This window comes from Nonomuraea sp. NPDC050547 (genome assembly GCF_044457345.1).
Classification (GTDB): domain Bacteria; phylum Actinomycetota; class Actinomycetes; order Streptosporangiales; family Streptosporangiaceae; genus Nonomuraea.
This window is the reverse complement of the sequence record NZ_JBITGW010000012.1, coordinates 279,820-334,559: the sequence shown is the minus strand read 5'-3', so window position 1 is coordinate 334,559 and position 54,740 is coordinate 279,820. Positions and strand designations below refer to the sequence as shown.

General features: G+C 68.2%; 62 protein-coding genes (2 of these 62 only partly in view). 29 read left to right on the top strand and 33 right to left on the bottom strand.

Translation table 11 applies throughout. From position 1 onward, the window contains the following. Positions 1–294, bottom strand: the 5' portion of a protein-coding gene (locus tag ACIBHY_RS29875; protein WP_397308396.1) for a hypothetical protein. 471 nt of this gene lie to the left of the window's left edge; only the first 294 of its 765 coding nucleotides appear in the window; the start codon lies at positions 292–294; the stop codon falls past the left edge of the window. A gap of 215 nt (positions 295–509) precedes the next feature. On the opposite strand from ACIBHY_RS29875, the gene ACIBHY_RS29870 reads away from it, so the two are divergent. Beyond that, positions 510–1,307, top strand: coding sequence for an N-acetylmuramoyl-L-alanine amidase (locus ACIBHY_RS29870; protein WP_397308395.1), 798 nt, complete (start codon positions 510–512; stop codon positions 1,305–1,307). Between the two features lie 84 nt (positions 1,308–1,391). Here ACIBHY_RS29870 and ACIBHY_RS29865 read toward each other — a convergent pair whose 3' ends face one another. From ACIBHY_RS29865 to ACIBHY_RS29845, 5 genes are all read right to left on the bottom strand, one after another. After that, entirely contained in the window at positions 1,392–2,990 is a 1,599-nt protein-coding gene (locus ACIBHY_RS29865) for a helix-turn-helix domain-containing protein (protein ID WP_397308394.1), read from the bottom strand. Next, the gene (locus ACIBHY_RS29860; protein WP_397308393.1) at positions 2,987–4,069 is read right to left on the bottom strand and encodes a DUF917 domain-containing protein; all 1,083 of its coding nucleotides are present in this window, start codon (positions 4,067–4,069) and stop codon (positions 2,987–2,989) included. The genes ACIBHY_RS29865 and ACIBHY_RS29860 overlap by 4 nt, the downstream gene beginning before the upstream one ends. Positions 4,070–4,073: 4 nt before the next feature. Next, positions 4,074–5,174, bottom strand: a complete 1,101-nt coding sequence (locus ACIBHY_RS29855; RefSeq protein ID WP_397308392.1) for a DUF917 domain-containing protein — start codon at positions 5,172–5,174, stop codon at positions 4,074–4,076. Further along, positions 5,165–6,751, bottom strand: coding sequence for a hydantoinase/oxoprolinase N-terminal domain-containing protein (locus ACIBHY_RS29850; RefSeq protein ID WP_397308391.1), 1,587 nt, complete (start codon positions 6,749–6,751; stop codon positions 5,165–5,167). Before ACIBHY_RS29850 ends, ACIBHY_RS29855 begins: the two co-directional genes overlap by 10 nt. Before the next feature lie 85 nt (positions 6,752–6,836). Then, on the bottom strand, positions 6,837–8,165 hold the full coding sequence (locus ACIBHY_RS29845) for a purine-cytosine permease family protein (RefSeq protein WP_397308390.1): 1,329 nt from the start codon (positions 8,163–8,165) through the stop codon (positions 6,837–6,839). A gap of 576 nt (positions 8,166–8,741) precedes the next feature. On the opposite strand from ACIBHY_RS29845, the gene ACIBHY_RS29840 reads away from it, so the two are divergent. Continuing rightward, on the top strand, positions 8,742–10,271 hold the full coding sequence (locus ACIBHY_RS29840; protein ID WP_397308389.1) for a hypothetical protein: 1,530 nt from the start codon (positions 8,742–8,744) through the stop codon (positions 10,269–10,271). 230 nt (positions 10,272–10,501) lie between these two features. On the opposite strand, the gene ACIBHY_RS29835 is transcribed toward ACIBHY_RS29840, so the two are convergent. Next, a complete protein-coding gene (locus ACIBHY_RS29835; RefSeq protein WP_397308388.1) occupies positions 10,502–10,819 on the bottom strand; it encodes a hypothetical protein in 318 nt (105 codons plus the stop codon). A gap of 148 nt (positions 10,820–10,967) precedes the next feature. Between ACIBHY_RS29835 and ACIBHY_RS29830 the strand changes: the two genes are divergently transcribed. From ACIBHY_RS29830 to ACIBHY_RS29790, 9 genes are all read left to right on the top strand, one after another. Beyond that, entirely contained in the window at positions 10,968–11,312 is a 345-nt protein-coding gene (locus tag ACIBHY_RS29830) for a DUF6504 family protein (RefSeq protein ID WP_397308387.1), read from the top strand. Between the two features lie 682 nt (positions 11,313–11,994). Next, positions 11,995–12,618, top strand: a complete 624-nt coding sequence (locus tag ACIBHY_RS29825) for a hypothetical protein (protein WP_397308386.1) — start codon at positions 11,995–11,997, stop codon at positions 12,616–12,618. Positions 12,619–12,736: 118 nt separating this feature from the next. Next, on the top strand, positions 12,737–12,961 hold the full coding sequence (locus ACIBHY_RS29820; protein ID WP_397308385.1) for a hypothetical protein: 225 nt from the start codon (positions 12,737–12,739) through the stop codon (positions 12,959–12,961). A 110-nt stretch (positions 12,962–13,071) separates the two neighbouring features. Beyond that, positions 13,072–13,383: a hypothetical protein gene (locus tag ACIBHY_RS29815; RefSeq protein WP_397308384.1), complete on the top strand. Its 312-nt coding sequence runs from the start codon at positions 13,072–13,074 to the stop codon at positions 13,381–13,383. Between the two features lie 55 nt (positions 13,384–13,438). After that, entirely contained in the window at positions 13,439–13,915 is a 477-nt protein-coding gene (locus tag ACIBHY_RS29810; RefSeq protein WP_397308383.1) for a hypothetical protein, read from the top strand. A gap of 162 nt (positions 13,916–14,077) precedes the next feature. Further along, positions 14,078–14,413 carry a hypothetical protein gene (locus ACIBHY_RS29805; protein ID WP_397308382.1) on the top strand — a complete coding sequence of 112 codons (336 nt, stop codon included), beginning with the start codon at positions 14,078–14,080 and terminating at the stop codon, positions 14,411–14,413. Between the two features lie 926 nt (positions 14,414–15,339). Then, positions 15,340–15,837 (top strand): hypothetical protein, encoded by a 498-nt coding sequence (locus ACIBHY_RS29800; RefSeq protein ID WP_397308381.1) that lies wholly within the window; start codon positions 15,340–15,342, stop codon positions 15,835–15,837. Beyond that, positions 15,837–16,298, top strand: coding sequence for a hypothetical protein (locus ACIBHY_RS29795; RefSeq protein WP_397308380.1), 462 nt, complete (start codon positions 15,837–15,839; stop codon positions 16,296–16,298). The genes ACIBHY_RS29800 and ACIBHY_RS29795 overlap by 1 nt, the downstream gene beginning before the upstream one ends. Beyond that, positions 16,285–17,343 carry a tyrosine-type recombinase/integrase gene (locus ACIBHY_RS29790; protein ID WP_397308379.1) on the top strand — a complete coding sequence of 353 codons (1,059 nt, stop codon included), beginning with the start codon at positions 16,285–16,287 and terminating at the stop codon, positions 17,341–17,343. Before ACIBHY_RS29795 ends, ACIBHY_RS29790 begins: the two co-directional genes overlap by 14 nt. 39 nt (positions 17,344–17,382) lie before the next feature. Here ACIBHY_RS29790 and ACIBHY_RS29785 read toward each other — a convergent pair whose 3' ends face one another. Further along, positions 17,383–18,120 carry a hypothetical protein gene (locus tag ACIBHY_RS29785; RefSeq protein ID WP_397308378.1) on the bottom strand — a complete coding sequence of 246 codons (738 nt, stop codon included), beginning with the start codon at positions 18,118–18,120 and terminating at the stop codon, positions 17,383–17,385. After that, positions 18,117–18,470 carry a PadR family transcriptional regulator gene (locus tag ACIBHY_RS29780; protein ID WP_397308377.1) on the bottom strand — a complete coding sequence of 118 codons (354 nt, stop codon included), beginning with the start codon at positions 18,468–18,470 and terminating at the stop codon, positions 18,117–18,119. Before ACIBHY_RS29780 ends, ACIBHY_RS29785 begins: the two co-directional genes overlap by 4 nt. A gap of 126 nt (positions 18,471–18,596) precedes the next feature. Here ACIBHY_RS29780 and ACIBHY_RS29775 point away from each other — a divergent pair, with 126 nt between their 5' ends. From ACIBHY_RS29775 to ACIBHY_RS29725, 11 genes are all read left to right on the top strand, one after another. Next, the gene (locus ACIBHY_RS29775; protein ID WP_397308376.1) at positions 18,597–18,797 is read left to right on the top strand and encodes a hypothetical protein; all 201 of its coding nucleotides are present in this window, start codon (positions 18,597–18,599) and stop codon (positions 18,795–18,797) included. 408 nt (positions 18,798–19,205) lie between these two features. Next, complete coding sequence (locus ACIBHY_RS29770) at positions 19,206–19,514, top strand: hypothetical protein (RefSeq protein WP_397308375.1); 309 nt, start codon at positions 19,206–19,208, stop codon at positions 19,512–19,514. Continuing rightward, on the top strand, positions 19,511–20,056 hold the full coding sequence (locus tag ACIBHY_RS29765) for a DUF6221 family protein (protein WP_397308374.1): 546 nt from the start codon (positions 19,511–19,513) through the stop codon (positions 20,054–20,056). The genes ACIBHY_RS29770 and ACIBHY_RS29765 overlap by 4 nt, the downstream gene beginning before the upstream one ends. Beyond that, entirely contained in the window at positions 20,053–20,715 is a 663-nt protein-coding gene (locus tag ACIBHY_RS29760; protein ID WP_397308373.1) for a hypothetical protein, read from the top strand. Before ACIBHY_RS29765 ends, ACIBHY_RS29760 begins: the two co-directional genes overlap by 4 nt. Next, complete coding sequence (locus ACIBHY_RS29755) at positions 20,712–21,062, top strand: hypothetical protein (RefSeq protein ID WP_397308372.1); 351 nt, start codon at positions 20,712–20,714, stop codon at positions 21,060–21,062. Before ACIBHY_RS29760 ends, ACIBHY_RS29755 begins: the two co-directional genes overlap by 4 nt. Next, entirely contained in the window at positions 21,041–21,385 is a 345-nt protein-coding gene (locus tag ACIBHY_RS29750; RefSeq protein ID WP_397308371.1) for a hypothetical protein, read from the top strand. The genes ACIBHY_RS29755 and ACIBHY_RS29750 overlap by 22 nt, the downstream gene beginning before the upstream one ends. Before the next feature lie 205 nt (positions 21,386–21,590). Further along, positions 21,591–22,229: a hypothetical protein gene (locus ACIBHY_RS29745; RefSeq protein WP_397308370.1), complete on the top strand. Its 639-nt coding sequence runs from the start codon at positions 21,591–21,593 to the stop codon at positions 22,227–22,229. A 534-nt stretch (positions 22,230–22,763) separates the two neighbouring features. Next, a complete protein-coding gene (locus tag ACIBHY_RS29740) occupies positions 22,764–23,123 on the top strand; it encodes a hypothetical protein (RefSeq protein WP_397308369.1) in 360 nt (119 codons plus the stop codon). Beyond that, positions 23,120–23,506 (top strand): hypothetical protein, encoded by a 387-nt coding sequence (locus ACIBHY_RS29735; RefSeq protein WP_397308368.1) that lies wholly within the window; start codon positions 23,120–23,122, stop codon positions 23,504–23,506. Before ACIBHY_RS29740 ends, ACIBHY_RS29735 begins: the two co-directional genes overlap by 4 nt. 20 nt (positions 23,507–23,526) lie before the next feature. Continuing rightward, positions 23,527–24,693 carry a hypothetical protein gene (locus ACIBHY_RS29730; RefSeq protein ID WP_397308367.1) on the top strand — a complete coding sequence of 389 codons (1,167 nt, stop codon included), beginning with the start codon at positions 23,527–23,529 and terminating at the stop codon, positions 24,691–24,693. Continuing rightward, on the top strand, positions 24,693–25,700 hold the full coding sequence (locus ACIBHY_RS29725) for a carbohydrate binding domain-containing protein (protein ID WP_397308366.1): 1,008 nt from the start codon (positions 24,693–24,695) through the stop codon (positions 25,698–25,700). Before ACIBHY_RS29730 ends, ACIBHY_RS29725 begins: the two co-directional genes overlap by 1 nt. 32 nt (positions 25,701–25,732) lie before the next feature. Here the strand turns inward: ACIBHY_RS29725 and ACIBHY_RS29720 are convergent, their stop codons facing one another. The 9 genes from ACIBHY_RS29720 to ACIBHY_RS29680 form a co-directional block, all read right to left on the bottom strand. Beyond that, positions 25,733–26,842, bottom strand: coding sequence for a hypothetical protein (locus tag ACIBHY_RS29720; RefSeq protein ID WP_397308365.1), 1,110 nt, complete (start codon positions 26,840–26,842; stop codon positions 25,733–25,735). Between the two features lies 1 nt (position 26,843). After that, positions 26,844–27,872 carry a thiopeptide-type bacteriocin biosynthesis protein gene (locus ACIBHY_RS29715; protein ID WP_397308364.1) on the bottom strand — a complete coding sequence of 343 codons (1,029 nt, stop codon included), beginning with the start codon at positions 27,870–27,872 and terminating at the stop codon, positions 26,844–26,846. 23 nt (positions 27,873–27,895) lie between these two features. Next, on the bottom strand, positions 27,896–29,146 hold the full coding sequence (locus ACIBHY_RS29710; protein WP_397308363.1) for a lanthionine synthetase C family protein: 1,251 nt from the start codon (positions 29,144–29,146) through the stop codon (positions 27,896–27,898). Further along, a complete protein-coding gene (locus ACIBHY_RS29705; RefSeq protein WP_397308362.1) occupies positions 29,143–32,103 on the bottom strand; it encodes a lantibiotic dehydratase in 2,961 nt (986 codons plus the stop codon). The genes ACIBHY_RS29710 and ACIBHY_RS29705 overlap by 4 nt, the downstream gene beginning before the upstream one ends. Positions 32,104–32,212: 109 nt before the next feature. After that, a complete protein-coding gene (locus ACIBHY_RS29700) occupies positions 32,213–32,383 on the bottom strand; it encodes an FxLD family lanthipeptide (protein ID WP_397094125.1) in 171 nt (56 codons plus the stop codon). 84 nt (positions 32,384–32,467) lie between these two features. Next, entirely contained in the window at positions 32,468–33,688 is a 1,221-nt protein-coding gene (gene fxlM / locus ACIBHY_RS29695) for a methyltransferase, FxLD system (protein WP_397308361.1), read from the bottom strand. Between the two features lie 37 nt (positions 33,689–33,725). Then, entirely contained in the window at positions 33,726–34,136 is a 411-nt protein-coding gene (locus tag ACIBHY_RS29690) for a hypothetical protein (RefSeq protein ID WP_397308360.1), read from the bottom strand. After that, positions 34,133–34,561: a hypothetical protein gene (locus ACIBHY_RS29685; RefSeq protein ID WP_397308359.1), complete on the bottom strand. Its 429-nt coding sequence runs from the start codon at positions 34,559–34,561 to the stop codon at positions 34,133–34,135. Before ACIBHY_RS29685 ends, ACIBHY_RS29690 begins: the two co-directional genes overlap by 4 nt. 72 nt (positions 34,562–34,633) lie before the next feature. Beyond that, positions 34,634–35,554, bottom strand: a complete 921-nt coding sequence (locus tag ACIBHY_RS29680) for an SAM-dependent methyltransferase (RefSeq protein ID WP_397308358.1) — start codon at positions 35,552–35,554, stop codon at positions 34,634–34,636. A 236-nt stretch (positions 35,555–35,790) separates the two neighbouring features. Between ACIBHY_RS29680 and ACIBHY_RS29675 the strand changes: the two genes are divergently transcribed. Next, on the top strand, positions 35,791–37,269 hold the full coding sequence (locus ACIBHY_RS29675; protein WP_397308357.1) for a helix-turn-helix domain-containing protein: 1,479 nt from the start codon (positions 35,791–35,793) through the stop codon (positions 37,267–37,269). Between the two features lie 12 nt (positions 37,270–37,281). Continuing rightward, positions 37,282–37,899 (top strand): 2'-5' RNA ligase family protein, encoded by a 618-nt coding sequence (locus tag ACIBHY_RS29670; protein WP_397308356.1) that lies wholly within the window; start codon positions 37,282–37,284, stop codon positions 37,897–37,899. A gap of 107 nt (positions 37,900–38,006) precedes the next feature. On the opposite strand, the gene ACIBHY_RS29665 is transcribed toward ACIBHY_RS29670, so the two are convergent. Beyond that, positions 38,007–38,153 carry a hypothetical protein gene (locus tag ACIBHY_RS29665; RefSeq protein WP_397308355.1) on the bottom strand — a complete coding sequence of 49 codons (147 nt, stop codon included), beginning with the start codon at positions 38,151–38,153 and terminating at the stop codon, positions 38,007–38,009. Between the two features lie 162 nt (positions 38,154–38,315). Here ACIBHY_RS29665 and ACIBHY_RS29660 point away from each other — a divergent pair, with 162 nt between their 5' ends. After that, positions 38,316–39,137 carry a helix-turn-helix domain-containing protein gene (locus ACIBHY_RS29660; RefSeq protein WP_397308354.1) on the top strand — a complete coding sequence of 274 codons (822 nt, stop codon included), beginning with the start codon at positions 38,316–38,318 and terminating at the stop codon, positions 39,135–39,137. Here ACIBHY_RS29660 and ACIBHY_RS29655 read toward each other — a convergent pair. Continuing rightward, positions 39,094–39,831: an HAD family hydrolase gene (locus ACIBHY_RS29655; RefSeq protein ID WP_397094135.1), complete on the bottom strand. Its 738-nt coding sequence runs from the start codon at positions 39,829–39,831 to the stop codon at positions 39,094–39,096. The genes ACIBHY_RS29660 and ACIBHY_RS29655 overlap by 44 nt on opposite strands. Before the next feature lie 176 nt (positions 39,832–40,007). Here ACIBHY_RS29655 and ACIBHY_RS29650 point away from each other — a divergent pair, with 176 nt between their 5' ends. After that, positions 40,008–40,574: a hypothetical protein gene (locus tag ACIBHY_RS29650; protein WP_397308353.1), complete on the top strand. Its 567-nt coding sequence runs from the start codon at positions 40,008–40,010 to the stop codon at positions 40,572–40,574. A 4-nt stretch (positions 40,575–40,578) separates the two neighbouring features. Here the strand turns inward: ACIBHY_RS29650 and ACIBHY_RS29645 are convergent, their stop codons facing one another. From ACIBHY_RS29645 to ACIBHY_RS29635, 3 genes are all read right to left on the bottom strand, one after another. Then, a complete protein-coding gene (locus tag ACIBHY_RS29645) occupies positions 40,579–40,905 on the bottom strand; it encodes a hypothetical protein (protein ID WP_397308352.1) in 327 nt (108 codons plus the stop codon). Then, complete coding sequence (locus tag ACIBHY_RS29640) at positions 40,905–41,525, bottom strand: hypothetical protein (RefSeq protein ID WP_397308351.1); 621 nt, start codon at positions 41,523–41,525, stop codon at positions 40,905–40,907. Before ACIBHY_RS29640 ends, ACIBHY_RS29645 begins: the two co-directional genes overlap by 1 nt. 122 nt (positions 41,526–41,647) lie before the next feature. Beyond that, complete coding sequence (locus ACIBHY_RS29635) at positions 41,648–42,019, bottom strand: hypothetical protein (RefSeq protein ID WP_397308350.1); 372 nt, start codon at positions 42,017–42,019, stop codon at positions 41,648–41,650. 982 nt (positions 42,020–43,001) lie between these two features. Between ACIBHY_RS29635 and ACIBHY_RS29630 the strand changes: the two genes are divergently transcribed. Next, on the top strand, positions 43,002–43,748 hold the full coding sequence (locus ACIBHY_RS29630; protein WP_397308349.1) for a helix-turn-helix domain-containing protein: 747 nt from the start codon (positions 43,002–43,004) through the stop codon (positions 43,746–43,748). Positions 43,749–43,906: 158 nt separating this feature from the next. Continuing rightward, positions 43,907–44,767: an NPP1 family protein gene (locus tag ACIBHY_RS29625; protein WP_397308348.1), complete on the top strand. Its 861-nt coding sequence runs from the start codon at positions 43,907–43,909 to the stop codon at positions 44,765–44,767. A gap of 39 nt (positions 44,768–44,806) precedes the next feature. Here the strand turns inward: ACIBHY_RS29625 and ACIBHY_RS29620 are convergent, their stop codons facing one another. The 3 genes from ACIBHY_RS29620 to ACIBHY_RS29610 form a co-directional block, all read right to left on the bottom strand. After that, on the bottom strand, positions 44,807–45,304 hold the full coding sequence (locus ACIBHY_RS29620) for a hypothetical protein (protein ID WP_397308347.1): 498 nt from the start codon (positions 45,302–45,304) through the stop codon (positions 44,807–44,809). A gap of 11 nt (positions 45,305–45,315) precedes the next feature. Continuing rightward, positions 45,316–45,798: a helix-turn-helix domain-containing protein gene (locus ACIBHY_RS29615; protein WP_397308346.1), complete on the bottom strand. Its 483-nt coding sequence runs from the start codon at positions 45,796–45,798 to the stop codon at positions 45,316–45,318. Between the two features lie 240 nt (positions 45,799–46,038). Continuing rightward, complete coding sequence (locus ACIBHY_RS29610) at positions 46,039–46,290, bottom strand: DUF397 domain-containing protein (protein ID WP_397308345.1); 252 nt, start codon at positions 46,288–46,290, stop codon at positions 46,039–46,041. An 84-nt stretch (positions 46,291–46,374) separates the two neighbouring features. On the opposite strand from ACIBHY_RS29610, the gene ACIBHY_RS29605 reads away from it, so the two are divergent. Beyond that, complete coding sequence (locus ACIBHY_RS29605; RefSeq protein ID WP_397308344.1) at positions 46,375–47,106, top strand: DUF6082 family protein; 732 nt, start codon at positions 46,375–46,377, stop codon at positions 47,104–47,106. 436 nt (positions 47,107–47,542) lie between these two features. Here ACIBHY_RS29605 and ACIBHY_RS29600 read toward each other — a convergent pair whose 3' ends face one another. The 7 genes from ACIBHY_RS29600 to ACIBHY_RS29570 all read right to left on the bottom strand — a co-directional run. Next, positions 47,543–48,868: a phage major capsid protein gene (locus ACIBHY_RS29600; protein WP_397308343.1), complete on the bottom strand. Its 1,326-nt coding sequence runs from the start codon at positions 48,866–48,868 to the stop codon at positions 47,543–47,545. Between the two features lie 304 nt (positions 48,869–49,172). Further along, the gene (locus ACIBHY_RS29595; protein ID WP_397308342.1) at positions 49,173–49,718 is read right to left on the bottom strand and encodes a hypothetical protein; all 546 of its coding nucleotides are present in this window, start codon (positions 49,716–49,718) and stop codon (positions 49,173–49,175) included. A gap of 79 nt (positions 49,719–49,797) precedes the next feature. Further along, entirely contained in the window at positions 49,798–50,091 is a 294-nt protein-coding gene (locus ACIBHY_RS29590) for an iron chaperone (RefSeq protein ID WP_397308341.1), read from the bottom strand. Between the two features lie 298 nt (positions 50,092–50,389). Beyond that, positions 50,390–52,372: a 2'-5' RNA ligase family protein gene (locus ACIBHY_RS29585; protein WP_397308340.1), complete on the bottom strand. Its 1,983-nt coding sequence runs from the start codon at positions 52,370–52,372 to the stop codon at positions 50,390–50,392. Between the two features lie 64 nt (positions 52,373–52,436). Continuing rightward, positions 52,437–53,573: a hypothetical protein gene (locus ACIBHY_RS29580; RefSeq protein WP_397308339.1), complete on the bottom strand. Its 1,137-nt coding sequence runs from the start codon at positions 53,571–53,573 to the stop codon at positions 52,437–52,439. A gap of 171 nt (positions 53,574–53,744) precedes the next feature. Further along, entirely contained in the window at positions 53,745–53,924 is a 180-nt protein-coding gene (locus ACIBHY_RS29575; protein WP_397308338.1) for a hypothetical protein, read from the bottom strand. Positions 53,925–54,037: 113 nt separating this feature from the next. Further along, positions 54,038–54,740 carry the final stretch of a hypothetical protein gene (locus tag ACIBHY_RS29570; RefSeq protein ID WP_397308337.1) on the bottom strand. 974 nt of this gene lie beyond the right edge of the window, so 703 of the gene's 1,677 nt are visible here — the last part of the coding sequence; the start codon falls outside the window, past its right edge — the gene reads right to left on this strand; it ends in the stop codon at positions 54,038–54,040.

The window sequence follows — 54,740 nt, the reverse complement described above, 5'->3', positions numbered from 1 at the left end:
CTTGGTCGCGCCGAGCCAGGATCCAAGCAAGGCGGATCTTCCCGGCGGGAGGACCACTTTGAACTCGGCTATGGCCTTGGCCTGATCATGCACCGCGGCTAGAGATGCTAGGGCCTCTATGATCGCGTGGGTTTTCCCGCTACCAATAGGCGCCTGTAGAACCTGGCAGGCCAGAGCGTCGAAGTCCCGGTCCTGACCGAGGTCATGCTCCCATGGGAAGCTATCCCAGCCCGGCGGAGTTCCCTCTCCGGTGGTTAGCCAGCGCTCCCAGTCGTCGTCAATGGTCATCAGCATGTGTGATCACCCCCTAACGTCTCGCTGACGATACGCAGGACCGTACTACGCCCTGTCTGGGGTTCAGGTAATTCCCTGGCAGATCCGTGTGCACCTCGGGATAGACCGTCCACGGCGATATCGGAGCCAGACTCTAGCCGGCACCGCCAGCAACCCTTCCACCTTCGACCGGCCCTACCCAGGGGCGCCGGTCACCGAGATGGGAGGAACGGCACGTGCAAACCATCACCTCACCGAATAAGCACGAAGGCCGCGTCGCGGCGATCCGCGCCATCGTGGTGCACACCATGGAGACGGGCGAAAGCTCGAACGTCGCCGAGAACGTCGCCCACTACTTCGCGAAGCGCTCCACGAAGGCCTCCGCCCACCTGTGCGTGGACAACAACAGCGTCGTCCGCTGCGTGTCGGACTCGGACACGGCCTGGGCCGCTCCCGGCTGTAATAGCGACGGGCTCCAGATCGAGCTCGCTGGGCGCGCTGGCCAGAACGAAGCGCAATGGGCCGACACATACAGCCGTGACCTGCTCGAACTCGCCGCCCGCCAAGTCGCCGCCTGGTGCAAGAAGCACAACATCCCCGCCCGGCGGCTCACCCGAGCGCAGCTCCGCGCCGGCCAGAGGGGCATCGTTGGACACGCCGACGTCAGCGCCGTCTACAAGCGGAGTGACCATTGGGATCCAGGCCCCAAGTTCCCCTGGGATGACTTCATCCGCAAGGTCCGTCACTATCTCGACGGCGGTAGTCCCACACGACCACCCAAGCCGACCACCAACAAGCCGACCGACTGGCCCGACTTCCCCGGCCGCCACCTCACCTATCGGCCTGGACAGCCGCTCATGAGCGGGGCGGACGTCACCGCCTGGCAGAACCGACTGAAAGCCATGAAGTACACGATCACCGTAGACGGCCGATACGGACCCATGAGCGCGGCCACGACCAAGGTCTTCCAGCGAGCCGAGAGCCTCGACCCGGACGGCATCGTCGGTTCGCGCACCTGGCGTGCCGCCGGATGACCACAGCGCCCGCGAGATGGGCAGGTCGGGCGCCAACCTCTGCCCCCGGCCTTCCGGCGCCGAGCTTGTCCGACCCTACCCAGCTCAAGACGAGCGACCGGCTCGCCAACCCGCCGTGACCGACCGGCAGGCCAGGTGGAGGGACAGCCGGTCCACGTCCGTCAGCGACGCCCCCAGGTGCCGCTCTACAGCCGCAATCCGTTGAGTCACCGTGTTGCGGTGGAGGTCCAGCCGCCGAGCCGTCTCTGTTGGAGACGAGCCGCAGGTCAAAAACTCTTCCAACGTCTCCAAGAGCGCGACGCTGTCCGGCGCGGCCAGCACCGGCGCTAGCAGGGAACGCGCATGCGCCTGGAACGACTCATCGCGGAACCAGGCGAGCAACAGCCGTTCAGGGCCGAGTTCACTGATTGACTCAACCGCCCCGGGCTGGTCGCTACCTGCCACCCTGGCCGCCTGCTGCGCCTGGGCCAGGGTGCTGGCAATCGCCGCGGGGCCGGTCGTCGGCTGGCCGACCCCGCCCACCAGCGGTACGTATGCCTGATGATCCTCGTAGGTGGCGTTGAACCACGCCACCGCCGTCCTGACCCTTTCCGCGATCGCCGAAGCTTCCGCGTACGAGGGGCGCTCATGGCACGACACCCACGACGACCAGCCATCTACCCGCTCGAACAGCGGCACGCCAAATCCGTGTTCAGCCAGCGTGGACGTCAGTTGCGGCGTGAGCTCCATGTAGGCCGCGGTGTCGTCAACCGGGCTCATCCACGTGAGATGAACGCCAATATGCCAGCCGTCGAGCACGATGCCCGCCCGACTGGCGCGAGACGCCACATGCCCTGGGATCTGGGCCGCTTGCTCCAGCTGTAGCAGTTCGGAAAGCAGCCCGGTCAGGCGTACCCGCTCCCGCTCCGCCTGGAGACGATCCCGCGCCACCCATGCCGAAACCGCAGGCGCGGCCACCTGAAGAACAGCGCGTGCCGCTTCCTGCCACGCTGGTCCACCGTTGGTGACTTCGGACAGAAGCCACAACTGATGGTCGGTCCACGGCACCGGGCACGACGCCATCACATGATCGGCGTACCTCTCCGCCACCACACTCGGGTGCCGAGTGGCCTCCTCTGGGGGCGTCCAACGCACCGTCCCCGCCATGACCCGCCCATCGGCGGTAACCAACGCCGCCGTACCCTTCAACGCGTCGGTGATCACGCCAAGGATTCGGTCGATCGTGCCTGCCTTGGCCAACTTTGGCGCGACGGAGGCAACCGCCCGCGCATACAGCGTCTCAGGGTTCTGCACCAGGCCCAGAACTCTGGCCGTCAAGGCATGCGCCGACACCGGAACCAACTCGGGCTGGACGGCGACGACAGGGAGCGAGAACCGGTCAGCGAGCCGAACCGTGGACCGCGAAACCGTCTCAAGCCGGCCGACGATCACAAGCAGGCGCCCACCGCGGCCATGCAGCCGCCGAGTGAACGACTCCACCAGGTGCTGGCTACTAACGCCCTTCTGGTCGGCCACATCCATGATGGCGACCGAACTGGGCGGGACGCGACTCAGGTCGTGGCCGGTGTGGACCAGCGCAGCATTCCGGACCACCTGGTCCAAGCCGGAGCCCCCGCCCAGCAACTGGTGGCCATGAAACGCAGCATCGTTGAGGAGATCGCGGACTGTGATCACGGTCGTCATGCTGCGGGGCCTCGGAGCGGGAGCGTTCCAGGATCGTTGAGGACCCGCAGCCCGAACGCCTCAGGCGTCACGAGCGGCAGCGCCTGTGGGGTAAGCCATGCGGCCGGCGCGGGTATCCGAAGCACGTCCACGTGCCGGCCAGGCGCGATCGTCTCGGCCAGAACCGGCTCCCAGGTCCTGCTGTCCAGCACACAGATGATGTCGGGCACCTGAGCTTTGATGTCTCCGCCGTCGATCGCGAGAAGGAACTCGTCAGCCATCTCCAGCCTCATCGTGCGCTCGGCCGCGCCCTGATGCTCGATAGTCAAGGCGCCGCCCGTGCGAGGCCGCGGGTGGCGCACGACCTCGACGACACCTCCCGAGAACAGCAGGTCCGCGCCGAAGTCGGCCAACATGCCGACGCGGCCGCGCGCGTTCCGCTGGCTGTCCCGCAGCCGCTGCCCTAGCGTGATCGCGCCGGAGATGGATCCGGCGATCCCGCACTCCGCCGCCTGCCTGGCGTTCATCGGGTACATCGCAGTTGCGGCCCAGCCGCCCAACGCGGGCAGCGCGGCACGTAGGAGGCGCTCAGCGTCCGCGTTGTCGCGAGCCACGCCGATCGACACCAGGTTGCCGCTCGTGTCAACCAGTACCGCAGGCGCCGCTGCGATCCCGCCGGGGTTGAAAGTGACCTGATCAACCCTCGGGAAGGCCCGCCCCATACCGTCCGCGTCGATCAACGGCAGACCCGTCCACGCTGCGGCCGCGCACGCAAACAGGCTGTTCGCGCCACCCACTTCGAACCCGTGGATGGCAGCCACGGGTCGCCGAGCCAGGCGGCCTATCTCCGCAACAGCATTCACGAAGCACCCGCCGGCGGGCAGCCGCTCGATCATCACGGTGATGCTGCCCGTCGCTGCGATAGGGACGACCAGCGCGTCAGGCCGGAGGTCACTCGCGCTGATCAGCGGTACCGGCCCGTACTGGGACAGCGCGTGCCGCAGCATCCGCGCCGCCATCCCCGTGTCACCGCCGCCGCCGGACCCCAACAGGGTCGCGCCGGCGGCAAGGTCATCGACAAGATCAACCGTGATCTCCACGAGGTCAGTTCCGCCCGCCACCGAGCTGCTCGACCGGCACGTAGGGCTCGTCCAGACCGAACCCGGCGGGCCCGAAGCACGCCAGAGCTTCCGGCGAGCGCATGATCTGCGGCGTAGAGATCGCGTACACCGTCAACCGCTGGCCGAAAGACAGCGCCTCGGTGGTGACGGGCGCTCCCGTCTCGCTGTTGAGCGTGCAGATCAGATCCGGGACGATCGCCACCACTTGCCCGTTGCGGCGCGCCACAAGATGCTCGTTCTGGAAGACGATCTCCATCCGGTCGGCCGGATCGTTCATCTCCTCCAGCGTGACCCGGCCGCGGGCGAACCCATCCACCGTCCGGCGGTCGATATCCGCCACCTTGCCCCTGAACAACTGCACGCCATGACTGTAGATGGTGTCGGCCAGCATCTCTGTCAGCGCCTCAAACGGATCCTGATGATGCTCGCGGGCCTGCCGCAGTGTGGCCCCAATCCGGGTCGCCAGCGTGAGCGTTCCCGGGACAGCGGTACGGCGCACCGTGGCTGCGTCCATTGGATAGTCGCAGATGTACGCGGAGCCGCCCATCTGCACCGTCATCGCGCGAGCGATCAACTCCATCCGCTGGTTCGTCACCGCGTCGATAATCCCGGCGTCGCCGTGATCGGACGCGATCGACATGGGCGACCCGGGCACGCCCATCACAGCGAACGTCTCCATCTGGAGCTCAGGGAAGGCCCGCCCCATCCCGTCAGCATCCACAACGGGCAGGCCGGCCTCCGCCCCGAGGAGAAGCGGGATCATCGAATTGAAGCCGCCGCACTCGATCGGCATGGTCGCGGCCGCCTTACGGCCGAGCCGAGCCTCAAGGGTCCGCATCGCGGTAACGATGCCGTCCGGGCCAGGCAACTTTTCCCAGAACACGGTCGGTGCTCCCATGAGGGCGCACGGCAGCACGAGCGCGTCGTCAGGCAGTTCGTCCACTCCGATGATGCGGATCGTCCGGCCGGCGCGCAGTTGCTGCTCGACCAGGAGCCTGCCCACGTACGGGTCGCCGCCGCCTCCGGTGCCGAGGACCGCCGCGCCTTCCGCGAGATCGCGCAGCGCCCACATGGTCAATTCCATGCCCATTCGTCTTCCTTCCCGGTCGCCTCACCGGTGAGATCGAGCTCTCCAACTGCCTTGACTCGAACGCGCACCGCGTTGCCGGGCAGGTAGGCGACTGCGACCTCGTCGATCTCCGTGATCTGTACGGTGCCCGGGGCGGCACCAGCTGAGATGGCGCGGTCGATCGCCTCGGCGCGCGCCTCCTCCAGCACCTCCTCCCTCGTACGAGAAGCGGTGATGGCGAACAGCCGGTCCACGTCCCCGCCGATCTGCCCGATGGCAGCCCCGATGGCGTTGGCCACGGCGTGGTGCTCAGGCCGGTGCACGGACGGGATACCCGGCAGGCTCGCCGGGATGAGGATGCTTCCGCCCCCAACGAGCACCACGGGCAATGGTGTGGCCGACACCCTCATACGATCGACTAGGTCGGTGATCCGCTGGGTCATCCAGGCGATCCCGCGGTTGACGAGGTTGCGGTCCAGGTGCCGGACAAGGGAGGCGTCGCCGATATCGGCCAGGCCCGCGGCGACGGCCAGATCGGTAGCCGTCAGGACCTGGCCGCCGAAGACGAGAGCCTCCTGGGTCAGCTGGTAGCCGACAGAATCCGGGCCCACTTCAAGCTGAGGCGGGCGCGTGACCCGGCTTCCACCGCCGAGCCCCACGGAGAGCACGTCGGGCATTCTGAAGTTCACTCGCACCCCGCCAATGTCCACCTCGCCAGTGGCCTGCCTTGGATAGCCGCCGGTCAGAACGCCTACGTCCGTGGTGGTGCCCCCGATATCCACCACGGCGCAGTCAGGTTGATCAGCGAGGAACGCCGCGCCGCGAGCGCTGTTCGTCGGGCCCGACGCGAACGTCCGCACCGGATACATGCGAGTGAACTCCGAATCCATCAGGGTGCCGTCATTCTGCGAGAGGTACAGAGGAGCGGACACGCCCACGGCCAACAGGGCTGCGGCGAAGGCCTCGACGATGTCATCAGCCAGGTTGCGCAGGCAGGCGTTCACGATGGTCGCGTTCTCGCGCTCCAATAGCCCGACGCGGCCAATCTGGTGCGACATGCTGATGTGCAAGTTCGGCAGCTCGGCCAGGAGGATGTCAGCCGCCTCTTCCTCCATCTCGGCATTGACAGGGGAGAACACAGACGAAATAGCGACGCTGCCGATCCCCGACTTCTCCAACTGCGCGGCGACTCGTTTCAGCTCGTCCGGCCGGAGCGGGGAGATGGGGCGCCCGTCGAACTCATTGCCGCCATGGCAGAGATGGACGCTGGCCTGGATCGCGTTGGCTAGCCGCTGCGGCCAATCCACCATCGGCGGCAACGCGGATGTGGCCGGCAGCCCAAGCCGAACTACTCCGGTGGGCGCCAGGCTTCGCCCGGTGACCAGGGCATTAGTGAAATGCGTTGTCCCGATCATGACGCCCTCGATGGCCGAGCGGTCCACGCCAGGTGAGGCGAGGAGTTGCTCAAGGGCGGCCACGATGCCGCCCATAACATCAGGGGTGGTGGCGGTCTTGATGGATGCGAGGACGGTGGTCCCGTCCATCAAAACAGCGTCGGTGTGGGTGCCGCCGACGTCGATCCCTACTCGCAAGGGATGGGCTCCTGTTCGTGTAACTGGGGCAAGTTGCAGCAGGCTGCCGCGGTCCGCCGAATGGCTGGGACCGCGGCAGCGGATACTAGGCGGAGGGTTTGCCGCGGCTGGGGGACCCGGTCAGGCCCAACTTGCCCGCGACCACGTACAAGACGAACGCGGCCAGCAGGGCGTTGAGCGCAGGGATTCCCCATTCGAGGTACTTACCGATGGCGGCGGCCGCGACCCAGATGACGAGCGCGGCAGGAACCCAGTTGGGAGCAGACGTGGGGACGCTGCCAGTCGCGCGGGACTCCTCCAGGAGGCTGCTCCAGCGGCGCACCACGTAGTACTCAGCGACCATGATTCCGGCAATGGGGGGAATGGCGACGCCGAGCAAGATCAGAAAGTCCACCAGGTGATCGGCGATCCCGAGCGCGGCCAATGTCGTGCCGACGACACCCAGGATGATCGTGACCACAGCTCGTCCGGCGCGGACGCCGAAGGTGGTGTGCAGGACGTTGGTGATGCCGAGCCCCGCGGCATAGAGATTCCAGTCGTTCGTCTTCAACGTTGCGGCAACCAACACGATGGTGCCGATGACGCCAGAGGTCGTGGTGACGATGGCGACGATGTCGCCAGTCCGCAAAGCATGAGCCAGGAGCACACCGACCAGCGCCAGCACATACTCGCCGAGCGTGATCCCCACGACGGTCTGCTTGACCACGTCACGAGCGGTGCGGTTGAAACGGCACATGTCCGGCGAGATGACCGCGCCGACAATGAAGCCGCCGGCGACCAGAGTGGCGCCCTGGGCGAGGCTGAGTGCCGGGCCGGGCGGGGCGGAGGCGATGAGGTCGCCCAAGGGCTGTTTACCAAGCTCGACGACGATGGCCCAACCCGCAAGAACGAGGAAGGCAGGAACTGTGATCCACGCGGTCCAGGCCATTCCCGCGAAACCGGGCACCACGATCGCGGTGATCGCCAGACCGCCTACGATCGCCCAGACCCACGCGGGGCCGCCCAGAAGTGAAGAGAGGCCCTGCCCGAGCACCGCGGACTGGACACCGAACCAGCCGAGGAGCGCCGTGGCGATGACCAAGCTCACCAAGCCCGATCCGTGGCGGCCGAACCCTGTCCAGCGCGCCAGCACGCTGGTCGATAGGCCCTCACGCATGCCGGCGATGCCGATCGCGATGGCGACGATCTCCAGGATGACGGCGCCGAGCGTGACGGCGAGGACAGCCGACCAGAACGTCATCCCCATGCCGAGTGTTGCGCCGAGCAGGAACTGCGACAGGGCTGACAACAGGCCGAAGCGTTGAATCGCGACGGTTGGCCAGCCGTACCTGGCCGCCGCCGGCACGCGTTCGAGAGCGTAGTCGTCGCGAGCTAATCCGTCATCGGTCGCCCTAGGCGACGCGGTTGAGGTCATAGGCACCGTCCCTTCGTTCTGTGCGTGGGGGAGACGCTAGAGCTCACCTGAGAGCTCTGTGAAGAGGCGATCCGCCCAGAATGGAAGCCATGAAAAGGCGATTTGCCTATGAGGTTGAACGCTCAAGCATGCGTGGTTACGACACGTAGCCCAACAGGCTGGACAGTTGCCGCGGACCAGGTCGGCCACGTTGCCCGCTGTAACGAGAGTCACGGAATCGCGGCATGACCTAGCCCGATCTACTCCAACAGGGGATCCCCACAGCCCAAGGTCCTCTCCTGAGCTGGTAGGTGCGCTTTCCCTATTGGCGGAGCTGGAGGTCGAAGTGCACTCCCGCAGCACGCGGGCCATGCGAACCGCCCATTTCGATGTCGGGATCTTCGGGTCATAGTGACCCCTCCAGCCAATTGCTCCCGCTCCGTGGAGCACCCACAGTCCATCCGTCCAGGCCCCGCCTGCTGTTCGACGAAAGCAACCACCATGCCCGCGTTCCGCGACGCGACCGCTCCCGCCAGGCGCACCACCTGCCCCTGGCCGTAGGTGCTCGCAACGGACTTTCCCCTAGGACCGCCAGACGTGACCATTCCGCCCAGCGATCACGACTACCTCTTCAGCCTCTACCTGCGCGCCCTTCAACGCCCCAGCACCGAGCAGCCCGACAGGTTCGCGCTAGTCAACGCGCTCGCCGCCGAACTGACCCTCTCCGACGAGCGCGAGAAAGTCCTGCTCGCGCTGCTGTCGCTGGAATGCGAGCGCCTCGTCACCGAGGAAGACCTAGAACCCAAGAAGATCATTAGCCATCTTCGCCAGAACACGACCCTCACCCGCGGAAAGACCTTCATCTACGACTTGCTGAAGAAGGCGCCCGAGGCGAGCCAGGTCATCGGCGCCGTGCTCGAACGGGAGGAAGACCTCCTGAAGCTTGCCGTCGCCGACCCCTCTACAGGCCACACGTACCGCCTACTCGCCCAGGTACGGATCATCCAAATCCGCGACGCCGCCAGGCGCATTCTGGGGAGATTTACGCGCCTCGACGCCGCCGCGATCGTTCCTGCCGGCGTGGCCGGCTTCCTCGGAGGGAAGTCCCTCGCAACGTCGGGCAGCGCAACGGGAGCCGCTGCCGCAGGCACAGCAGGGGTAGGGACCGCCGGCACCACCGCGGCGCTAAGCGGCGCCAGCGCCGCCGTGGCCACCTCCAGCACCGTCACCGCAGGCGGCTCCGGCCTGCTCAGCATCGCCAGCGGCGCCATCGCCCAGGTCGCCACCGCAACCGGTGTCACCCTCACCCAGGCCGCCACCGTTGTAGCCGCCGGCGGGCTCCTCGCCACGGCGCCCCTTCTGGCCACCGGCCCGCCGCCAGAGCCGCCCGCGGCCGTCGCCGAAGCCGCCCCGAGTTCGCCACCCACGGACGAGCCCGCAGCGCTGCCCGACCAATTGTCACCTACACCGGATGTCCTCACGACCGGTTCCTCCGGAACGTTCCCAGCCACCCCAACCCCCGCAGCGATGAGCACCGCCACGTCGCCGCCAGCGCAGCCAGCAACCACCGCCCCACCTACACACCCCGCGACCGCGACAGCCGCGACCTCCGCCCCGCCAACGAAGGCGACCACGGCCCACACGGCAACAACGAAGGCAACCAGCACGCCGACAGCCCCAGTCCCAGCGACAACGGAACCCCCCATCCACACGACAAGCACCGCCACGGCAGCACCCCCGCAGCCGAGCACCTCGCCCGAACAGCCGTCAACCTCTCAACCGTCCACAACCCCCTCCGGCCTGCCCACCCAGACACCCATCACGACTCCCGAGCCATCCACAACGCCCGAGCCGTCCGAGACGCCAGAACCAACGCCCGCCCCAAGCCCAACGGCGACAGGCACCCCGCCACCAACCTCGACGGCCACGCCCAGCTCGGCGGCGTGGGCCAAGGATGCCGACAACGAGCGTGATCCCCGCCCCTTCGACACCTCGCCAACCCGCGGAGAACACACCGTCACCCTGAACGTCGGCCTTGACCTCAACAGCAACCTGTCGCAGACCCTGCCCACCCCGGCATCAGGCTTCTGGTACGGCGGCACGACCAACACGCTGGGGTGGCAATGAGCGCAAGCCCGCGATACCCACTGCCGTGGTGGGAAGACCCGCTGATCGCCCCCACCGGACACGCCCCAACACGCCACCTCGACCCGATCCTCTCCGCGACAGCCAGCCGCGACGTGCATCGAGCGGGCTGCGAATGCGGCAACTTCTCCGGACCAGTGGTTGCCAACGGCGAAGAACTCTGGAAGGCGTTCGGCTGGCACATGCTTCATGTCCAACAGGAAGCGCACTGGTTAGGTGAGCAGCCCCAATAGGAGCGCCGCAGCTCCGGCTGCCTTGCCAGCCAGAACCGGATCGCTCCACGGGTGCTTGATCTGACCGACTTCGGTCCCAGCAAGATTCAAAATTCGCCATCCAACGGCCGTGCCAACTTTCTGCCGGGAACTGTTGAGGATGTTTACGCCCTGCAGCTGGCCCACTTCTACACCGTGGGCGTCAACCACCAACCAGCCGTACTTGACCTCGCCCACCTTCGTGCCAGATAGGTCGAGAATTTCTCGGCCGTACCGGATCGAACCGAGCTGCTGGTATTCCGCGTTGAGCACTAGCATTCGGGCGCCTCATTTCCTCTTGAAGCTGCTCCCTGATCGGCCGTCCGGCGAACCACGCTTCTTATGTCTTCAGCTCAACCCGCAAACTGTTTGCATGCAAGTGACTGCCCCGGCCAGATTCAGGCCATGGCTGGCGTACCCTCACCGCATGGAGGGGGAGCACTTCGACCCGGCAGACCTCGCGCACCTGGTCAACCAGACCATCGACGTCCAGACCCAGGACGATGACCACGTGTCCTTCCCGCTCGGCCGCCCGATCCGCTTTCACTGGCCGGCGCGAAACCGCACCTACGAGATCATCGGGTGGGAACGCGACCCCTGGTGCGAGTCCCGCCCGTGGTGGACTGAGAACGACCTGCCGCCCGACGCGCCAGGCGACGACTGGTACTACAAGGTCCGCGCCAAGGCCGCCCACTTCGACCGCGACGGTGTCCTCGTCATCAAACTTGACACGGCCCGCCGCACATGGACCCTCATCGGCTTCGAAGACTGATGCAGGGGCGCTCGGATCACCCGATGCTGGCCTACCTGGTTTCGCCGAAGGGCGGAGCCTTGAACAAGCCCTCAGGCGTGCGAGTAGAACAGACACCCACCCGTAGGAGGGGAGACGCTCTCCAGGGTGGTGCTGTACCCACACCGCAAGATCGTTAGGGGAGGGGACAGGGTTCGACTCGGACGCCTACTGTGGGTCCAGGGCCCCCTGTCCGCAGGAGTGCGAAGCCCGGCCGACAGGGGGCCCAGCCACCTCGGACTAGCCGGGGTGACGCGGATCGAACCAGATCCACAAGATCCACAACAGCAGTTTCAGTACCGCCACCGCTATGTGAATCCCCTTGCGTGGCTTCTTCCGCTCGCCGTCGTCGCTGTCCACTCGGGACCCTCCTCTCCACCGGACCTTCCGGTATCGCAGTCCGGACGGGCCGAGAAGAGCAACGGCGCCCGCTCATGATGACGCAGAACGGCGAACCGTACATCCAGTGCTCTGCACTCCAAGGAGCGACCTTGTCCCTCGTGGGCTGAAAGAAGCAGTCCAGGGGAGGACGATCCGCACCCGGAGGCGCTCAACAGCACGCTCCGTGAACGCGGACCCAAGCGACCATGCTGTTCGTACCGCTCTACCACCTGCTGCGATACCCTCTGAATCGAAAGAGTCTTCGATTCGCTAGGCGTCACCAATGTCCACCGACAAACCCGCCCCGCAGCCCGTCGAACTCCCGCGCAATGCTGCCAAGGCCGGGTACCTTCACGCACTTCGGGAGCACCTCGATGGCACCCGCGAGGCTTGCATCTCCTGGGTGGAATACGTGCCCGGCTACCGCGGCGGGCTGGAAGAGCGTGGCCCCGTGTGGGTGCCCGAGGATGAGGTCGTCCGCATGCGCGACGTCCGCTACGACGAGATCGACATTGCCATTGAGAGCGTCGCCGCAGCGGTACCGGAGGTCGTTCAAGCTCCAGCACCGCCAGGCTGGCCCGCGGTGCTGCCGCCGCCCAGCGTGTCGGTGGGGGAGGAGCGCCTGGCCGCCTGGCTCCTAGACGCCATCCCGCCTGGTTATCGCGCCCACGAGACGCTCGTCGCGCAGCCGCTCGTTCTTGCTTGGATGGCGGCCGAACACACCCGGCAGGCGATCGACGCGCACACGAAGGGCTACCGCTCGGCGGCTGTCGAGCTCAAGCAGTACGAGGCGCCGGAGACCATCCAGGATCTGCTGGAGTTCTACTCGGTCGAACTCGACAGGCTGCATCGCCTGTTGAAGGAGGTCTACGCGGTTAGCCGGTACCTCATCAACGCCCACTCCTGAGGACGGTTCGCCCTATCGAGAGCCCCTATAGACAACTTAAAAGAAACTTGCTAATGTTTCGATCTGTGAGCGGCAGACGGCCGTGATCGGCTACAGGGCTATTCCTTGGGAGTTGCAGATGACCGCCATCCAGATCGCCTCCATCGTCATCCCGTTCACGCTCAAGGGCGGCACGCTCCTCTTCGCGTACCTCGCGCGCCGCAACCAGCTCCGCAACGTCGCCGAGAGTGCTACCGATCCGCGAGTCTGCGTCGGCACCGGCGCTGACGGCACCCCGATCTACCTGACCGCCCCCGCCGACCTCACAGCCGACGTGATCCGCCAGCGTCGCGGCGACGCCTGAAACCTCCCGCGAGTGCCCGCCTCGCCATCCTCAACTGCCCCGAAGCGTTAGTAGCTGGAATGAAACTTCCAGGAACTAATCGTGCGAGGGGTCACGAAAGGAAGCAGCCCGTGACGTTCAGCGAGGACCTCGCCGAGAACTACCCCCGCCCCAAACTCCTCGCCATCGACCCCTGGGACTGCGCCTGCACCGAATGTCTCATCGGCGAGTACAAACCCCTCCGGTACGCCACCCCCGAAGACATCGCCCGGATGCTCACCGACCACCTCGGCAACAACACCGGCATCACCTTCAGCGTCACCGCCGCCATCCGGGACGGCGAGACGCTCGCCACCACCGAAATCGCACACCAAGTGATCGTCGCCTGCCGGTACAAGTCCTGGACCGTGGAACCCCACCTCCTCGGCTTCTCCACCAAGTAGCCCCCCGGCCGCCGGGCGCCCCCGCCCGGCGGACCCAGCCCTCCCGGAGCAGCCCATGTCATCCAGCGACGCGATCCTCGCCTACGGCTACAACCTCGGAGACAGCGGCTCGTGGGACATCCACGAGCTCGAAGACGACTACGACAACCTCGTCACCCTCGCCTGGTACGACGAGGACAGCGACGACGACCTCGAAGACCAGGCCATGCGCCACCTCCTGAACGCGTCCGGCTTCACCGAGACGTTCGCGACCCGCCGTGATGACGACTACTGGACTCGCGAGCATGAGGCCATGCAACGCATCGGCGTCCAATTCGACACGTACTGCAACCACGTCGAACCCATGCAGGTCATCGCCGCCCACATCATCACCGTCAACCGCGGCTCCACCCTCCTCATCGAGCCCGACCGGCTCGCCACCGGCCCTCAGCGCCACGACTGGGACACCAAACTCGCCGCCGCCCTGGACACCCTCGCCATCACCCCCAAGCAGCCCGCCCCCGCCTGGATCCTCTGCTCATACGGAGACTGACCACCCCGGCCACCGAGCGTCCGGCGCCCGCCCCGATACCTGGAGCCGACAGCCACATCACCGCCCACCGCCACGGTCGAGCTCAAGTTCGACGAGTGAGCATCCGTCCTGCCCCGTCGCATGCACCGCCGACCACAACGAAGCCCACACAGAGGAGACAAGGTGAACGAAACTGACGGCTTCAAGGGCATGGCGCTCACCTCATGGGGGGCGACCAACTACATCCGGCGCGTCCAGGGCGGCCATGCCGCACTCATGGCCACGCACGCCCCCGCAAACTGGGACGCCCCGGACACCTGGTCCGAGATACCCAAGTGCCCGACATGCCGCAACCACAGGGGCAAACGGCTCGCCTGGCCATGCCCGACGTACGTGCTCATCCTGCACGGGCTGGGCTACGACACCAGCCCGGCGATCCGGCTGATGACCGCGCTGGGCATCAAGCCGCCGAAGCTGCCCGACGTCTGGGAACTGATCCACCCGCAGAGGAACACCTGATGGCGGAGAAGACCGACATCGCACGCGTCACCCTCCAAGACCTCCAGCCCGGCCGCCTCGTCTACATCCCCGCCGGCGCCGCCCTCTCCCGCGAACGCCCCCTCGCCCTCATCATCGGCGAAGCCACCCCAGCCAAGGGGCTCCCCGGAGACGTGTGGCTCGACGGCCAGGTCCTCCGCGCGGACGGCTCCAACCCCTACCGCTACAAACCGCCTGGTTCATCGCCACCATCGACAAACTCCGCATCGCCCCGCCGGGCATCCGCCGATGCGCCGCCGCGCACTGCCCCGCCTCCTACGACACCATCGCTATGCACCAAGGCGAACCCATAGCCCCCGGCTGGCGCATGCTCCAGAGAGGCATCCTCGGCGGAACCAACCTCTGCCCCCGCCACGCACCCACCGCCACCCCAGACGGCACCGCCCATCTCCACGTACCGGAAACCATGGACCGTGACACCGGCGTCATCACCTGCACCTGCGGAGTCCCCATCCACCCCCTCGTGGCCCGCAAGGACGCCCCCATAGTCCGGGGAGCCTGCGTACTCGCCTACGGCTCCCACATCACCGCCATGACCTCACGGAGAGCCTCATGACCACCACCACTGAGAACCCTTTGACCAGAGGGCAGACCCCGCCCCGGGAGTTTCGGGAGGCTAACGCGCGCGTACGCGCGAGGCGTTGGTGGGAGGGCTGGGACGGCAGGTCGCAGGCGGAGTATGTGCGCCGCTACTACGGGGTGCCGGCGTATCGGGGTGATCGGGTGGTCGTGGACGGGCGGCCGGGCCGGATCGCGTCGTTCCTGGGGGGTGGTCTGCGTGTGCAGTTCGACGGTGGCCCGGGGTGGAGCGTGCCGTGTCACCCGACGTGGCGGGTGTTGTACGTGGACGGGTCGGCGCGGCCTGCCAGGCAAGGAGGGCAGGGCGCGTGAGCGGCTTTAATGCTGCCGTCGTCGTACCCGGGCCTGGTGGCGGGGATGCCGAGCCGACCTACTACCGGCATCGCAACCACGACTTCCGGCAGGAGATCGTGGTGCGGGCGTGGCGGGCGGGCGTCGGCACTCTGTGGGGGTTGACGGTGACCGGTGATGAGTGCGGGTTCGAGCCGCAGGTCGCCGTCCACGTTCGCACTGGCGCGTTCTCGATCTACACGCGGTTCCCTGCGTTCTGGTCGGCGCTGGCCGAGCGGCAGCCCGGCACGCTGGACGAGGTCGCGGGCATCCTCGACGAGCTCGGCGTGGCCGATGAGACGGCCGACGTCGAGCGGTCCCGGGCGGTGACGTCGGCGCTGCTGGCCGAGGAGTTCGACACCTGGCGGGACGGCTGGGAGGCCGACCCCGATGAGGAGCCGCTACCGCCCGACCCGCACCCTGACGACTACGAGCCCGACCCCGGGGAGACTACTCAGCCGGAAGAGGCCCGCTGATGGACCGCGCGTCACCGCCCAAGATCGACCTGCGCACCGCCGAGGAGAACGCCGCCGCCGGGCACCGGCAAGCGGCGCGCGACGCCTACTACGGGGTACGGCGCCGCCTCGCCCGCCGGGCATCCCACGACGAGACGGCGTCGCCGTACGACCTGGTCGCTGACGCGCTGTTCCACGCGTTCGCCGACGAGATGTACGCGGCGCTGTCCAGCCCGGACTTTACGCACCGGCTCCAGGAGCGCGGTCTACGGATCGGGCCTGCCCTGGACGAGGGCGTGCCGCCCGAGGCTCCTGACGAGTGGGCGCACGAGATGCTCGGCTTCGGCGATCCGGACGGAACGCCTGTCGAGCCGATAGAGCTGATCGACAGCCTGTACGCAGAGGCGTGGCGCGCCGGGTGGGAAGCCCACGCCGCGGCGCTCCCGGCCGGAGAAGAGGGGAACGAGCGTGACGACTGCTGACCGGCTGCCCGCCCTGGCCGCTCCCGCCGGCGAACTGCTCGCCGACGACGTCGTGGTGCGAGTGGACCCGATCCGGAACCCGTACCGGTCGTATCTGGACAACCTGCGGTCGCCCGGGTCGAAGACGGCCATGGGCGGCTGCCTGGACCGGCTCGCCCGCATCATCCGCGGCAAGCCGCTCGACGACCGCGCTGTGACGGGGGAGGACTTCCCCTGGCACGTTCTCCGCTACGAGCACACCACTCGGCTGCGCGCGGAGATCCTCAAGCAGGGCTGGTCAGCCGCCTACATCAACAAGCATCTCGTCGCCTTACGCCGGGTGCTAAAGGAGGCGTGGCGGCTGCGCCTCTTGCCCGCCGAGGAGTACCAGCGCGCCATCGACCTCGAACAGGAGAAGGCGTCCACGCTCCCGGCCGGGCGGCATATCCCGTCCGAGGCGCTGGCCGTCCTCCTGGCGGTGTGCGACCACCCCAGGCCGGCCGACGTGCGTGACCGCGCCATGCTCGCAACCCTGTACACATCCGGGGTACGGCGCGAGGAACTCGTCACCCGCGACCTCGCCGACTGGGACTCCGAGACCAACGGGATCCGCGTGCTCGGCAAACGCAACAAGGAGCGCATGGCCTACGTGCCCGACGACACCGCCGCCCTCATCGAGGAGTGGATCACCATGCGCGGCCGTACCCCCGGCGCACTCTTCCCCGCCCTGTGGAAGGGCGGACGCCTACGCACGGACGCCAGCGGCCGGCCCGCCCACATGACGGGGCAGGCGCTCCGCAAGATGCTGACCAAGCGCGTCGGCCAGGGCGCCAAGCTCGACCCCACAATCAGCAAGCAGCCAATCCGCGCGCACGACTTCCGTCGCACCTTCATCGGCGAACTCCTCGACGCCGGCGTGGACCTGGCCACGGCGCAGGCCCTCGTCGGACACTCCTCCCCAGCAACTACCGCACGGTACGACCGGCGGCCGGAGAAGACCCGCCGTGCTGCGGTCAACCGGCTTCGCCTTCCTGGCCAGTCACTGGTCAACCAAAGCCCGGGTTGACACGCAGGGCAGTGGCTCTGTCGAGATCGCCGAAGCCTCTCAGACGGTGCCATCGTCATCAGCTCGTGGAAGATCGGGATCGCCTTCCTCGCCGCTGATTTCAGTTGTCGGGTCGTCAGCCCAAGGCCTCTGAACGGCTGAGGCAGCCCATTCGCGGGTTATCCAATGCACATCGTCATTGTCAATCATGTGAATTGTGGTGTCGTTAAGCCAGACATTCCCAAGACCTGCGGCGAACCGAACGTCGGCTATCCGACGCTTCAGATCTTCATCCAAGCCGAGGCCGGCGGGAGCGAGGATTACAGCTCCGACGGAGCGCTTCCACTCACATACAAGGAACTCCCTGTCGCGCACGTAATCTTGGATTCGTGATACGAGGAACGACTCCGGCTCGTCGGTGTCCTGGCCCAGAGTCGAGGTTTGCCTTCGATGTGGCTTGACCATCTTCCCAATTGCGGCAGCGGGGCTGCCCATGAGGTTGGTTGCGTGTCTCACGCCGCGGACGACTCGGGTGATCGGCAATCCCTCGGTGTCCCGCGTCATGTGGAGCAGGTCAGGGATCCACTCCTCGTTCAGGACCTGCTCACGGATCTCCTCTGGAAGATCTTGCGCAGCGCGGTGAAGCAGCCACAGGGGGAGGCGCTCCAAACGGGTGGCGGCTTCCTGCTTGATGAGGTCGCTGCATGTAGTGCACACCACGGTTACCAGCACCCCGAGGAGGGTGACCAGGGCGCCTAGCGTGAACAGGAAGGCTGTGGCGAGCAGGTCGTAGATCAACGGCAGCCGCCTCGGATGATGACGGCCTCGGCGTCGGCGGACCTGGGCGGACGGTACTGGTTGCTGATCTCCGTGAGCTGGTAGGTGGCCTGGAGTCGGCCGATCTCGGTAAGTAGGTAGCCGCGCCGGCGAGGTCGCCCCGCCTGGGACGGGTCGATGTTCTCCTGATGACCCTCAATCCATCCGGCTCGCTTCAGTTGGGCGAGGATCGGGTAGAGCGTGCCGCTTGGCTGGCCCGTGGCCTGCATCAAGTCGTAGCCATAGCGCGCCTGCGAGGGGTCTTCCAGGAACTGTTTCAGGATCTGCGCCACCTTGGGTGTGACGCTGACCGGAGTCTCCTCGGGTTCCATGTAGGAGATCCTACATAGGGGCGGTCCAGGGTGAGTGTGATTGGCCGGACGAAGTCAGAACGGTGCTACAACCCATCTCGAAACAGCACCCCTCGACTGTTTTGTCCGTTTTTGTAGTGTGGGGGTGTGGCGGTCTGGCGAGGCCCGAAAGGCATCGAAGTCGAGGCGATCATCCTCAACAGCACCCCTACGCTGCGCGCCACCCAGCGCTTCGACGACCGCGCCGTACTGCTCGGCCACTGCCGCTCGGTCGCCGACCTGAAGAAGCTGGGCATCGAGCTGGCCGATCTCGAAGAAGGAGATGCCGCGACGTCCCCCGCGCCGTAGCGCGCCTGGAGCCCACCACTCCGGCCGCCTGAATCGTAGGCGGACGCTAGGCGCAGCCGCTTCATACGGTCCTCTCCTCACGACGGAGAGGACCGTTTCTCATGCCCCGTTTGTTCCCCCGCCAGAAGACCCGCGCCCCTGACCGGCTGGAGATCCGGCTCCCGCCTCCGCAGCTCACTGTCCCCTGGCACGTGATCGTGCTCCGGTACTCGCCGACGTCCCGACGCACCTTCCGCCGCGTCCTCCTTGCCGCCCAAGCTCACGGCATCACCGTCAAGGTCCAGCACGACCACGGCATGCTGTTCCGGCTTCATCTGCTCACCCTTACCGGGGCACCCCGGCCGCTCTGGCGAGCTTCCGCAAGCGCCTGGACCAGCTTCACCCCCTGCTCGCCCCCTGGTGGGCCCGATGAATGGCCTGTCCCTCCGGCGCGGCCGGCTCCTCGTTGCGCCGGTCGGCACCAGCCCGGCCAGCCGAGACGGCTGGCAGGAGGTCAGTGCCACCGACAACGTGAACTACGCGCCGCACCTCATAGAGCGGATGCTGGCGGTGCCGCAGCGGCTCCCGGCCCGCGTCACGTTCACCATGCCGTTCCGCATGACCCGCTGCTCCTGGCGCGTGCACCGCCTCATCTTCGGCAAGCCCCACCCCAGGCAGCAGCAGGCCAAGGCGCGCTACCGTCAGCGGGCCCGCCGCCGGGCAAGGGGACGCCGATGAGCCGCCCCTACGACGAGCTCAGTTCCCGCGACCCCGGCACCGCCACGCCCAGCTTCGATGTGCAGCAGGCCCGCGACATGGTGGCGTGGCTCCGCGCCACCATCACTGGGACCCGGGTCCTGGCCGAACGCGCTGAAGGCGGCACTGTCGTCTGGCACATCCAGGCCAGCGACCACCAGTTCGTGGACCTCGCTTCCCGCCTCGCCGGCGGCAGCGTCATGCCCGTCACGTACGGCGGCGACGAGGGCGCCATGATGCGGCGCGACGCCGAGCACGCCGTACGCCACAACCCCCTACACGAGTACCAGATCGCCAAGTACCACCTGAGCCTGCTCGACCAGCACGCCATCCGAGAAGACAAGATCCACCGTTACGACGACGACGGCGGCCGCCACCTCGCCCCGTTCGCGACCTGCGCCTACTGCGACACCGGCAACCCGTACGAGGCGCCCCACATGGGCTACCCGTGCCCCACCATCCGCGGACTCCTCGCCGCCCACCAAGCCCTGCCCGGCTTCAGCCCCGAATGGACCGAACAGTGATCATGCCCGAAGACCCGATCGCCGCCGCCCGCCAGAACCTCACCGAGACGGAGCGGATGGTCCACGCCGTCCTCGCCGACCCCGGCTACGTCACCGACAGCCCCGCCGCCGGCATCTTCATGCAGGACGGCCCCGGCGTGCTGCTGCGCCTGGTGGCCGCCCACCACGAACTGCTGGACCAACTGGAAACCGCCAAAGCGCGGACCAAGATCTCCGCCATGAACTACGCCGATTGGATCGACGGCAGCCGCTACGAACGGCCGCTCCCGGACGGGCCCGATGCCGACGCGCTTCCAGGCCTGGAAGCCGCTGTACGCACGCTGTCTGCCGGAGACCGGGACCCGGCGTCCGGGGTGAGACGCTGGCTGGAGCAGCTCGCAGACCACTGGCAGCACGACACCGACGAACCGCCCGTCCTGCCGTCGCACCTACGCGTCATGGTCGCCGAGTCGTGGGTGTCGTGGGCCGCCCGCGCTGACATGAACCTCCGCACATCCGGCGCCGAAGCCGGGAAGCTCAACATGACCGGCCCCATGAAGGTCATGTTCCACGCCCGCCTGTGGGACGGCCGGCAGATCGACAGCAGCGAACGCGACACCCCCACCGCCAGCGAAGCAGACAGCGCCGGAGACGCGGCGTTCGGCCTGGACCCGTTGTGACCATCCGAGACGACCAGGACGCCGAGCCAGCAGCCAACGAACGAGCGGTCATTCGGCCCAGCGTCAGCGGCGGCAACAGCCTCGCCGAGTACGTGGACCGCCTCCTCAAGCACCAGGTCGAGCTGTACGAACACTACGTCCTCCTGCACGGCAACCAGCTCGCCGACCTACCGCCCAGCGGCTTGGCCTCCCGGATAGGGCACTTTCAGCCCGAGCTGATGGAAGCCAGGTTCATCATCGCCAAGCACCTGCGCTCCCTCCGCGCCCGGCCCCGCCCGCACATCCCGCCAGCGCTTCTCCTCACCCTCACCGCCCAGGAGACCCCATGGCCACGTTCGACCGCCTGACCATCATCTGCGCCTACGACAACGCCGAAACGGAGACCGTGCGCCGTAGCCTCGGCATCGCCTCCAACCAGGTTTGGGAGGCCGGCGACGCCGCGAAGCTGGGCGGCGTGAGCGCCGTGAAGTTGACCATCGTGGAGACGCCTCGCTTCCACCAGCGGCCCGACGCCGACGCAGTCCGGCAGGTCCTCCACCTGGTCAGCCACAACTCTCAGCAGGTCACCCGCGCCACCCACCGCGGGGAAGGTATGCAGGCGTCGTCGTTCCTGAGTGCGCTGCCCGACAGCGGCCTTGTTACGAAGCGGTGCAAGCGTTCGGAGCCCTGAAGAATTCACGCAACGTAGCGGAGAAGCCGAGAATCGCGAGGCGAACACCTACTCTCCGTGACTTCCGTGGGTGGCCCGCCATCCCACACAGGAGGCGCGCCAACTACGGCGCGATAGTGACAGCCCCCAGCCAACAGCGGTTGTGCACAGATTGAAGATCGATTACCGCGTCCCAGCCCCATCCGATGACCCCGGAAGGACCCGCGTGCCTGGAAAGCGCCGCACAGAATGGTCCAGCAGCTACACGCACCTGGTGGGTGCCAACATCCGACGCCAGCGGCTACGACAGCGCCTATCGGTCGAGAAACTCGCCACACGCTGCACCAGTCTCGGCTACCCCGTCGAACGCTCGAACCTCGCCAAGCTCGAACTCGGCCAGCGCACCAGCGTCGCCATCACCGAGCTCCTCATCGTCGCCAAGGCGCTGGGCGTGCCACCCCTCTTCCTGCTCACTCCGCCCAGCGGCGACCGCGTGGAGATTCTGCCTGGTGTCGAGACCAACTTGCGGGAAGCGTTCGCGTGGCTCGACGGCACCGCCCCTCTGCCTGACGATGAAGACGACGAGGGCGCCGCCCCGCGCGCCGAGCTCCGATTGCTGCGCAACCACCACCAGCTCGTCGCCGACTGGACCGCCCGTGCCCGCGCGGCCGCCACCGCCCAAGCGCGCGCCGACGACACCGAGCAGCACAGGGAAGCGTGGAAAGAAGCGGCACGCGTCCACGCGGGACAAGCAGCGCACGCCGAGCAGCTACTCGCTCAGCTCCGGGTGACGATGCGCGCCCGAGAGATCGCCTGCCCTGCGCTGCCGCCGGAGCTGATCCACCTCGATCTTCGCGACGAATAGCAGCCGCCTACTCCTTGGCCCAGCAGTCGGGGCAGTAGCCGAGCCGTAGCTCGCGCACCAGCCTCTCAACACGACATGCCTTGCACCGCTTCGGTCGCTGCTCAGGCGGCACACTCGATGGCACCTGTCCACGCTCACGGGCATACAACTTGCGCTTGCCGGGCGGACGGCCACTACGGCGGCCGCCATGCGTCATGTCTCGCGCCACCCCGTGAACGTAGCGCGCCAGGCCCCTTCCGGGGAGCGCTACGACGATCCGAAGAGCATTGTCGGCCAGGTTCCGAACTGACATGCTCGCAGCCATGATCAGATACGGCACTCACGGCAGCGGTTGGGCCCCCACCAGCGACACCGGTGGTTGGGCCCCCACAAGCATTACGGGCGGCATACGCCACACGGGAGGTATGCGCCACACGGGCGGCTGGTAGCAGCACACTGGCATGGGAGAGCTCGCCCCGGCAGGGGTGCCGAGCTCTCCCTATGTCTTGGCCTTGGGCCGGGACGCAAGCACACCAGCTCCGCCACCATGCGCCCATGGCCGCGGCAACCTACGACCTGCTCATCGAGCAAGGCACCCCCTACGACCGTGTCCTGACCCTGCGCTCCCGAGCCGAAGGACGGCCACCACTCGACCTGACAGGCTGCAGCGTCCGCGCGCAGGTACGTGCTCACCACGGCGCTGACGCCGCGCTCCTGTACGACCTGGCCACTGGTGGCGGGCTTACCATCACCGATCCGGCTGCGGGGAAGGTCGCACTGCACGTCCCCGCCGCAATCTCAGCCTCCTGGGGGTGGCGGGTCGGCGTGTATGACCTCGAACTCGTGGCCGCCGGCGGCCAGCCGCTGCGCCTACTCCAGGGCACCGTCCGCGTGACCGGTGAGGTGACCCGATGAGCAACCCTGACGTCGAGCTCGTCGTCCAGCAGACCGCAGGGCCCGACCTGAGCGTGCAGCACGACGGTGGCATCTCGCTGACGATCGAGCAGCACGACCACGTGGTGGAACTCGACCTCGCCATCCCCGGCATCCAGGGGCCGCCGGGGGTCCGCGGCGAGCAGGGACCGGCCGGGCCTGAGGGCGGCGCCTTCCAGCGCGAGTACCAGTTCGCCATCCCCTCCCTGGTGTGGGAAGCCGAGCATGGCCAGTCCCGGCAGCCGAACCACACCTGCTTCGCCCCGGGAGGGGAGCGGATCGAGGGTGATCCGTCCTACCCGGACGCGCGCACTATCCGCATCACCTGGGCCGTGCCGATGTCGGGCGCGCTCCGTCTCACCTGAACCCATCGGGGGACATCACCATGCCGAATTGGTACAGCCAGCACAGGTTCAACCAGATCCCGCCCACGGGCCTGGTCCTGCCATCGTCGTCTACGGAGCCGAACTCGCCCGTCGCGTTCGAGCTGTGGGCCAGCCCCGCCAGCGGGAAGGCCTCCTGGCGGACCCCGGGCGGCACGTGGATGGCGCTGGACGACGTCGCGGACGGCACGATCACCAACGCCAAGGTCGCCGTGAACGCGGCCATCAGCCTGTCCAAATTGGCGACCAACCCGCTCGACCGCGCCCAGCACACCGGCACCCAGCCCGTGGCCACCATCGCGGACTTCGTCACGCAGGTACGCGCCAACCGGCTCGACCAGCTCGCCGCCCCCGGCGCCGACGTCGCCCTGGCCGGGTACCGGCTGACCAACCTCGGCGCGCCCATCAACGCCAACGACGCCGCACGCCTGGCCGACGTGCACGCCGCGGCCGCCGGCATCAGCGTGAAGCCCGCCGTACGCGTAGCCACCACCGCCACCATCACGCTCAGCGGATTGCAGACAATCGACGGGGTGAGCGTCCAGGCCGGCGACCGGGTGCTCGTCAAGAACCAGACCACGACGACGCAGAACGGCCTCTACACCGCGGCATCCGGCGCGTGGACGCGCACCACCGACGCCCTCAACCCCAACACGTTCGTGTTCGTGTCCGAGGGCACCAGCCTCGCGGAGACCGGGTGGGCCATCTCTACCAACGGCGCCATCGTGGTCGGCACCACGGCGATCGCGTGGGCGCAGTTCGCGGGCGGCGGCGGGGGAGGCGGAGCCGGGGCGGGCCTCGTCCAGAACGGTGGTAATAACGACATCGTCGCCGCGGACGGCAGCATCATCGTCCAGCCCGACTCCATCTCCGTGGGTCTTGTCCCCATCGCCAAGGGCGGCACCGGCGCCACCACCGCCACGGCTGCCCGGACCGCGCTCGGCATCGGCGGCTCCTTCAGCGCGGACCTGCCCGCGCTCACCCCCGGCGCGTGGCACAACGTCACCCACAGCCTCGGCTCGCTCGACGTAGCCGAGCCGAGCTTCCGCGAGGTCGCTACCGGGGAGTTCGTCGAAATGGACTCGAAGGTGATCGACGCGAACACCGTGGCGGTCCGCTCCGCCCTCGCAGTCACAGCCGCCACGATCCGAATCAAGGTGACGTCCTGATGCGCCTTCTCACCCCCCTCCACCTGCCCGCACTCACCACCCCGCCTGCCCCTCCGGCCGCAGGGCACGTCGCCATCCACTCCAGACTTGACGGTTCCCTCCAGACCGTGGACGCCGCCGGCGCCGCCCGGCGTATCCCAGCCGCACAGCGCGCCGAGATCGCCGCAGACTACGTGCTGGGCACACCCGGCCTGTGGGAGACGGTCCTTACCCACCAGGTGACGCCGGGCGCCTACCGGCTGGCCTTCCACAGGCGCGCCCAGGTCACGCGCGGTCAGTGGCAGTACACGCGACTCACCGGTACGGCCAACGCCGCGCTGTCACCGCTGCTGCTGGTCGGCATGCGCGACAGCAACCCGTACGGCGACCTCCGGCACAATGTCCAACTCGGCGACGTGTTCCTCGGCGGCGATGACAAGGTCGCCAGCTTCGATGAGCTGGCCGAGGGGCTGCTCGTCGTCACCACGCCGGGCAATCTGCGCGTTCAGGCCGCCCTCATCGGATTCCGTGACGAGATCGACTTCGAATCGGGCGGGCCGATCAACCACTGGGGCCAGGATGGCGCTGACGTGCTCGACCAAACCGACGAGGTCACCGCGCACGGCGGCGCCCTCTCGGCCAAGCTCACCGCCTCGGGCGCCGACCGGGCGGTCGTGTACCGGTGGTGGCGGACAGAGCCTGGCATCATCTGGACGATGCGCGGCTGGCTGTACTCCCCCACCGGGCACCCAGCAGGCACCGTCCGGCTCAGCTACTACGACGACGGCGGCAACAACCTGGCCTACACGGACGACACGCAGCCCATCCCAGCCGGCGTGTGGACCGAGGTCCAGGTGAGCACGACCGCGCCGGCCAACGCCTTCGAGGTGTACGCCCACATCGGGATGGCGGCCGAGGCAGGTCACACCGCCGGCAGCATCATCTACGTGGACGACATGGCGTGGACGGCCTCTCCAGGGGTCGCCCGGATGCTGGCCGGGACCTCCCTCCAGCTCACCCCTGCCTGACGTCTTCGAATGTTGATGTCGAAGTGCCGCCGCTAGTCAGCGTCCTTGACGGAAAGCAGGTGCTGCTCGGCTGTCGAGGCGGCTGCCAGGAGAGTGCTCGTGTGGTGGGGCGTGATGAAGCCGGAGTCGAGGCCGGATGCGCGGAGGAGCGTCAGCATGCTGCGCCGTTCCGCGGGCGTCAGCATCGCTGAAAGCACGGAATGCGCGAGGAGTTCGCGGCAGACGTAGGCGTCGCACAACGCGATGAGCGTGATCGATGATCGCAGGCCGTCCATGGGGAGAGTGGTGTAGCCGTGGGCGAGGTCGAAGGCAGTGATGGCGGCGCGGGCGCGGAAGAGCGCCGTGGCGGGTTCGTAGTGGTCGCATAGCTGGAGGGTGTGGTCGAGCAGCTTGCACACGTCCTGGTCTGTGGGTGCGCCGATGGTGTGCCGGCAGTAGAGGCGCAGGAGGGAGGCCACCGGCTGCTCCCACGGGTGGGTAAGCAGGCTGTCGTCGATCAAGGATTCGGCCTCATGGTGGGCGCCGCGTTCGATGGCGGCGATGATCGTGACTTGGCGGCCGTCCAGGAGGTGGAGGCCGATACCGCGACCGATGCGTGCGGCGTGGTCGGCTGCCTCCTGCCAGCGTCCGGCCATGGCCAGGGCACGCGAGCCATCGGCCAGCAGCGCCGTCCACAGGAACTGGCCCACCCCTCGGCTGTCGGGTGCCGCGGTGAGCGTGCTGAGGTGGATACGGCGTTCGCCGATGGTGGCCTCGCGCTGGCGTTTGGCGGCGTTGAAGAGTTCGTCGAGAAGCTGGTATGCGGCGCCGCCTTCGCCTTGGCGGATGAGCTGCCGGGCGAGGTTCAGGAGGGGTTGAAGGGCAAGTTCCGCAGCCCATGCGGGCAGGGGTGCCTGCTGGGCCAGAGCGTCGTGGTGGAGCCAGCACAGGGAGCGGGCCAGGGCGGGCAGGGCGCAGTCGGAGGCGATGAGCGCGGCCATGTTGCACACCGCGCTGGCGCGCGCGATGCGTTCGCGGCCTGCCATTGCTGCTAGTTCTGCGGCGGATTGGGTGAGGGCGGCGATGCGGGCGTCGAGGGGCTGGCAGGTCGGGCGTGGCCGGGCGACCAGCGGGAAGCGTCGCGCGATCGTGGGCAGGTCCATGTCACCTGCCCTCAGTGGGTACGGCGGGAAGGGCCGAGTGGTCAGCGGGATGGGCCGGGATCGGCGCGTCGTCGTTCATGGCGGCCGCGTGAGCGAGGTGGGCCACAATCGCTTGGCGGGGGCCGGAGACGCCCGCGCGGTTGAAGGCGAACAGCGCGTGGCGGGCGAGGACAGCGCGCAGACCGCGCTCCAGCGCGCCGGTGCGGGCGAGGGTGGCCAGGTCGCGGCCGGCGATCGCGAAGGCGGCCACCCGGGCGCGCCAGGCGGTGCCGAACCGTTGGGCGGCGGCGTCGGCGTTCAGCAGGTGGGCGATCTCGGCCAGGGCTGTCTTGACCTGCTCGCGTGGCGGGAGCTGCGGCGGGTCGCGGTGGGCGGCCACGCGCGCCCACACCTCGCCCTGTTCGTGCGCGTCCAGGCCGGTGGCGCGCAGGAGCGTGCTGATCAGCAGGACCGACGCTTCGCGCGTGCCCGCTACGGGCAGTGGGGAGGCCAGGTCGGGGCCGGAGAGGAGGGCGCGGGAGTCGGCGCAGAACAGCGCGTGGGCTGTGCGCATCGCTGCGGGGCCGCCGAAGGCGTACGTCTCGGGTTCGTAGATGCCGGGCGCCCAGCTGTGCAGGTGCCCGTGGGCGGCCAGCCCGTCCAGGATGATGGCGAGCCGTCGTCGCGCGAGCAGATTGCTGGGGCGTACGCGAAGGCGCAGGCCGCCATCTTTGCGGAGGAAGTGGTAGCCGCCGATCTCTGCGTCCGCTTCGGCCCGACCGAGCTCGGTGCCGAGGCGGGCGAGCATCATCGGGTCCAAGCCGTGGCAAGGGGAGTGCGTGGGGGCGGTGAGGGTGACCTGGTGCCAGACGGGCCACTCCGACAGCCGGAGCAGGGCCGCCTCACCGGCGGTGCGATACAGCGCGACGGCGCGGGCCAGCTCGTCCTCGGCGAGGCCGAAGCGGGCCGCGACCGCGGCGGGCGGGTTGCTCGCGAGGACCGCTTCGACGGCTTGACCGGCGGTGGTGGACGGCACAGGTAGGGCGCTCATCAAAGATCCTTCAGGAGGGGGTGTCAGCAGTTCAGGAGGAGGGCGGCGTCCCACCCTGAGATGGGCGCTGCCCCGGTGCCGAGCGTGTGCAGGGCGAGCGCGATGCCGGCGGCGCCGTCCAGCAGTTCCGGGTTGGATTCCGGCGGCGGGAGGCGGGCGATCAGGCGGGCGGTCAGGGCGGGCAGTTCGGCGGCGATCTGGTCGTCGAGGGCGTCACTGGACATGCGCCAGGCGGCTTGCAGGAGCCCGGCCACGCCGTGGCATAGGCCCGGGTCGGGTAGCCGGGTGTCGAGGCCGGGGTCGCGCAGCGCGGCGAGGATCGCCTGTTCGGCGCAGTGGTGGCGGTCGGGTTCGTTGAGGGCGAGAGCGGCGAGCTGCTGTGCGCGAGCGGTTCCGGCGACGCCGTAGCACCACGACGGGCGGGGGCGGTGCGTGGGTGCCGGCTGGTGCTGGGTGAGGTCGCGGGCGGTGACGTAGCCCGGCCACCACGGGCCGGACTCGTCGTCGCGCAGCAGGGCGTCGGACCAGGCGCAGATGCGGCTGATCGCCTCGGCCAGCCCGGCGACCGGCAGGCCGTGCAGGGCGGCCAGGGACAGCAAGGCCAGCGTGGAGCCGATGCCGTGGGAAAGGCCTAGGTTGCCGTGCCCGCCGGGAAACGCCCCAAGGTCGCGCGAGCCGTTGGGGGCGACGGATGTCCACCACGGCGGCAGCCCGTGCCGGGCGGGCAGCGGCTGGGTGAGCCGGACGTGGTAGGAGAGCACGTCGTGGGTGATTGGGTGGTCGGGGTGGCGGCGCAGGTGGTAGAGGCCGAGCCCGCACAGGCCGCGGATCAAGTCGAACTCCTTCAGTTCGGGGAGTTCGCCGCGGTCGATGCGGGCGTGCGCTGCGTCGAGGCGGGCTCGGGTGAGAGCGTCCACTGCTTCGTCCAGGGCGGCGAGTGTGCGCCGGGCTCGGCCGGGCCTGGGGAGGGTGGCGGCGTGGGTGACGAAGGCGAGCGCGGGCGCGCCGGTGTAGAGGTTGGCGTTCGCCGCGGCGGTGACCGGGTCGGCGAACGCCGCTTCCAGCCAGGCGTGCGCGCGTGCTTCGTCGCCGTGCCCGGCGTGGGCGCGTTCGATGTGCAGGAGAGCGATGCCGCAGGCTCCACCGGCTAGGGACTGCGGCCAGGCGCGGCCGTCCTCCGGCGGGAGGCTGGCGTGGACCTTGCCGGGGTCGGCGAGCGCGTCCGCGAGCTTGTCGCAGGCGGACAGCGCGTCGGGCAGGGGGCGGGTCGTCATGTGCCGCTCCGGGTGCGCGCCGACCAGGACAGGGCGGCGGCACGGGCCAGGTGCAGGCAGAGCGCCTCGCGGTCGGGGTCGAGGCCGGCCGAGCGGGCGTGGTGCAGGTGCAGCAGGTCGGGCAGCAGCGCGGCCGGGTCGGGCAGGGCGTGCCGGTAGTCGGCCAACCGGTCGCGGCGCCGGGCCCACGCCGCGGCGAGGTCGCCGCCGTATGGGAGAGCGGTGCGGGCGGCTGGATCATGCGGGTGGGCCAGGGCGACGGCCTGCTCATAGAGCGCTCGGCCGGGCGCGGCAGAGCTGGGACAGGTGTTCACGATCAGCCAGCGCATGGCCGCGCCGGGCTCGCCGAGCAGGCCGATGGCCAGATCGAGCATGCTCGCGGCGGTGACTGCTCGCAGGTCGGGCCCGCCGCGGGCGTTCGCGGCCTGGAGCTGGGCCAGGGCGGAGGCCGAGTCCGTGGCGAACACGTCCTCGGCCGCGTCGAGCGCGGCGGGGCCGCCGAAGCGGGCGACCTCCGGGAAGTAGGTGTCCCACACCGTGCGGGTGAGGAGCCCCGCCGTACGCAGGCTGCGCTGCCACTCGGCCAGGCGGGCGGCAGCCGCGGCGAAGGCGCCGGCTGGGACGGTGACGCGTAGCCGCAGGTGATGGCCGTGGGCGGGATCGTGGTAGCGCAGGAACCACGACCGCGCTCGCAGGCCGTACTCGTCCAGGTCGGCGAGCAGGCGCGGCAGGTGGCGGGCCAGGATGGCGTCCTGCTGATCGGGATGGCCGTACAGAAGGAGGGAGAAGCGCTCTCGGCCGCCGGGCAGGTGCCCGTGCTCACGCACGCGGACAGGGGACGCGATCGGGGTGGCCAGCCAAGGCGGGGCGGGTGTGGGCGGGATGGTCGCGGCCAGCGGGATGACGACTTCGGCCGTGTGCCCGCCCGCCCACCCGTTGGCGTCCGGCGCCGGGTAGGCGGTCAGCAGGGCGGTGGTGGTGCGCTGGAGATGCGCGCGCAGCAGCGCCCGGTGGGCGGGCACCGCCAGGTCGAGCTGCAACACGCGGTCGCCTTCGGCCACAGCGAGCCGCGCCGGGGCGCCGACTAGTTCGCGCCAGCGGGCCAGCGCGTCCTGCCACTGCGGCCAGGGCGCGTCCGGGCCGGGCAGATCACTTGCGTCGAGCCGCCAGCGGGCCGGCGCCAGGATGGTCTTGCCGTAGCGCACCGCGGGCAGGAACGGCAGCCCGGCCGCCGCGCCCCAGTCGAAACCGGCGCACGGACTGGCCAGGGCGGCGCCGATCTCGGCCAGGAATCGCGCCAGCGGGTGCGTGTGCCGGTGCAGGTCCACGGCGTTGAACAACATCGGCGCCAGCACCCGGCGCCGCGACAGCGACACCAGGTAGAGGCGGTGAGCATCCGCGGTGACGGCCAGGTCCTCCAACGCGATCACCTCGTCACCGTCCTGGTGGAACTCGCCCACCGGCAGCAGATGGGCCAGGACGCGGGGCACGCGGGCGACGTTCTGGGTGCGGGTGTGCAGCGGCGGGGCGGAGATCTGCACCGGCAGCGCGCCCGCCACCGCGGCGGGCAGGCCGGTGTAGACGCCGCGCAGGCGCTCGCGATCCTCGGCGCCCAGGAGCGGCAGGAACCGGCCGACGCTGGTACCGGCCGCGCGGGAGACGCCCAGCACGGTGAGCTGAAAGTCGCCGTCGCTCAGCGCCTGCTCGCTGGATGCGGCGAGGTGCACGGTCAGTTCGGTGCTCGGCTGGATGGTGGGTGCGCCCTCCGCCGGTTGCGGGGCCAGGGAGTTGAGGGTGGCGTCGTCGAGCACGATCTCGCGCTGCCTGTACAGCGCCGCCTGCTGGGCGAGCGCGAGCAGTCGCCGGTCGCGATCGGTGAGCACGACGGTGGGGGCGGCGCTCGCCGAGCCGAGGTAGTCGGCCGGGTAGCCGAGCCCGGTGCTGGCATCGACGGCGTCGGCGACCGGTACCAGGGCGCGCGGACCGTACCGGGCCAGGAACGCGGAATGCCAGTGCGACCAGCCGGAGCTCAGGTGTGGGCGGCGGGCCAGCCGCACGAGCGCGGTCGCCGCGGCGGCGGCTTCGTCGGCCACCGCGTGCGGCAGGCACACGTCGGCGTCGAGGTGCAGGTCGGTCGTGGTCTCGGGCAGCGCGGCCGCCGGGGACGTGCCCTGCGCGGGGGCGGCGCGCAGGTGGGCCAGCACGTGGCCGAGCGGGTCGGATTCGGCCATCGGCGGGCGCAAGCTGGTGAGCAGAAACCGTTGCCGGACCATGGCGGCCACCAGTTGTCCGGCGGCCTCGGCGGTGCCGCCGGGGGCTTCGGTCGCCAGCCGGTCGGCCAGGTCCCCCCACCGGACCGGCTTGCGCGCCCCCTCCAGCGCGGCCCGAATCGGCGGCGTCAGCCGTACGGTGGCGGTCACCGGCGCACCGTCTGGTGTGTGACCGGGCGTGTACGCCAGGATCGCGCGGTCGTCGTGTTCGCGGATGAGGTTGTTGGCCCGTACCAGCAGATGCCGGCGCAGGCGGGGGTCGGTCTCCAGCTCGGTGATGACCTCGGCCATCCAGCCCGCTCCGGCCCGCGGGTAGGGCTGATGCTCGGCACCGAAGCGCACCTTCGCCGCGTCACCGAGCCCGGCGGCGGTGATGCCCGCCCACCGGCCGAACGGCGTCGCCCGGCCGGTGGCGCGCAACCGGTAGCGCAGCACTGACAGCACGGCTCGCCGCTGCGCAGTCTCGGGAAGATCGGCTCCGGCGCACATGGCGCGCGCCCGCTCGGCCAGGACCGGGCTGGCCTGCTCCAGGGCGGCGGCGAAACCGGGCGTGGCGAGGGTCTGCTCCAGCCACGGCCGCCAGGTCACCGCCCCAGCTAGCTCGATCAGATCCGGCCACGACGGCGCGAACGCGGCGTCGGGCAGCGCCGTCGCACGGACCACGACGGCGTCGAGAGGTCGATACACCGGCTCTCCCAGTAGGGAAGGGGGCGCCCGGCCCAGGCTGGCGGGCCAGGCCGGGCGCCCCGGGGACGGTTGGGTTGGAGGGGTCAGAGACGCACCATCGGCGCCCTGGCTATTTGCAGGTATTGGGGCAGGCCGACGCGCACGTCTGGCCGCACCCGTCGTCGGTCATCCGGATGAGCCGGTCCGCCTCCGGGCCGGCTTCGACGATGGCGACGTCGAACTCCCAGTCCGCGATACCGGTGTCGGTGTCCGGGGCGGATAGAGCGAGTTGGGTAGACACAGGAAACCTCCTGTCCACAAAGGGGGCGATGGTGGGTGTGTGCCGCGGCCGTGTGCCGCGACGCTGAAGGGGAAGCAGCCGAGTTCAGTCCCACGAGGTCGCGAGCGCTCCGTGCTTCTTGATCACCACCCCCTGGCCGGGCGCCAGGACCCCGGCGCCGCCCGGCAGATAGGTGATGGTGGCCGCGCCCCGGCGCCGGTGATGGTCCGCCCAGCGGCGCAGCAGCTCCGCGTACTCCTCGGCGGCCTCCTGCGCCGCCGGGCCGTGCGCGATGACGCCGGATTCGTAGCCGCTGGCGGTGGCAGGGTTGTCCCGCTTGATGCGGTAGGCGAGGCTGCCCGCGTGAATCAGCGCGGCCACCCCGCGCCCGGCCGCCGGGTTGAACCGGCCGCTGTCGATGTGCTCCTCGCCGACATGCAGCATCGCCGGATGCCGCAGCCGCGTCATCAGATACAGCTCCAGCTCGTCCGGCAGGTCATAGGCGGCGCCGGTCCACACCTCGATCGGCGGCGTCCGCAGTGCCTCGCGCAGCACGCCGACGTCGAAACGCTGAGAGTCGTCGTCGATGCGCAGCCCCACCCCGTCCTCCAGCCGGACCAGCCGCTCGGCGAAGGCACCCTGGCCCTGCATGGGGACAAACCCGGCCAGCCGGTAGCTGTCGCTGAGCAGCGCCGTGTCCACTCGGTCGAACGCGATCGAGCGGGTCAGCCCGCGCAGCCGCAGCGGCACGACGAGCCGGCCGTCCTTGGCGAGCTGGTCGATCCACGCCGGCGGGACGTCCCAGGCGCCGACCGTCACGATGATCCGGTCGTAGGGGGCGGCCTCGGGCACGCCGTGCTCGGCGTCGGCCGTCACCACCTCAACCCAGGCGTATCCGGATGCGTCCAGGCAGGCGCGGGCCCGCGCGGTGATCTCGGGGTCGATATCCACCGACACCACCTTCCCGGCGGGGCCGACGAGCTCGGCGAGCAGGGCGGCGTTGTAGCCGCCGGAGCCGATCTCCAGCACCCGCATGCCGGGCTCGACGGCTGCCTGTTCCAGCATCACCGCCTGGATGTGCGCGGCCGACAGCGAGCTGATCGCGGTGCCGTGCTCGTCCTGTTTGGTCACCAGCGCCCTGTCGGCGACGTAGGCGGCCTCCAGCGTCTCGCCGAGCGCGAACTCATGCCGAGGCACCGCGGACAGGGCGGCCGCCACTCGATCAGTGGCGATCGCGCCGGTGTGGCGCAGCTCGGTGACCATCGCTTCGCGCAGCCCTACGGCGTCCGCGCGGGTGGTATCTGGTGTTGCCGGGCGTTCGGTCACGCCCACCTCCTGGTCAGCTTGTGTGGGATAGGGACGGTCACGCCCACGGCGGGCGTGGGATTTCTGGTTGAAAGGATGCGGAGAAGGCTGCGAGCAGGGCGGCAGGCTCAACCGGGTGCCCTGAACTCACGTCGGGGCCAGGCAACGCGCCGCAACTCCTGGTCGTCTGGCACCTGGTCCGCACGCGGAGGTAGGCAATACCTCCACGGGCCTCCTCGACGGAGCAGAGCTCGCCGGACATCGTGGCGTAGAAGATCTCGAAGTCCCGGGTGGAGATCTCAAGACCCTCCTGGCGAAGGTCGCTGACGAGCTGCCGGCTGGCCTCACCCAGTCCTTTGAGCGCGGACATGCGGGCGTCCTCGCCCGGTGCGACCTCGAAATCGACGCGGACCACGCGGTCGTAGGCAGGCGATGATGCCGCCCCCGCCTCAGACTGAAGGCCTGTCACGACGAAACCCCTGTCCGCTGCTGAGGCATGAGGCGGGCACGATCACGACCTACCGCGCCCGCGGTATCCCGCAGACCGCCACCGTCCCCATCGTCGCTCCGGCAGGCGGGGCGGAGGCGCCGATCATCGTGATCGTGGCCGCCGGCTCTAGGCAGCGCACGCGGACCGGGGCGGCCGGCGCCGGGAACCGGCTCATCACAGAAGTGCGCCGTGCTCGGCCAGGGGTCTGCGGTGAGCTCCCACTCGATCATCACCTCTGCCGCACGCAACGTGTCGAGGTCACCGGCCATCAACGGCTCCACGAGGTGAGGCCCCTGATAGAAGGCGATGTGCTTCCTGCGCCACACCAGCTTCATCTCGAACCAGAGGCCCGGCGTGGGGTGAACGGGTGCGAGCGCGGGGTGCGCCATGGTCAACGTCTCCAACCAAACGATCATCAGCAGGGGCTCAGTCGCCGGTCATCGGCACCGGGGATCAGGCGGCGTGCAATGCGGGGATCACGCGGATCGGCCGAACTCCGCAACCGCGGCCAGGAAGTGCGCTTCCCCCACGTCCCCAGCGATCGGGGTGTCGGGCCGCCAGGTGGACGCCTCGACCAGCCCCGGCTCCCAAACGGTGAGCCCGTCCATGAAACTGCCGATCGCTGCCTCGCTGCGCAGGTAGAGCGGCGCGATCCGTGCGTAGGCGTGCACCGCCTTCGCACGGTCTCTGAACGACAGCCCATCAGCGGACGCGTGCGTGAAGATCAACAGGCCCGACCGGAACGCCTCCAGGTAGGCGTCCACGATGCTGTACGGGTCATCGTGGTCGGGCCAGAAGTGCACCAGCGCAGCCATGATCACACCAGTCGGCCGCGCGAAGTCCAGATGCTCGCCGACCTCCTCCAACACCTTGCGGACGTCACGGACATCGGCTTCCACAGTCCACGCACTCCCTGACCGATCCAGCAGGGCCCGGCCGTGGCAGGCCACCACCGGGTCGTTGTCCACATAGGCGACGCGCGCATCCGGCCGGTACCGGCGCGCGATGCTGTAGACCGTCTGCCTGTCCTGGCGGGGGAATCCACAGCCGAGGTCGAGGAACTGCGTGATCCTGGCGTCGGCGGCGGCCACCGCCACCGCGCGCAGGACAAAGTCGGCGTTGGCGCGCGCTGCCTCTCCGAGCTTCGGCACCAGGCCGACGACCTCCCGGTAGGCCTCGCGCGCATCGGACAGGGCCTGCTTGCCGCCGCCCGACGCTACGTCGTAGAAGCCGGCGATGGGCGCTCTGTACGTCTCCGGCCCGACGAGAGCCTCATCGGCAAGCGGTTCCGCTTCTGCGGTGCTCCCGTGATCAAGCGGCGGGTTCGCGTCCATCACCTGGTCGGCGACGGCCGCGGGCTGCGGGCTCCTGCCCTGAGACGTGGACTGATCAGCCATGAGCTGACGACTCCTCATGGAAGCGGGGTGACGGCGTGCGCCAACGATCTCAATCAGCGGCAACATCGTCACGGACAGTAATGGCCAAGTTTTCTGGACACCCTTGACTGGGCGTGAGCTGCGCAAACAGCGGGACGACGGGCAGGATTTGGACGCCGCCCCAGGGCGCGGTCCGGCGGCGCCCGGAGGTCGCAGTTACCGTGGGCATTGATGCCGGCCGGTGCGGGGAGCAGCACATGGACAAACCCTCCAAACCGGGCTCACGGGCCCAACGCGAGGCACTGCGTCAGGAAATGCTGGCGCTGGAATGCAGCCGCGCCGACATCGCCGCAGAGATGCGAGCCCGATGGGCGATGCGCCCGCGCGAAGCATGGCGCCACGCCCACGGCTGGACCCTTGAACAGCTCGCCGACCGCATCACCACGCGGGCCGCGGCCCGGCCGGGCGACGCGCTCGCCGCCGACGCATCGCTCGTGGCCAAATGGGAGAAATGGCCGCGCAGCGGTGGCCGACGCCCCACGATGCGCGTCCTCGACGTCCTGGCCGACATCTTCGGCTGCACTCCGGCGGATCTGCTCGACTGGGAGGACCGGCAGGCGCTGCCCGCCGCCGACGTACGGCGGCTCACCAGCCCGGCTTCCTCCGCCCCGCCGAGCGTGGCCGACTCGACGTCGCCGGCGGAGCCTGACATCGCACCCTCCACCGTGGTGCTCGTCCATCAGGTCGCCGAGGAGTCGGCTACCTGGGCGGCCTGGGCGGAGACCTCCAACGTCGGCGATATCGCGCTCGAACAACTCCTGGCCGACATCCGCGCGCTGTCGCGCGACTACCTGACCGGCGACCCGCTGACAGTCTTTGTGCGCGTGCGAAGCCTGCGCGATCGGGTCTTCAAGCTGACAGAAGGCCGCCAGTACCCGCGTCAGAGCGCCGACCTGTACGCCGCCGCCGGCTACCTGTGCACCCTGCTGGCCTGGATCAGCTCCGACCTGGGCCAGCTGCGCGACGCCGAAACCCAAGGCCGCGCCGCATGGCTGTGCGCCGAACTGGCCGGCCACGACGACCTGCGCGCCTGGGTGCTGTCCACCCGCAGCAAGATCGCCTTCTGGAGCGGCAACAAGCGCGACGCGATCGGCTACGCCCGCCGCGGCGCCGAATACGGCGCCCAAGGCAGCGTGCCCATCCTGCTGGCGTTGCAAGAAGCCGACGCATGGTCCACGCTCGGCGCCACCCGAGAAGCCCGGGATGCGCTCAACCGCGCCGCCGAAGCCCGCAACCGCATGACGGGCATCGACGACATCGGCGGCCTGTTCACCTGCCTCGACTTCCGCCGCTCCAACTACAACGCCGCCGTCCTGCCACGCATCGGCGACCCCGCCGCCGCGCTGCGCGAATCCGAGACCGCCCTCGCCGACCCCCACCCGCAGCCCTACGGCACCCTCGCCCAGGTCCGCATCTCGCAGGGCTTCGCGCACCTGGACCTCGACCAGCCGGACGGCGCCGTCGAAGCGCTGCGTCCCGTCCTGGCGCTGCCGCCCGAACGCCGTCTCGACACCGTCACCCGCCGCCTGCGCGAACTGGCCCTCATCCTGGCCCGCTCCCCGCTGGGCGGCAGCAACCCCGGCCGAAGCCTCCAGACAGAGATCGAGGCATGGCACCTCAACGCCCTGCCCCGTACGTTGGCTCTTGCCCCCGGCAACGACGCCGATCCGGTCTGACGAAAGGTGACCATGAGCCAACAGCGGATGGCAGATCACTGGTGGTGGCGGCCCGGATGGAGCGTCGGACGCCGCTTCTACACCTGGCACCTGACCTTCCAGCACGCCGGTAACGTCCACCAGCTCGCCGAAACGTACCGACGAGCACTGGCCGGCCTGCCGGGGCTGAATCTGATCCCCGACCGCTGGCTGCACCTGACCATGCAAGGAATTGGCTTCACCGACGAGATCCCCGAAGACGAGGTGCACGCCATCGTCCACGCCGCCCGTGAACGCCTCGCTGAGGTTCCGGCGTTCGACCTCACCCTCGACCGGCCCGGCATCACCTCGGAGGCCATCCGCTGGGAAGCCCAGCCCCAGGAACCAGCAGCCGCCGTGCGCGCCGCGATCCGCCGAGCCATCGCCGACGTGTGGCCGACCGTCCCCGAACCCGAGGACGGGTTCGCCGCCCACGTGTCGATCGCCTACAGCAACGTCCAGGGCCCTGCCCAGCCGATCGCAGACGCCCTGGCCAGGGTCGAAGCTGCTCCCGTGACCACACGCGTCGAGACCGCAGAGTTGATCGTGCTGGGCCGTGACAACCGGATGTACGAGTGGGAGCCGTTCGGCTCCGTCTCTCTCAAGTCCTGATGCGGCCCTACGGACCACGACAGGACACGAAAGGCACGCAGGTCCCGAAACGTCCCGACATCGGGACGGCCAAGAAGGCAAAGGCCCCACCCCACCACGCCGCCCCATCAGCTCGCCGCTTCCAGGCGCACACGCTCCCGCAACTCGTTGAGAGAGGTCGCCTCCACGCTTCGATCACCCTGCTGGGCCCGCCACACTTCGCCCGAGACCGAGACCTCCCAATCCGGGAACTCGACCAGACCGTGATCATCCATTGGAGCTTCCTCTGCGCTGTAGGACTGGCGCGGGCGAGGCGCCGCGCCACTCAAGTTCAGATGAAACTCCGGTGCGGTGGACGTAACCACCTTGTTCGCGGGGCGTTCGGAGAACTAGCGTGGGATCACCAACGTCCCCGAACGCCCCCCGGGATACTGCCTATGGCCAATGAACGCTTGCGTGCCACGCTACGGGCCAGTTCCTTCACGGAGGAATCGCTCGCGTTGCATCTCGGCTTGGACCCCAAGAGTGTCCAACGGTGGATCACGAGGGGTGTCGTTCCGCGCCGATCGACGGCGCACCAGGCGGCCCAGGCCCTCGGCACGCCTCTTGCGTACCTGTGGCCGGACCTGGCGATGGATCCTGCCACCGCGGCCGAAACGGAGATCGTGCGGCTCTACCCGCACCGCTCCGCCACCCCACGTGAGCTCTGGCTGGATCTGCTCACCCAGGCGACAGGCCGCATTTGGCTGTTCGCCAACGCCAGTCTGTTCCTGCCCGAGGACAACCCAGAGTCCGTCGCTATGTTGATGAACAAGGCCGCCGCTGGCGCTTCTGTGCGGATCATGATGGGTGATCCCGATACACCCGAGATGGCGTTGCGCGGCGTAGAAGAGCAGCTCTACGACGCCATCCCTGGCCGGATCCGGATGGCATTGGCCTACTACAGCCCTCTGGTCGATGTCCCCGGCATCGAGTTCCGGCTGCACCGCACATCGTTGTACAACTCGATCTTCCGGTATGACGACGAGATGCTGATCAACCAGCACATCTACGGCGCATACGGCTACATCGCGCCTATCCTGCACCTGCGGCGAGTCGAGGGTGGAGACTTCTTCGACACCTACATTCGCAGCTTCGAACGGGTGTGGGAGACCGCCTACCCCATCCAGGAATCCAACTTCCATCGGCAGAGGCAGGCACTGCTCGCGGACAGTTCTACAGCCGCTCTGCAGCAGTCGCCCGCGCTTGAACAGCGGTGACCGCGCGTACCAGAGCGTCCGCGTCAGTCAGATCGTGGAGCGCTGTCTCGGCTCCTTCTGCCAGCAGTTCCTCCACGGTGTTGGGCCCGGTCGCGACCCCAATGGCAACGGCGCCGCCGTTGAGAGCCGCCTGGATATCGCGGACCGTGTCACCGATCAGGATCGTCGTGGAGGAAAGCAGTTCAACCTGATACTTGGCGCGGGCTCGCTTCCGTGCGACTTCCACGAGGTTGGCGCGCACGATGTCGTCTGAGCCGTACCCGCCAATCTCGAAGTCGAGTCCGTGATGCAGGTCGAAGGCCTCAACCTTGACGAACGCATTCGGCTGGATGTTGCCGGTCAGTACGGACTGGATCACGCCCGGGACGCGGCCCAGAGAGGTGATCGCCTCGCTCGCGCCTGGCAGAGCGTGGCCTCTCTCGCGCAAGCGCTGACGGCGCGAGGTAAGTGAAGCCTCCAACGCCTCGGGCAGCCTCGCCAGATGAGATGGAGCCGCCTCGATCCCATGCCGGGAGAGGAGGTTCGTCATGATCTCCAGATCCGTTCGGCCATCCGTTTCCGCGCGGTGCTCGGCTGGATACCCGGCGAGAATCTCAAACGCCCCGGCATAAGTCTCCTTGCTCACCCCAGCGTTCTCGATAAGGGTGTGATCGACATCCCACAACACCAGGACAGCAGGAACGGCCGCATCCACGGGGCATCTCCGATCAGTCAGGGGAGCTCACATCGTAGCCAGCACGACCATCTGTGCGCCCTCTATCGGATCGGTCCGCGGCCTGCGTCTCATCGTTGGGCTCAAAGGCCCCTACCCTGCTGCGGCGGACGTCCGGTGGAGACGCAACCGGGCTGGAAGACCCACCATTGGGGCTCATGGCACGGACAAAGGCACGCATCGCACCAGATCTGACGAGGCGCCTCGCCGCTGGAGCGATCCGGGACAAGGTCGAGCGGATTTCCGAAGCAGTGGCGGACGAGGCCAAGAACCGGGCTCCCGACGCGAAACGGTGGGTGGCAACCAACGGAGCTGAAGCTCGGCCGTCACACCGGCACGCTGATGGTCAGACGATCCCCGCGAACGTCCCCTACCAGCTTCCAAAGACGGAGTACACCCGCGGAGCGGGCGATGATCGCCGCCGATCGGGCGCGGTTGGAGGCAGGTGGGTGACGCTGACGGCCGTGGATCTGGCCGACCGCCCTCGCGATCCCCGCCTGCCGCTCCACCAGCGGATCAACTGCGAGTGCCAGAGCGTCATCGTGCGCGGCGTGATCGCGGCCGCGACCCGCGCCCTACCCACTCACGTCCGCGGGTCCAAGGTGAAGGCTGTCGTGGAGGTCAACTTCCTCCGCATCGCCGAAGCAGAATTCGGCGCCAACGACACCCCCGGCTTGCACTTCCTCAGCTTGGCAGGGTCGCTCGTCATGGCCCGCCGCCGGTAGCCGGTCACGTCGGGCGGAGTGAGGCTTCCGCGCGGAGCCAGTCCACGGACGGTGTGACCGCATGAGAACGCCGTCCGGCTGTGATCACCAGCCATTCCCTGCCCGTGGACGGCTCGATCACGAGGTCACGGGCGCGCAGCGGCCACTCCGCCGGATCCACGCCGAGCACCCACACGCCCGGACCGTCGCGCTCGCCATCCTCGGACGGCTCCACCACGATCCGTCCGGGCCGCGCCTTACTGGCCGGTGCCCAGCCGGACGCCGAGCGGATGCCGTGCGCGTCCATGGTCATGGTCGCGCGCCGTATCGAGAACTGGGTCGTCGCGAGCATCACGGCCATGGCCACCGCCAGGTGATCTCCAGCGGGTGCGGGGCGATCCCGGGCTGCTGGTTGACGCCGCGGCGCCGCCATCGCTTCAGACTGTCCAGGCTGGGTGGCGCTCCAGCAGCGCCCGAGCCGGCCGCGCCGCCGCTCACGTCCTCCCAGGTGACGCCCTGGCCTTCGACATTGGCCTGTTTAATCAGGCGTGCGTCCGGGGCGTCGGACTGCACGACGCGCCGCACCATCGGGTGCGCGGCTGCGGACGCGGAAATGTATCGCCCGAGCGCCTTGCCGTACACCGGGTTCTCCGCTGGGTTGAGGCCTGCCCGGTAGGTGATCGTGTAGAGGCCGGTGAGCTCGCCGTTCACGCCCGTCTCCGCTGCTGTGGAAAGCACTTCGATCACCGGGTCGTGAGCGAGCTGCCAGCCGCCGCGGCCGTTACCTTGGGCGCCGCGTTGGACCAGGGTGACCGGCAGAGGCGGCCGCCCGAGGTAGGCGGCGACATCGCCGAAGGCGTCCCCGATCGCCTCAGCGACCGTCTCACGCTGCTCCTCGGTCAAGGGGAGCTTCAGCCCGGCGCGCACGGCGACCTTCTCCGGAGAGACGACCAGCAGCTCGTCAGCGCTCACCCTCGGCTCCTCACGGTAGAAACGGCTCGGCGGCGTACTGGAGGAGTGTGGGCACCGGGTCCCCCACCGTCTGGACGCCCACACCCCACCAATACGCCGCCGAGTCCCCCCCGATCACGCGATCAGGAGGATGACAGTTCACGGCGGATACGGTCCGCCTCCGATCGCGGCACCTTCGCGCCCACCGGGTAGAGCAGGCGGTTGGTCGGCGTGGACGCGCCGGCGTAGTGGTGCCGTTCGAGAACCCGCCGCTTCACGACCATGTGCGTGTAGCGGGGGCCCGGATCGTCAAACAGATCGTCCGCGTCCGTCACCCGATCACCGTTGCTCCAGCGCAGGTCCAACGTGCCCTCCTGGCCCACAGCAGGAGGAGGCGGAGGAGGGGTCATCGGATCCTGCTTGACCTCCGGTTCGGCCTTCCGCTGTGCGGGCGGCGCCAGCGGGGCCGCGTCGGTGGTCGGTTCATCGTCCGCCGTGTCCGCCTCACCGGGCACATCCGGCTCATCGGGAGGGGTGAGCGGCGCCGGGTCGGCAGGCTCGGGCGTCGGAACCTTGGGGGTCTCGGCGCCAGGGGGATCGGTTGCTGGCTGCTTTCGGGTTCGGGGTGGCATTCCCGCCTCCAGAGTCAACGCGTTGTCTCCAAGCCGGCGGCCTGGATCAGAGGCGGACGGTAGGCGGCGGTGGCTCCTACCGTCCGCGCTCGCTTCCCCGATGTACACATCTACTGACGTCGGCCGGGACCGACGTCCCCGCCGAACCGGACGACGCCCCCAAGTACCCCCTCGGCCGTCCCGAGCGCTTCATGTGGACCCGGCGAGACCCCGCTCGACGGGCTGGAGCCGCTCATGGACGTCGCGGTGGACCTGTTCGATTCCCAGGGAGTGTTTGGCCTAGTGAAGGGGCGGGGCCCGCGAGGTCCTCCCAGGGCCGGACGGAATGGCGGCCTTGATGGAGGACCTCGCCAGCCGTGCTCCGAGGGAGGCCTGCGTGCTAGACGGGCTTGCTGCGTGCTCTGACTAGCAGAGGAATGTTCTACTGCAGAACCATGCGCGCAGAAGGGCCTTCACGGCGGGAGTGACGTGCCCATACAGGAAGTCGCGGGCGGCCCGCTTGGGCCACCACTTGTAGCACCGCGTCACCTTGCACGCCGCGATTGCCGCCCTAAGCCAGGGTGAAGAAGCGGTCGCGGGCTGCTGGTAGGAAATTGTCTGTTCGACGCGTTGGAACCGGTGGAGTTCGGCGGCGTTCGCTGCCGTGGGTGCGGCTGTGAGAAGGATTGCTAGAACGAAGGCGACTGTCGCCTTCATGATCCATCGGCGCGCCATTGTAAAGCTTCCTTCCTGTTGATTTCACCCGCTTTGGATGAAGACATGCGGAAGGATGACATGCGCCCCATCCGCACCACTCGCCCATCGGGAAGGGGGAATTCCTGATGGGTGCTGACCTGCGGTTTCCCGACCCGGAACAGGAAACGGGATGCGTAAAGAATCGGATTCGACCGGCCCGCTGATCGATTTGGTAAAAGAGTTATCAAAACGGACAGGCAAGCAGACTCAGGAGGCGCAAGCTAGAGAACTCGGCATATCGGACACCGCGCTCTCGAATTATCTTTCAGGCAGACAGTTGCCTCGCGAGAAAACCTTCACCGGAATGTTGAAGAAGGTAGGCATCCCACAAGAAGAGCACCCAAAGTACCTAGCTATATTGGCTAAGTGCCATAAGGTCGCGAATCCGTCAGTACCGGACGAGTGTGAGCAGATCTCTACGCCGATCTCCACGGTGGGCGCCGCCCACGTCCCTTCCGAGGCGGCGGCAATCGCGCCACGAAGGGCTGCGTGGAACAGGCCGCGGACGTGGGCGTACGTGGCCGCAGCCGCTGCGGTGGCGTATTTGGTCTACGCAAATCTTCCGGGGCGGCCGACGCCGGCGCCCGATGCACAGGCCATGCCGAGTGCTCCCACTGCGCCGCGGTGCAGCCTGGTGAAATCGCCGTCTTCGCCGGTGTACGCCGAGGTCGGTGATACTGAGCCGGTCAAGTTCAAGAGTTCTGGCGATCGTGTTCGCCACGTGGCCGCTGCCCCTCAGACCGGCGCGGACGGGATCGTTTATCACGCCGTCGCGCTACCCGACCCGCGCGACAGTTCCACAGGCGTCGGCTGGATGCCAAGCAAGGATCTCGAACCCGACCCTCAGCAGTGCGCGAGGCTCGGGAAGCACTCATAGTCCATTGAGCGCCTGCCAGGAAGACCCCGGTGAGGCCCCTTCGGGAATTCCCGATTCCCGAGCCGCGTGGCGCCGGGAACCGAAATGCAACACCCTCTCCTGCATGGCCGTCGCATCACGACGTTCCTCATCCAACGAGACATGGAGTCGCTTAGACCATGGCAAGCAGCGTCCGATCGGTGCTGCCCGTAAGCAGTGCCTCGCACTCCGAACCAAAACCGAACCTCATCGCCAGCCTCCGAAAACTGGCAGCTCACCGTCGGCGCCGACCTGATGTCAAGATCAGGAAAAGCCGCATCCTGCTCACGGTCAGCATGGTGCTCGCGTTGAGCGCCGTCCCAGGCGTCGCATTCGCTGCGCCACCAGCGGCGTTGCCCCCAAAGAGTGGTCCGGGCGAGTGGTACTACCAGCCTGCCTACGACTATGACAAGGACGGCTGCTACCCCACCCCCGCAATCGGCCGGGATGGAACAGTCGCCTCCGGTCTCGAACCGGCTGACGCCTTCCACGCCGACTGTCAAGCTGACTCGGACCTCCGCAATACCAACGGCTACTCCCGCTACAAGTGCAACAACGGCTGGTGCGCTTTCCTGTACGCCCTGTACTTCGAGATGGATCAGGCCGCCCTCGGAACGCACAAGCATGACTGGGAGCATGTGGTGGTATGGGTCGCGCGCCAGGGGGCCATCTACGTCTCGACGTCAGCCCATGGCAAGTTCACGACATATCACCGTAGCCAGGTCCAATGGATCGGTGCCCACCCGAAGATCGTCTATCACCGAGGTGGAGTTGTAACACACTCCTTCCGTCTCGCTAGGAAGGGTGAGCAGCCAGAGAACCACGCCGGTAGATGGCAGTACCCCAGTCTGGTTGGCTGGGACAGCCTTTCCCCCAACCTACGCGGTGCCCTAAATAGGGACCAGTTCAGCCCGGCGCAGTTGGACCTGAGGGATGCCCGGTTCAGCGATGCGTTGGCAAAGGCCAAGCCTCCAGGCATTCCGTTCAATCCGTACGCCTGACCGCAAGTTGGTACGCTGACCGAGATCAGCGATGCACACCTACCGCTGCTTGCCCCTTCCCGCAGGGGCCCGAGCAGCGGTAGTACGCGGATTGAGCCTGCGCCACACCGTCATGGCAGCCACTCCAACCTCACTCGCGATGCGGGTATAGGGGACATTGTCGGCCCGCAACTGACGAGCCCGATCCACGTCCCACGACAGCCGCTTCCCCTTCAAGAGGTCAAGCCCCTCCCGCTCGGCCAGCCGTGCGACGGTGGAAGGGGTGACGCCAACCTGGCGACCGATCTCGGACTGGTTCATCCCGCGAGCCACCGCATCCCGGATCGCCGCCTGTTTGACGGGCGTCAGGCGTAGCGCGCGTGGATGCGAGGGGCTGCGCATCTCGACGTCTGCGCGCTCGCGCAGGAGCGTGGAGAGCCGCTGGAAGGAGCACCGCTGTCGGGACGCGATTCTCCGCAGCGTCCATCCTTGTTTGTAGAGGGCGGCGGCCTCGTCCACGTTGATGCCTGTCCGTTTGGTCTGAGAGGGCGATGACATGCAGCGCAGTGTCATTCACCTGCGGTGTTAGCGTCTGCTCCCGATTTCTGATCGTCCTCGGCGGGAGGCGCGGCCAGGATCGATCGAATGTAGGAGGGGCTGGACTGGACGAGCTCCGCGATCGCATCAGGTGGCCACCCAAGGTCGGCCAGATCCGCGATCTGCACGTGGTCTAAGCGCGTGCGGCCGCCCGGCTTCCTTCGAGGGATCCCTGCGGCCTCCGCGATCCGGCGCACTGTTTCGTCGCACACTCCGAACTGGTCCACGATGTCGGCCATCGGCACGTCGTTCGCGTACGCCGCGGCCACCGCTTCCTGTACCTCTTGGGGGCTTTGGAACCCAACCGGCCCGCCCACTTTCCGCATGACCACCCAGCCCTTGAGCCTACGGTGGATGGTGGTGTGGGACACGCCGTGCTGTTGGGCGAGTTCCCGGACCGAGGCGCCGGCCCGGTAGGCGTCGGCCAGGGCTTGCGGCTGAAGGCGCCTACGCATTGGCACCTCCGCGGCAAGGCTCGGTAGCGGCCTCCTGTGGCAGGCGTTCGGCACCCCGGCAGACATCGAACACGGCGCCGGTCCAGTACTGACGTCGTTCAGTGAAGCGGGGCCGGCGGACATCCAGATCGCTTCGCGTCGAGATCATGCTGGGGAGCATGTCGGGAGAGGTCCGCTAGTGTCCTCTCCCGATGCGCCCTGGCCCGGCTACGAGGCGGGGGGCGAACGTGCTGAGCGTACTCATTCTGGCGAGAAGGTGTCGCTGACCTGATCAAACTCGCCGACACGAATGGCATAGATGAAGGCTGCCCACTCTACCGCAGTGAAGCACAGAGGTCGGCGAGTGGTGCGCTTTGAGTCCCTTACAGCAACAGACCCGTCAGCTAGAACAGCGATCTGGACGCATTCCCCATCTCCCGTGCTTCGGCTGCTCTTGCGCCATTCGACGTGAGACAGATCGAAAGAGTATGGATCCCTACCGTCAGCTCTCACGAGGGTCCTCCTGACAGCTCGTCTTAGCTCACACTGGTCTGAGGGCCGCGTTCGCGCAAGTGTGCTTGTAGTTGCGGAGGAGTAATGAGTACCTGGGTTAGGCGAGCGACTGCGGTGATATTAGCGGCGGCGGCGGTCATCTTGATCATGTTGGGCTTGGTCTTCTCACCGGTGGCGCTGCGCGGCCTTGCTGGGCTCGCGACGAAGGAAGACTGGTTGCTCTTGGGCAACGTTGGTGAGGCATATGGGTCCACTGCGATGCTGCTGGCGGCCCTCTCCCTCGCTGGCGTCGCCCTGTCTGCGGCGTTTCAAGCCCGGGCTGTTCGTTCATCTGTGGCCCAAAATGAGCGCGCCCTGCACTTAGAGCTCGTCCGCTTCATCTTGGAGGAGCCAAGCTTGTTGCAAGTCGCCGGAGGCTCGTGGAGCGGGCCAGAGGACGATCAGGTCGCCCGCCTTAGAGTCTTCGCCAATCTCTGGCTCGCTCACTGGTTCTCTCACTACGAGCTGCGGCAACTCAGCAAGAGGGAACTGCGAGAGTTCGCCTCGATCCATTTCCAGCATGAAATAGCCCGGAACCATTGGACGGCACGTCGGGAGCTGTACTTAGCTGCAGCGGCTACTCGGCGTGAAATGGCGTTCTATCGCATCGTTGACGATGTTTACCACGACTCCCTCAACACCCCGGCAAGCCCGATGCGACTTCGCGAGGGGCGGACTGTTTCTCGGCCCGCTCGCTTGGCACTCCGGCTGCTATATGGATCCGCCACACTGGCAGCATTGACTATCGCGTTTCTCGCGGGCCGACGCTTGCGGTAGTCGCTCTAGTGGCCCCGCGCCCTGAGGCCTGCAGCCGTCCTGCATACCGACCTCTCGCGTAGCTGCTGCGCTCGATGTACAGCGCACCAGCGTGGCTCGGGGAAGCGGGGACGGAAAAGTGCAGATCGTGTGGGGTCGAGGTCATGCAGGGACGTGTGGCGGGAGAAGACCGTTAGCGTCCTCTCCCTATCTACGCTCACTCCGGGTGGGGCGAATGCGGCGAGTCCCAGCGAATCCAGTCTGTCCACCGCCCAGCGCTCACTTCGCCGTTGCCGCTGTCGGTCAGGACTGCTCTCTGGTGGTCGGCGTCGCGTTCACGCTCTGCATCTGTTCCGTATTCGCGGAAGGGTCTGCTTTCATGCATTCTCGGATCGATTCTGCGTTCGAATTTTAGTGGGAGCGTAAGGATGTCTCAACCTTTCGCCCCCACCATGCACTAAGCAGCAAACGTGCCGAGTACAAGCGATTCGGGTCTATCGACCGCCAAGCCAATCCTTTCGCTACCCCTCAGGACCACGTACCCGCGTTCGAACGCCTCGCCGGTCTCCGTCGAGGCTTGGACAGAGACGGCCTCCCTGTCGAAGAGCTTCGCGCCGTAGCCGAACGAGCAGGTGAGGAATGTGCCCTGGCTGATTGCGGCGGTGTCCACGACCCGCATCCGCCACACGCGCTTCTCGCCGCCCACGGCGATGCTGACGGCGATCAGGTACTGGCCGTGCTCGTCCCGCTCCGTCTCGATCTCTTCCCAGTCGAACGGGTGCAGGACGACGCCGTTGGGCTCGAAGAACGCCAGGATGGCCATCGTGGCAGAGCGGCGGAGCTGGAGGCTCTTGTACTTCGCGTCCGCGACGAGACCCGTGTACTCCTGGGCGCCGGGGATGTTGAACAGGCCCGTGATCTCGTCGCCGTTGCCCGCGCCGTAGAGGATCTCCTCATCCTCCTTCAGCTTGAGCCCGTCCACGAGGTCGCGGTCGATGATGCCGCGGATGCGCGACTCGTCGGCCAGCGTGTTCTTGTGGATGTGGACGGTGTGGGCGAGTTCGACGATCGGCGCCGTGTACGGAATGAAAGACAGCTTGGACTTCGGGGCCTTACCGAACACGTCCGTGTCGTTGCCGAGCGCCGGGCCGCCGTTCGGCTGCTCGCGCTCGGGCACCCGGCGGGCGTTGTTGGTGAACCCGATCTGCCTGATGCCGTACAGGATGTTGGACTGGGTCTGCTCGGACGGGAAAAGGTCGCGGACACGGCCGGGCCTGCGCTGACGCTCGGCGAGGCCGACGTTCTCCGCGGTGCCGAAGGCGGGTGTGGTGTGCGTGCCGGCGCTCAAGGAGAAGATGTCCTTGCGCTCGAACGAGTACAGGCCCCGCTCGAACTCGGCCACCTGGCCGAGCTGCCGGAAGCTCCCGGACTTCATCTCGGCGTAGGCGTCGCTGCCGAGGAATGCCTCGCTGAGGGACTTGTACTGCTTGCCGTGCGCGACGGCCGCGGCGTCGTGCGCCGCGTAGCTGGGCTCGTTCGGCTCGTCGAGGAACCGCTCGATGTCCCGGTGCTCCTTCTGCTCCAAGAGCAGCGCCTTGATCTCGCGCGCCTCGCCCAGAGTCTTCTGATAGTCGGCGTGCGCTTCCGGCGAGATGACCATGTGGCCCTTGCCGGTCTCGTCAGTGATCGTGTTGGAGATGGCGTTGAGCCGCTGGGACTTCTGCTCCAGCGCGGAGGTCAGTTCCTTGATGCGCGTGTTGATGTCGCTCGTAGCCGTGGTCACGGCTCCCCCTTGATGCTGACACGGATTGACTTTGCGGTCGCGCCGCCCGGTCAGCACCGGGACGTCAGACGATCAAGAGGGAGGAAAGCGGGGAGGCAGGGTTTGCGTCAGCGTCCAATGCAGTGACCGTGCGCGGCCCCGCTCGGCGTGCTGCGCCCGAGGCGGTCAGGGGGCGACGGCGCCACGCTCGGCGGCTGCAAGCCGGGCATCCAGGCAGGCGATCGTCTCCCTGGCCCTCGCAAGCTCCGACCGGTCGCCGAGCGCGAGCCGAGCGCTGCGTGGGCCAGCCGGCCTGAACCCGCGATCAGCGGTTTCCGGTGATGCCCACGGTTCCCGTCTGGATGGCCTGGAGCATGTCCAGGTTGTAGGCGTAGACCTTGTCGGCGAGGGTGTTCAGCCGCGTGTCGTCGATCGGCTCGCCGTCCGTCCGGCCGTTCCACATCGCCTCTACGGCCTTGCCCAGGGTCACGAAGTCCGCCCCGATCCGGTTGTCGAACCGGTCCCGGAGCTCGACCCCGAAATACTGCTGGATGAGGGCGAGGTTGCGGTTGATGCTGTCGTTCCATTCGAACAGGACCTGCCGGTAGCCCTCCATCCTCGTCTCGGACTTCGCCGAGCGGGTGCCGGTGTCACCGGCGAGGCTCCAGTACAGCAGGCGCAGGCGGTAAAGCCGCTTGTCGAGGAGCCTGCTGACCTCCTCGAACACCATGACCGCCCGCTCGCGGTCGCGGTCGCGTGTCTGGACCCGGTGCTGGTGGGCCCACGCCCGGCGCTGGAAGAAGAAGCCCAGCACGCCACCCAGCACGGTGGTGAGCAGGAATCCGGCCACCACCGGCATCAGCTCGTTCACGAAACCGCCTCGTTCCGTCGGCCCACCCAGGCGATCAGGTTCCCGCCACACCCCGGGTGGGCGCAAGGCCGCCGGCGCTTCAGCTCACGGCCTGCTTCACCAGTGCGCTGATGCGGGCCTCGACCTCGGGGGTGATCTCGGTCAGGGCGTGGGAGACCGGCCACATGGCGCCGTCGTCCAGCTGCGCCGGGTCGCTGAAGCCGAGCGTGGCGTAGCGGCTCTTGAACTTCTCCGCGGGCTGGAAGTGGCAGACGAGCTTGCCGTTGAGCGCGTAGGCGGGCATGCCGTACCAGAGCTTCGGGGCGAGGCCGGGGGCCCCGGCGGTGATGATGGCGTGCACGCGCTCGGCCAGGACGCGGTCCTCGTCCTTCATTTCGGCGATCTTGGCGAGCACATCCTGTACCGCCGCCGCGGCCTTCTCGGCCTCGCTGCGGCGCGGAGGGACGCGTTCTCCAGCAGGAGGTCATCACGCTCGCCACGTAGCTGATCTGCGTCGATCGCGGCCAGGCGTCGGGTCAGCCTGTCCACGTGCTGCCAAGCGTGGTGCTTCTCCGCGCGCGCCTGGTGCGCTGTGAGCTCAGCTTCCGCTTGAGCCTGCTGCGCGTCGGCCACGGCCCGTTCCAGGCTCTCGCAGCGGGTGCAGCCATGCTGCGGGCTGCGCTGTCGCCGCCTCACGCCTCCACCGCCAGCAGCACCGCCACCGCGGCGATCTCGGCGGCCTCCGCCAGCATCTCCGCCGTCAGGGCTTTCATCTCGGTCGGCAACGCGCTGGGGGCGGTGGAGTCCGGCCGGACGGTCGGCTCGTCCGGCAACACCTCCTCCTCGTCGAACTGCCGCTCGTTCTGCTCGCCCGGGTCAGAGATGTCGATCCCCGCCCGCCGAAATACCGCCAGCAGCGAAGCGACCGCCCGGCGGAGGTCCTTCGCCGTCGCAGACGACAGCACCCGGCCCGCCTTCGTCTCCAGACCGGCGCCAATGTGCTTGACCGCGGCCATCGTCTCCTCCAACACGGCGACGAGGGCGTCCTCGGTCGGCGCACCGGTCATCGACACCTCGGCCGGAACGGGTGCACCGATCGTCACCTGGCCGTCCGGCGCGACGTCGTACGGCACCTGGAAGACGTGCTCTACGTCGGCGTCGTCGTGCACGCACACGAACGCGACGTCAGCGAAAGTCGCCACCAGATTCGCCCACCCGGGGAACCCAGCTTCGCGCGCCCAGCCAGCGGCCGCCTGGCGGAGCCGTTCACGCACCTCCTCCAGGCTCACGGGAACGGGGAACCCCATCGCACGGGCCGCGTCCAGATGGGCGTCCTTCGTCTCCTCACCCTGCTCGACGTCGGGGGCGCCAGCGTCGAGGAGGTCGTCCCAACCGTCCCCGCCGTCGTGCCATCCCGGCTCCTCTCCCGCGGGCTCAGCGCTGCCGAGCGGGAACGGTGTCGCTTCGCTGCCCCGCGCCACGGACACTTCGCTGAACGCGACCTGCTGAGCGGGCACCGGTTCCGGCAACGCCACCGCCTCACCCTCCGGAACATAGGTGAGGGTGACATGCGGGGTGTAGCCGTGATTCGACGCCACCGAGATCCCGGCCTCGGCCAGCCGGTCCACCAGATGCTGACGCAGCACCTCAAGTCCGGGCACGTCCACCGGCACGATCACTGGAACGCCGTCATCATTGGCGGGGAACGCGCCGATCCCGCCCACCACGCCGGCCAGCGGCGCCGAATCCGTCGCGACCGCGCTGACGACGTCGGCCACGGTGGCGAGGTCGTCCTCGCTGAGCTCCTTGCCTAGGTAGGCCAACGTGATGTGCAGTTCGTCTGCGGGCACTCCATCCGGTACGGCGAGCTGCTCGGCCACCTCGGCGGGCAGCATGAACGCCACCATGACGCCGGCTCCTGCTTCTGCGCGGTCCGCCTTCACCTCCACGCCGGCGGCTGCTGCCAGGTCCTCCAGCGCGGCCGCGGCGTCCATCCCTTCACGCCAGTCCAGGGGCAGCATGCCGAGCCGGCCAGCGTCGCGCGCTTGCCGGACCAGGTCCCGCTTGACCTCCCGCGGGGCGCCCTCGCGCAAGCAGTTCGCGATCCGGCCGGGCAGGTCGTCGTCAGCCAGGGCCGACTTCACCGACAGGGTGACGGTTTGTGAGCTGGCACCGAACGCCACCGGGGAGTACTCGAACAGGTCGAGCCGCCGGATCCGCCTGATGCCCTTGGCGTCGCGAGTCGCGCCGCCTCTCGGCACCCGGTAGCCGATGCTCCACTCTTGTTCCCTGCCGTAGAACTTGACGTTGGAGAACGCCTTCGCCCCATCGTCGGTCTCCAGGTTGAAACGGGCCTTGACGTAGAGTGCGCCTGCCTCGGCCGGCCACGCGATCTTCGCCTCGGCGGCCATCGTCAGGAGCCGCGGGTCTCCCGGAAGCAGTTCCTCCACGACCTCGGTGCGGGCCACCCACACCTTGTCGTCGTGGTTGTAGAAGCCCTTGGGAGTCCGCGTCACTAGCGTGTCCGCGTACGCCCCGGGCAGGATCAAATCGCCGACATTGTCCACGACGTTCGTGACCGACACGAGCGCCTCGACGACACCTTCGTCCTGGGCATTGACGACGCCGGCGGACAGCCCACCAGCCGACTTGCGTTCGAGCTCCTGCGTTGGCACCGCGACCTCCCTGATCGGCTGCGGTGCAGGGTGTCTGAGCAGGCTCGTTAGCGTCCGGTCACGATCACGTCAGCCACTTCACGCCCTGCCAGTAGCTGCCGGCCATGATTCGGAGGCCGAGCCACGGGTCGCTCTTGCGGTCGCGTCCGGGCTTCCACCCGATTTGCGCCACGTCACGGGGCTGTGGGTACGCCTGGTGCTCGAACGGAAGCCGGAACCGCTCAAGGAGCGTGCGTGCCTCGTCCAACTCGGCCTGTTCTCGCGCCAGGGCTTCGTCGCTGAGCCGGTACTCGTTGGGGATCTCGCCGTTGCGGTTGGCGGCGAGCAGCGCCTCCAGGCGTTGGATCTCCGCCATGAGTCGTGGGATGGTCTTCAGCCGATACTCGTTGTGGGGCGTGGCCATGACGAAGGGGCCAGCCTGAGAGGCGTCTCGCCACATGTAGCCGTCCATGGCCCACACGTAGCCGCCCGCCTCCAGGCCGGGCGAAATCTCGATACGTTCCAGCCCGGATTCCCGGTACCAGCGTTCGAGGTGGCCGTTCCAGGCGCCGGCGAAGCCCCGGCCCTGGTGTTTGCTGTCCAATTCGAGGTAGTCGTGCGACACCCACAGGCTGCCATCTCGGTCCCGGTGGAAGATCCGAGTAGTCTGGCCAGCCTTCTCGCCGTTCTTGAAGATCACAGCATCCACGGTGACGACGCCGCCGTACTGTGACGAATAGGTGGGTTCCGCCATGTCGAGGACGACGCCGAACCCGGCATACTCGCGGCCTTCGAGTTCATCCCGGAACGCGTCCTGGATCTCCTCGGCTCGATCGAGCACGTCGTCTTCGGACTCAGGGATCAGGTCGTCCAGAGACTGCCGGGCAGGACGCCCCTTCTCGCCGGGCGGGGGAGCTTCTCGTAACCCCAGTGCGTCCACGTCTCGGCGCCAAGCAGGGTCGTTGAAGACTTCCCGATAGCGGCTGATCGTGGAAGGGTCCTGCCGGTTGTAGCGGATCCAGCCATCGAGATCGCCGTTCTCGTCGAAGCGCACCCACGCGTCGCCAGGATGCCCCGGGCGGGCGAAGTAGGCGGCTGCCCCGGCAGGAGTGGCGGACGGGTCGGCTTCGGGGACGCTGCGTGGCGGCGTGTACGAGGAGTCCTCGACCACCTTGAGCCGGTAGGAGGCGACGTTCGTGCTGTTTCCGTCGTCCCATCGCACGGTGACGCCTCGCCGCGGGTCAGCACCGCGCACGGTCCCCGTCCGGCCGAACCCGACTAGCTGTACACGGTCGCCGATCTCGATCCAGCGCCCGTGCCATCCTCGCGGCTGCCAGTCGCCGCCTGGTTTCCGACCCACCCGCCGGATGATCTTCGGCGGGCGGGCTTAGCGTCAGCTCTCGCTGCGGCCGTCGATGATGTTCATCTGGCGGACGAACTCGGGATCGTCGAGCATGGCATCGTCGTCAGCGCCCGGGTGTGCAGTCAGCCAGTCGAGACGGAGCCGGCCATACGCCTGCTCACGGGCCAGACGGTCGGGATGCGGTCGCTGCGGCGGGGTCCTGTCTTCCACGAGAGTCATGGTAGGTGTGGACATGGCTATGGTCTCCCTTCGCGACGACACGAGCGCCCACTCCGGGCGCTCAATCCAACCAAATATACCGAAGTATCTTTAGTATCGTCTATCTAGGTGTCTGCGTCTCCCAGCAGACGCCTGCACTCCTCCAGCAACTCAGCAGGGACGTCCACCTCATGCTGCCGGGCCAGAAGATCCCGGGCGGTTTCCTCACGGCTCATACCCGACGCCCGAACGCACGTCTCCAGATCGGTGGCGAGCCGACCGCCGTTCCACACATCCCACGCGCTCTTGCGTCGCGGTCGCGCCCCCACAGGTGTGCCTCCGATAGGAAGGGCCTTGCGCTCGGTGATCCAGGAGTCCGGAATGAGCTCCATCATGTCCATGCTACGAGCCAACTCGATGGCAACGACCTGCTCGTACCGGCTGTCCGCCGTGTCAATCAGGTGCTGAAGGTAGTAGCGGTACTTGCCCACGCGCGCGGTGACGCGCCAGCGGTCGGCGCCGCCCAGAATCACCGCCTCCCACTCATCGAGACAGCCGATGCCCGTGCGCGGAAGCGCGAAGATGCGCTCTGCGGGGACTGTGCCATCCAAAACCACACCGTGCTGCAGGCCCCAATCGGGATCGCCTTCCTGCCCCACGAACTCCTGTGCGGTGAACGGCGACAACGTGAAGGAGGAGAGCGGCCGCAGTGGCACCTCGGCCTCGAACTCGCTCGACCCTCGCCCGGACCGCGCCCAATCCGGCGGGCCCTGCTCGACATCCAGGATGTTCCAGACCATGCCGCGCTGGACGTGCACGTGTATGGCG

Bases quoted from the DNA above. Each gene is read 5' to 3' on its own strand.
- ACIBHY_RS29865 (WP_397308394.1), bottom strand. From the start codon at position 2,990: ATGACGACCGTGATCACAGTCCGCGATCTCCTCAACGATGCTGCGTTT.
- ACIBHY_RS29855 (WP_397308392.1), bottom strand. From the start codon at position 5,174: ATGGAATTGACCATGTGGGCGCTGCGCGATCTCGCGGAAGGCGCGGCG.
- ACIBHY_RS29845 (WP_397308390.1), bottom strand. From the start codon at position 8,165: ATGACCTCAACCGCGTCGCCTAGGGCGACCGATGACGGATTAGCTCGC.
- ACIBHY_RS29835 (WP_397308388.1), bottom strand. From the start codon at position 10,819: ATGCTAGTGCTCAACGCGGAATACCAGCAGCTCGGTTCGATCCGGTAC.
- ACIBHY_RS29830 (WP_397308387.1), top strand. From the start codon at position 10,968: ATGGAGGGGGAGCACTTCGACCCGGCAGACCTCGCGCACCTGGTCAAC.
- ACIBHY_RS29825 (WP_397308386.1), top strand. From the start codon at position 11,995: ATGTCCACCGACAAACCCGCCCCGCAGCCCGTCGAACTCCCGCGCAAT.
- ACIBHY_RS29820 (WP_397308385.1), top strand. From the start codon at position 12,737: ATGACCGCCATCCAGATCGCCTCCATCGTCATCCCGTTCACGCTCAAG.
- ACIBHY_RS29810 (WP_397308383.1), top strand. From the start codon at position 13,439: ATGTCATCCAGCGACGCGATCCTCGCCTACGGCTACAACCTCGGAGAC.
- ACIBHY_RS29795 (WP_397308380.1), top strand. From the start codon at position 15,837: ATGGACCGCGCGTCACCGCCCAAGATCGACCTGCGCACCGCCGAGGAG.
- ACIBHY_RS29780 (WP_397308377.1), bottom strand. From the start codon at position 18,470: ATGGAACCCGAGGAGACTCCGGTCAGCGTCACACCCAAGGTGGCGCAG.
- ACIBHY_RS29770 (WP_397308375.1), top strand. From the start codon at position 19,206: ATGAATGGCCTGTCCCTCCGGCGCGGCCGGCTCCTCGTTGCGCCGGTC.
- ACIBHY_RS29765 (WP_397308374.1), top strand. From the start codon at position 19,511: ATGAGCCGCCCCTACGACGAGCTCAGTTCCCGCGACCCCGGCACCGCC.
- ACIBHY_RS29750 (WP_397308371.1), top strand. From the start codon at position 21,041: ATGGCCACGTTCGACCGCCTGACCATCATCTGCGCCTACGACAACGCC.
- ACIBHY_RS29740 (WP_397308369.1), top strand. From the start codon at position 22,764: ATGGCCGCGGCAACCTACGACCTGCTCATCGAGCAAGGCACCCCCTAC.
- ACIBHY_RS29735 (WP_397308368.1), top strand. From the start codon at position 23,120: ATGAGCAACCCTGACGTCGAGCTCGTCGTCCAGCAGACCGCAGGGCCC.
- ACIBHY_RS29730 (WP_397308367.1), top strand. From the start codon at position 23,527: ATGCCGAATTGGTACAGCCAGCACAGGTTCAACCAGATCCCGCCCACG.
- ACIBHY_RS29725 (WP_397308366.1), top strand. From the start codon at position 24,693: ATGCGCCTTCTCACCCCCCTCCACCTGCCCGCACTCACCACCCCGCCT.
- ACIBHY_RS29720 (WP_397308365.1), bottom strand. From the start codon at position 26,842: ATGGACCTGCCCACGATCGCGCGACGCTTCCCGCTGGTCGCCCGGCCA.
- ACIBHY_RS29715 (WP_397308364.1), bottom strand. From the start codon at position 27,872: ATGAGCGCCCTACCTGTGCCGTCCACCACCGCCGGTCAAGCCGTCGAA.
- ACIBHY_RS29710 (WP_397308363.1), bottom strand. From the start codon at position 29,146: ATGACGACCCGCCCCCTGCCCGACGCGCTGTCCGCCTGCGACAAGCTC.
- ACIBHY_RS29680 (WP_397308358.1), bottom strand. From the start codon at position 35,554: ATGGCTGATCAGTCCACGTCTCAGGGCAGGAGCCCGCAGCCCGCGGCC.
- ACIBHY_RS29675 (WP_397308357.1), top strand. From the start codon at position 35,791: ATGGACAAACCCTCCAAACCGGGCTCACGGGCCCAACGCGAGGCACTG.
- ACIBHY_RS29670 (WP_397308356.1), top strand. From the start codon at position 37,282: ATGAGCCAACAGCGGATGGCAGATCACTGGTGGTGGCGGCCCGGATGG.
- ACIBHY_RS29665 (WP_397308355.1), bottom strand. From the start codon at position 38,153: ATGGATGATCACGGTCTGGTCGAGTTCCCGGATTGGGAGGTCTCGGTC.
- ACIBHY_RS29660 (WP_397308354.1), top strand. From the start codon at position 38,316: ATGGCCAATGAACGCTTGCGTGCCACGCTACGGGCCAGTTCCTTCACG.
- ACIBHY_RS29650 (WP_397308353.1), top strand. From the start codon at position 40,008: ATGGCACGGACAAAGGCACGCATCGCACCAGATCTGACGAGGCGCCTC.
- ACIBHY_RS29645 (WP_397308352.1), bottom strand. From the start codon at position 40,905: ATGCTCGCGACGACCCAGTTCTCGATACGGCGCGCGACCATGACCATG.
- ACIBHY_RS29630 (WP_397308349.1), top strand. From the start codon at position 43,002: ATGCGTAAAGAATCGGATTCGACCGGCCCGCTGATCGATTTGGTAAAA.
- ACIBHY_RS29625 (WP_397308348.1), top strand. From the start codon at position 43,907: ATGGCAAGCAGCGTCCGATCGGTGCTGCCCGTAAGCAGTGCCTCGCAC.
- ACIBHY_RS29620 (WP_397308347.1), bottom strand. From the start codon at position 45,304: ATGTCATCGCCCTCTCAGACCAAACGGACAGGCATCAACGTGGACGAG.
- ACIBHY_RS29615 (WP_397308346.1), bottom strand. From the start codon at position 45,798: ATGCGTAGGCGCCTTCAGCCGCAAGCCCTGGCCGACGCCTACCGGGCC.
- ACIBHY_RS29605 (WP_397308344.1), top strand. From the start codon at position 46,375: ATGAGTACCTGGGTTAGGCGAGCGACTGCGGTGATATTAGCGGCGGCG.
- ACIBHY_RS29590 (WP_397308341.1), bottom strand. From the start codon at position 50,091: ATGAAGGACGAGGACCGCGTCCTGGCCGAGCGCGTGCACGCCATCATC.